Genomic DNA, 57,671 nt, shown 5'->3' with positions numbered 1-57,671 from the left:
GACATACGGCATTAAGTTGGGTGAAACGGATGTTTCAATGGATCAGGCCTATTTTAATCGATTGCAAGTTGACTATTCTGAGAAGAAGCTGTTTTTCTTTGATTTTGCCAACAAAATTGTCTATGAAACAAGCATCTCTCTTGAACGCTCGGTGGTTGAACCGTTACTTAAAAAAGAAGGGTTGACCTACTTCGATGTCGCTGAACAATCCGAGCTTGCAGATAAGTCCTATTATATGGTGACTGGTCTGAAGCTGAAAAAATATAGTTATATATTGGCTTCTCAACCAATTACATTGTTTAGGAATGCTTTCTTTAGCGATACAGAGAATATCCAAACCAATGAAGACAGTGCTGATATTTCTTATACGAAAGGCTCTGAAAAGCTGACTGTTAATGAGCTGGGAACGGTTCATTTTAGCGGAAGTTTAAGAAATGATTCTGATGAACAAAATATTTATTCAGACAGCTTCAGTTATGTGAAGAAGATGGGCGCGAATATTGGGAATTTACGCTACTTCGACTCTTCGGATGGAACAGTCAATTACCGAACGTTTGTTGAAGGATTTCCTGTGTTCAGTGAAAGTAATCGTGGGCAAGTAAAGGTCTCTGTAACCGGACGTAATTCAGAACATCCGAAAATAGCGATTGATGCGAGCGTTGATACGATTCAGGTACCGATTCCTTCGGAGGAAGAGGTGGTCTTAAAGGATTCAACCGATTTATTGGCTACACTGGCAGCATATGGTGCAGATGATACAGAAATCAAATCGATTATTATTGGCTACACATGGCAAAGGTTGGAAGAAACCAAGCAGGTAGTAGATTTGACTCCTGAGTGGTATATTTATTACCGTGACCAGTGGTATCCGGAACGTGAGTTGCTGGAAAAACTTGCGAACTGGGAGGTGCAGTAATGGATTTTAAACGAATCGAGTGGATTTTCTTTTTAGTGTTTTTAGGTGTCAATATTTTTCTATTCAGTATTTATCGTGAAGGGCTGCAAGATGAAAGTAACGTTTCGTACTCTGATCGGACAGAAAGCTTGGAAAAACGCCTAGAAAAAGAAAATATTGAGCATAAAGGGACGTTTTCTACGAATCAAATAGAGGGTTATTACCTCAGCGGTGAAAAATCCAATTTCTATGAAGTTATCCAACAAAAACGAATCGACCAAGGGGATAATAATCTTTTTCGTTACAATACAGATATTATTGAGAATGGAATGATCCGTTATCCATCTTCGAACTACTACATTGATCCAAAAAATGTAGAGACAACATTATCTGAATTCTTGGCGAATCCCGAAAATGTTTTGTATGGAAACGAATATGCGTATCTTCCTCAATTTTCTAACCTGACAGGTGATTTTCCTGAAGTCACAGTTTCTCAGGTTTATGAAGGAATTGCTTTCAGGGATGACAGTGCGGAGATTTCATTGTCCTTAGAAAAGCATGAAACGGATGAGCTTTTTAAGATTGTCAACTATACGCAATACCATGTTGAGAACCTTGAAAAATTAAGAGAAAAATCTACTTTATATACAGAGCGTGAGGCAGTAGAAACGCTTTACATCAATAGTAAAATTCCAAGTAATTCAACGATTACTTTCTCAAAGCTGGCCTACAGCTGTATCTATCAGATTAGGGAGAAAAACGTGTATGTTCCGGTTTGGTTCATCGGGATATCCTCCAATGAAAAGACGTTGCAAATTGAGCAGGTTAATGCAATGAGCAATACGATAATTACAAATAATACAGTTACCAGGGTGGAAAATCACGGCTGATGATTGTATAATAGGGTGCTGTAAGGAATAGAAATGAAGGGAAGCGTAGAGATGGATCAGGAAAACACATTTAATGTCAGTGTGCTTGCCAGCGGCAGTACCGGCAATTCCCTTTTTATAGAAACAAAAGAGAAGAAGATACTGGTAGATGCCGGGTTAAGCGGAAAAAAAATCACGTCGTTATTGGCGGAGGTAGGACGTAAGCCGGAGGAATTGGATGCAGTTCTCGTAACACATGAGCATCGAGACCATATCCATGGTGTTGGTGTCTTAGCTCGGAAATATAAGCTGGATGTTTATGCCAATGAAAAAACATGGCAGGCGATGGACCCTATGATTGGGAATGTTGCCCTTGAACAGAAGCATATTTTTGAAATGGGTAAAGTGCTTACGATGGGAGACGTAGATGTAGAAAGTTTTGGTGTATCTCACGATGCAGCAGCGCCTCAATTTTATCGTTTCCATAAAGACAATAAATCATTTGTTATTTTGACTGATACTGGATACTGCAGCGACCATGTCCGCGGAATTGTTCGTGATGCAGATGCGTATTTGATTGAAAGCAACCATGATTTGGGCATGCTTCGAGCTGGAGCGTATCCTTGGAGCTTGAAACAGCGCATTCTTGGAGATCAAGGTCATCTTTCCAATGATGATGGCGCACTGGTTATGGCTGATGTTATTGGGCCGAATACCAAGCGTATCTATCTTGGACATTTGAGTAAAGAGAACAATATGAAAGAGCTGGCTCAGATGGCGATGGAGTCAATCCTGACCGAATATGGTCTGGGTGTTGGGCACACTTTTAACGTCTATGATACCGATCCGGAAGCTGCGACTGAGCTTTTTTCAATATAGCTGTCGGAGCTGTTAACAATCAATCTGAAGAAAAATATGAGCTTCCTGACGATTCCATGTCAGGGGCTTTTTGTATACCTGCATATAAGCTGGCTTTCTTTATCTCATAAATACAGCAGCAACGCCTTTAAGGTAGATTTAAGCATGCACGTGTATCGTAATCTCTGGATAACAGAGGAGTGGATACAAATGCCAATTATTAATAGTGAAGATAAAAAACGAATGAAAGAATACAATCAATTTATTCGAAACGCCAATTATGGATCAATCACTCAAGAAACAGGCTGGAGCCGTGTCAAAGATAACTGGGAACCGTTGTATGTGTACTTGGAAGAGAACGAGACAATTGTTGCTGCGATGTCGATTCTGATGATTAAAAATGTAGGCGATAAAAGGTTTGCCTACGCAAGCAAAGGGCCCGTAATGAAAGAGCCGTCTATTGACTATATTCAGCGATTAGTTCAAGAAGCAGAGGAAGAGTTGAAAAAAAGAGACGTTTTTTTGCTGAGAATGGACCCTGAATATGAGTATACAGAAAGCTTAAACCAGCAGTTGGAGGATACTGGTTTTGTGGTACGAAACAGGGAGCTTAGCGGCAAAGGAACCATTCAACCAAGATATAACATGGTTGTGAACTTAAAGGATAAAACTGAGGAAGAGGTTTTAGCTGGCTTCTATGGAAAAACAAGGTACCGCATTCGCTATGCAGAGAAGAATGGCTTGGAAAGTAAGCTATCCTCCAACCAAGAAGACCTGGAAGTTTTTTATAAGCTGTATGTAACAACCAGCGAACGACATGGGATTTCTTATCGACCTTGGGCGTATTTCCAACGGTTGGCAGATACATTCTTAGCAACTGGCCGTATGAAAATCATCATTGTCTCAATTAGTGGCGTACCGGATGCGGGAGGCTTATGCTTTTTGTCCGGTAAAAAAGTCTGGTATATGTATGCAGGAAGTACCCATGAGAATCAAGTGTTGATGGCTCCTTATTTGGTTAATTGGGAAGGGATTAAGTGGGCGTTGGCTGAAGGACGAGAAGGCTATGATTTCGGCGGCGTCTTCGCATTGAGTAATGAAGATGGTCTGTTCCAGTTCAAAAATGGTTTTGTCCGTCCGAGTGAGCCAACAGAATTTATCGGTGAAATTGATAAGGTGTATGACCAAGCAGCCTATGAGCGTTTTCTTGCATGATTTCCAGTCCTGCAACGAAGACTCTGAAAATTTTGGAAGATACAATAGCTTTTCAACAAATTGCAGTCATTTCTGAAATTATTTTGGAGCTATTTGAAAATAACATGCTATAATAAGAAAACTGAGAGTGAGACGTGCGTCGTAACAAAGACTCGTTTCACTCTTTTATAATGAATCAATCATGGAGGTAAAGGAACTGAGGGCAGCTATTGTTTTACAGGTGAGCTATAGGAATGCGCTTTGACAGCATTATAAACACCTAAGCATTGAGCGTGTTCAGTCTCTGAGGGAAAAGTATGATTTTATTAGGGTCAATCGTAAATGCTGCAGCTATTGTCGTCGGGAGCTTAGCAGGAGCTGTTTTACGAAATTTGAGTGAAGAAACAAAGGATACCGTTACAAAAGGGATTGGCTTAGGTGTCATTGCATTGGGAATCCAGATGTCGTTTAAAGCGGATTCGTTTATTCTCGTGTTGATTAGCTTATGCTTAGGCGCGATGATTGGTGAATTTGCTAAAATAGAAGATCGGATGAATCAGTTTGGCTTGTATCTTGAGAAACGTTTTGCAAAATCAGGAAGTAATTTCGCAGAAGGTTTTGTGACTGCTACGCTGATATTTCTTGTTGGATCAATGGCGATTATTGGTGCAATTGAAAGTGGTGTCTCCGGGAATCATCAAACACTGCTGACTAAATCGGTAATGGATGGTTTTATGGCTATTATGCTCACTGCCACACTAGGTGTTGGGGTGCTCTTTTCTTCTATACCGGTTCTTCTATACCAAGGCTTGATAGCTGTAGGAGCCAGTCTGCTGATGGGCTATGTTCCTGAGGCATTGCTGGATTTACTGATGGCTGGAATCAGTGGGATTGGCGGGTTGATGATTTTGGCTATTGGGCTGAATATCGTGGGCTTGACAAAAATCAGAGTATCGAACTACCTGCCGGGAATCATTATTTTGGTTCTCTTAATAGTAGGACAGTATTATTTCTTTTAATCTTGAAAAAAATCAGTCGGCTAGTAAAAAAAAGAGTGGAGCGTTTTCGAATTGAAAATGACTGCTCTTCTTTTTTTATGCATAAAAAAACGATTATCAGTTGATAATATTCATTTTTTTTCGAGTATAATGCATATTTTTTCTATTTTTGCTCATAAATTAATAAAAAACCGTTGACTTCATCTGATTATGAAACTATAATGTGAAAAACGTTTCTTTTTTATGAAAAGAAAATGAAGAGGTGAAAATTGATGAAGGTTTCTATTATTGGAGCGACTGGCTATAGCGGATTAGAGTTGATTCGCTACTTATATAATCATCCATCAGTTGAAATTGTTTCTATACACAGCCAGACAGAAAAGCAGCCGATAGATAGTGTGTATCCGTATCTCAAGGGCTTGCTGTCACTATCGTTGGAGCCGATAGACGTAGAGAAGATTATGGCACAAAGCGATTTGGTCTTTCTGGCATTGCCCTCAGGAGTATCCAAAGATGTCGCTGTTCCATTTGTAAAAAGCGGTTTTCCGGTAATTGATTTATCAGGAGACTTTCGTCTGAGGGAAAAAGGGGCTTATGAGCAATGGTACAAAAAAGAAGCGAAGCATTACCCTCTGATTGACTCCTTTGAGTATGGGTTAGCAGAGTACAGGCAGGATGTTTCTAAACCTTTTATCGCGAATCCTGGTTGTTATGCAACTGCGGCAGAGCTCAGCTTTGCTCCACTGCTTCAAGAAGAGCTGATTGATCTAAACTCGATTATTATTGATGGAAAATCAGGTCTGTCCGGAGCGGGGAAAGCATTGTCTCAAGCTAGTCATTTTACTGAGGCAAATGACAATATGAGTGTCTACAAAATGAATGAGCACCAGCACATTCCGGAAATCGTTCAGCAATTTCAATGCTGGGCACCGAAGCTCAAAGGTATCCAATTTACGACATCATTGATTCCGGTAACGAGGGGAATTTTTATGACATCGTATGGAAGACTTAAGAATAAGCTGAAGACAGAAGAGCTTATCCATCTTTATCAAACACATTATGAAAAGAAACCGTTCGTCCGTGTGCATGAAAAGAATAGTTATCCTGTCTTGAAGCAGATTATCGGAACGAACTTTTGCGACATTGGTCTCTCTGTTAATGAGCAGACAGACATAGTTACACTTGTTACAGTGATTGACAATTTAGGGAAGGGTGCCGCAGGTCAAGCAATTCAGAATTTGAATCTTTTTAGTGGGTTTTCTGAAAGCGAAGGGCTGTTACAGGTACCAATCTATCCATAGGGAGAAAGAATGTATGAAAATAATCAACGGGACAATTGCAGCACCAGCAGGATTTTACGCGGACGGCTTTCACAGCGGATTAAAGCGTAAACGAAAAGATATCGGATGGATTTATTCAAAGTATCCTGCACAAGCGGCGGGAGTATTCACGACTAATGCAGTTCAGGCTGCACCAATTCAAGTAACAAAGGGAGCACTTGCTTCCGATACTATACAGGCAATAGTTGTTAATTCGGGAAATGCTAATGCCTGTACAGGAAAAAACGGAATTCTTCATGCACAGGAAATGCAACGTTTAGCAGCCGAAAAGCTAAGTATTCCAACGGATGCCGTAGCCGTAGCGTCAACAGGAGTCATTGGTCAAGAGCTGCCAATGGGCAAAATCAAGAAAGGAATTCTTGGACTATATAAAACGGAGGGGACGCCTCAAAGCTTTCATGAAGCTATTTTGACCACTGACACTCGGACCAAGGAAATCGTCGTTGAGGGAACAATTGGAGGAACGAAGGTAACGATGGCGGGCGTTGCTAAAGGTTCTGGGATGATTCATCCCAATATGGCAACCATGCTGGCTTTTATCACGACAGATGCAGTGATTGAAAAGTCTTTACTCCAAGAAGCCTTAAAGAAGGTGACCGATAGAACCTTCAATCAAATAACTGTAGACGGTGATACTTCGACAAATGACATGGTTCTGCTTCTTGCCAACGGCGCTGCGGGTCATTCAGTCCTTCAAAAAGAAACAGCAGACTACGACGAATTTACAATGATGCTCAGCGTAGTGATGGAAGAACTGGCAAAAATGATTGCTCAAGACGGCGAAGGCGCCACCAAGCTGATTGAAGCCAATGTCATTCACGGAAAGGATCAACTGACTGCCAGAATGATTGCCAAAAAAATTGTTGGCTCTTCCTTAGTGAAAACGGCTATGTTTGGTGCTGATCCTAATTGGGGCAGAATCATTTGTGCGATTGGTTACGCAGACCCGTCCATCAATCCTGAAAAGGTTAATATTTCGATTGGTGGTTTGCCGGTTCTATTGAATAGTCAGCCGCAGAGCTTTGAAGAAATGAAGATGAGAGAAATCCTCGTACAGGATAAAATTGTTATTACTGTAGATTTACAAGAGGGAACCGGAAAAGGAACTGCCTGGGGCTGTGACCTAACTTACAAATACGTGGAAATTAATGCGTTATACCATACTTAAGACAGAGAGGTGTTATTCAATTGGAGGAACTGATTGTTATAAAAATAGGCGGAGCAGCAGGCGATTGTTTGACAGAGTCGTTTTTTAAAAAAATTCATGAATGGAGAACTGAAGGAAAAAAAATCATCATTATTCATGGCGGTGGTCATTATATTTCTGAGATGATGAGCCGTTTGAATGTACCTGTCTGTCATAAAGCTGGCTTGCGTGTGACAACCTCGGAGGTATTGAAAATTACGCAAATGGTCTTGATTGGTCAGGTGCAACCATTGATTACCTCACGTTTTCAGCAACAGAATCTTTCAGCAGTAGGACTGAATGCTTCAAGTAATGGCATCATAGTGGGTGATTATTTGGATAAGCAGACATTGGGACATGTCGGACAGGTTACCGAGGTTCGTACAGATTTGCTGATTGATTTACTTGAGAAAGGGTATATCCCAATCATTGCCCCGCTTGGAATGACTAAATCAGGAAAGTGGCTGAATATCAATGCAGATGATACTGCCTGTCACGTGGCTTCGGCATTGAAAGCAGAGGCGTTATATCTTTTAACTGATGTTGCCGGAATTATGAAGGACAGCTGTTATCTGGAAGAAGTTTCTTTATCGGAGATTGACGCTCTAATTGATGAGCAGGTTGTTACCGGTGGAATGATTCCAAAAGTAAAAAGCGCAGAAGCGGCAATTCATGCCGGTGTAAACGGTATTCATATCACAGACGATATTTTGAAAAAAGGTACAGTAATACAGGGAAAGAAGGTGCTGGTATGACAAAGCTATTTCCAAATTATAGCCGCAGAGCAGTGGAATTTGTTGCAGGAGAACAGAATTATTTGATTGATTCTGATGGGAAAAAATATCTTGATTTTACCAGTGGAATTGGTGTGATGAATCTAGGCTATAATCATCCGCAGCTCAATCAGGTTTTAGAAGAGCAAGCCAGCAAAATTTGGCATACTCCAAACCTGTATGAGAATAGCCTTCAGGAAACTCTGGCAAAGCAATTGGCTGGCGATCAAGACTATTTAGCCTACTTCTGCAATAGCGGGGCTGAAGCAAATGAGGCAGCTATCAAGCTCGCCCGCAAAACAACAGGGAAAAGCAAAATCATCACGTTTGAGCAATCCTTCCACGGCAGAACCTTTGGTGCGATGAGTGCAACGGGGCAGGCTTCGATTCACGAGGGTTTTTATCCTTTGCTGCCGGAATTTGTTTATGTTCCTTATAATTCTTTAGATGAGCTGAAGCGAGAGCTGGATGGAAATACAGCAGCAGTAATGCTTGAGTTGGTTCAAGGTGAAGGTGGAGTGATTCCAGCTGATAAAGATTGGATTCAGGAACTCGTTGCACTGTGTGAGAGCAATGGCACGTTGGTAATTGTAGATGAAGTTCAAACAGGAATCGGAAGAACTGGGACATTTTATGCGTCAGAGGCTTATGGTATTGAACCGGATATTATTACTTTGGCAAAAGGGTTGGGCAATGGATTCCCTGTCGGTGCAATGCTTGGTAAAAGCAAATATGCTGGTGCCTTTCAGCCTGGGAGTCACGGATCAACCTTTGGCGGAAATAAGCTGGGGATGGCTGTAGCTGGAAAAGTAACCGAGCTCATTCGACAGCGGGATTTTTTAAATGAGACAGCGAAGAAGGGCGCAGCTGCTCTTAGTCAGCTGAAAGACAACCTTTCTGAGCTTCCGATTGTCGTTGACATACGAGGTACTGGCTTGATGATTGGCATTGAGCTATCAGAAAGTCAGCTTGTAGGTGCAGCGATCGATAAGCTGGAGGAAAATGGCGTTATCGTATTGAAGGCAGGTTCGTCCGTTTTACGTCTGCTGCCGCCGTTGACAATGAACGAAACTGAATTATCAGAAGGAATAGAGAAAATATGTCAAGTATTGGAGGAGTTAGCAGATGTCTGACACACTTTTAGGAAAAAGTATTTTAAATTTAACGGAATTGACAAAAGAAGATTTTCACGAAATTATTCACTTAGGGATTGCGATGAAGCAGAATCCTAAGGCTTATAACACAGCATTATCCGGAAAGATTTTGGCAATGATTTTTGAAAAAAACAGCACTCGAACGCGCGTGTCATTTGAAGCTGGTATTATTCAATTGGGTGGACAGGCGATTGTCTTGGATAGTAAAAATACTCAGATGGGCAGAGGAGAGCCAATCAAGGATACAGCGAATGTCATGTCTTCTTATGTTGACGGTATCATGATTCGGACATATTCTGATGAGATGGTTCATGAACTGGCAGAGGAGGCCTCCATTCCGATTATTAACGGTCTAACTGACAATCATCATCCTTGCCAAATTTTAGCAGATTTTATGACGATTTATGAACATAAAAATACCTTAGAAGGGCTTAAGCTGGCATATATAGGCGACGGTAATAATATGGCGCATTCCTTTTTGATTGGCGGTAGTATCGTTGGTATGGACGTTACAATTGCTTCACCGGCCGGTTATGAGCCGAAGGTTGAGTTTGTCCAGCTGGCAGAAGAAATTGCAGAGAAAACAGGAAGCAAAATTGTTATAACAGAGGAGCCTATTGAGGCGGTAACAGAGGCTGATATCGTTGTGACAGATGTCTGGGCAAGCATGGGAAATGAAGCCGAGCAGAAAGAACGAGAAGCTGCTTTTCATGGGTATCAAGTGAATGATACTTTAGTAGAGCATGCACAGGATGATTATATCTTTTTGCACTGTTTACCGGCTCACCGAGAAGAAGAAGTGACCAGTTCAGTCATTGATGGCGAGCATTCTGTTATTTATCAGGAAGCTGAAAACCGTCTGCATGCACAAAAGGCATTAATGGTAAAAGTAATGAAAGAGCAATAACCGTTCTATTTGATTATTCCTTGTTTTTTAATTGAAAATTTTCGGTTTATTTCGACACAGAATGTCTTGTCTTGATTGGATGAGGCATTTTTTATGTGAAATTGTTTAAATTAGTTATAGGTTTCTGAATTTTTATTTGTAGTTTCAGGCACTTTCTAGTAGAATGAAAGTGTATGAATAGAAAGAAAAGAGGTGTAGATAAATGGGTTTTACAGATGAAACAGTACGATTTGACTTTGATGAAAGTCGCAAGAAGGAAGTAAGTGAGACTCTAGCTACCGTATATCGAGCATTAGAGGAGAAAGGGTATAACCCGATCAACCAAATTGTGGGCTATTTACTTTCAGGAGACCCGGCCTACATTCCTCGCTATCAAGATGCGCGGAACTTGATTCGCCGTCATGAGCGTGATGAAATTATGGAAGAGCTTGTAAAGCATTATCTGACAAGTTATGGTATTAATCTTCGATGAGAACCATAGGATTGGATGTCGGCTCTAAGACAGTTGGTGTAGCTGTCAGCGATCTTCTAGGTTGGACGGCTCAAGGTATAGAGATTATCCGTATCAACGAAGAGAAGCAGGAATTTGGTTTTGACCGTCTGGGAGAACTACTAAAGGAATATGAAGTGTCCAAGGTCGTTGTCGGATTGCCAAAAAATATGAATAATTCTATTGGTCCAAGAGCGGAAGCTTCAATGGCTTATGGTAAACAAATAGAGGAGCTGTTTCAACTGCCGGTTGTTTATCAGGATGAACGACTGACAACTGTTCAAGCTGAGCGAATGCTCGTAGAACAGGCAAATGCCTCTCGTGCTAAGCGGAAAAAAGTAATTGATAAAGTGGCTGCGGTCATGATTTTACAAAATTACTTAGACAGTGTCAGCAACAAGTAGGCGGAAAAGAACTGCTTGAAGTACCGATAAAAAATCTGTTATTTTTGCTGTTTTTGAGTATTTATGATAAAAACAGCTTAGGAGCAGGATAAAGATAAGCAATTGGTTAGTACAGAAAAAGAAAAAATATTATTAAGAGAAAGTTGACAATGACTTGGAAACTTTCTAAAGCGACTAAAAGGAGAACTATTTCTCTTTTGAAGGAACATCTAGAGAAATAGTTATCGGACCACCAAAAAAAGAGAAAGTTGACAATAACTTGGCAACTTTCTACAACGACTAAAAGGAGAACTATTTCTCTTTTGAAGGAATATCTAGGGAAATAGCTATCGGACCACCAAAAAAAGAGAAAGTTGACAATAACTTGGCAACTTTCTACAACGACTAAAAGGAGAGCCATTTCCCTTTTACCAAGAATGCTAGGGAACTGGACATCGGACCACCCAAAAAGAGAAAGTTGACAATAACTTGGCAACTTTTTACAACGACTAAAAGGAGAGTAACAATGACAGAACATAATCATGAAGGACATGAACATATTACTTTAGTAGACGAACAAGGGAATGAAACGCTTTATGAAATTCTATTGACTGTTGATGGTCAAGAAGAATTCGGCAAAAACTATGTACTTCTTTACCCAGCTGGCGTACCTGAAGATGAAGATGTTGAGCTGCAAGCATATGCTTACATCGAAAACGAAGAAGGAACAGAAGGCGAGCTTCAGCAGATTGAAACAGATGCTGAGTGGGATATGATCGAAGAAGTCTTCAATACGTTCATGACTGAAGAAGAAGAGAAATAAAGGTATTGAAGCCAAGTCCTTGATATGTGAGGACTTGGCTTTTTTTTATTATTTTCTTGGAATGATAATAATCCGAGTGGTTTAGAAAAAAAGTGTTGTATCAACTCTTTTCTTTAAAATCTTGGGACAAATGACTATATGTGATTATGGTTATTAATGAATAAAATTACAGTAGAAGTGTATTAGGCATTGATAGGGTGGTTTTTAACTATATTTGTAGGTAAAATATAGTTAAGTTCATCTAAAGGAGAAGTATATGAATAAATTTTTTATGGGTAATTTAATTGTTTTCAGTTTTTTATTATTGGTTGGTTGTTCAATTAAAGATAAGAATGGTTCATCAAGTGAAGTCTATTTATCAAGTGCTGATTCTCTAAAGAATAAACCTGAGAAAGATGATGATTTATCAATGGAGAGTAATCAGTATCGTGAAGTAAATGAAGAAATTATTTTAATTGATATAAAAGGAAATGAGGTATTATACGAGATTTTACTAACTATTGACAGGCATGAAGAGTTTGGAAAAAATTACATATTGGTTCATCCCGTAGAAAGTCCTAAAGACGAAATAGAATTAGAAGCTTATAGTTATGTTGAAAATAAAGATGGTACTAAAGGAAGCTTACAGGAAATAGATACTGATGCTGAATGGGATATGATTGAAGAGGTTTTTATTCAATTTATGGATGAAACGGAATAGTTTTTTTAGCTGAGGTAATAGGGGGTGTCTGAAAACTTAGGCGGCGAATAGCTTGATGATTTTTACAGACCTCATCGTCATAAAAGCGCTCTAGGATTAATGCTCTGTTTTCTCGTGCAAGCACTCGTCACAGTTGGCCTATGAGTGTCTCGAGAATCAAAGTGAAATGAGACTTGTAGAGACACTATAACGCAGCTTATGAACCACATAAGCTGCGTTTTTTCCTTGATTTCAATAAAAATCAAGTGGATTTTGACTATCATTCATGAGTGAAGAAGAGGAGTAAGAAAATAGAGGTAGAACCCTTGGTGCGTATGGGTTCTACCTCTATTATTTTTGGTTAATACTATATTAGTGAAAACTACACTGTTTTTATTGTAAGGTCAACCTACTGTGCTCCAACTAATTCAAAGAAGGTTCGTTTTTGGTAAGCTTTTATTCTTTATCTTAAGAATCACTGTCGATAATATCGGATTAACGATACCATAGAAGAACAGGAATAGGGTAGCTATGTCTGCTAAAAGATCCCCTTCGTTGTTAGGCGCATCTCTAAAAATATAAAAGACAGCTGCCCAAAAAAGGAAGCATGCAGAGAGTGGCAGCATCAACACAATAGAAAAGGTTGCCAATCCTCGCCTTGCATAGTATAGAGAACTATAGAACAGAAGCATAACAAAAAGAAGTCCAAGTGATAGTTTGGGGATACCAAAGAAAAACAGAAAAAATGCAATGATATTAATAAAAATTGATAGTGCATACAAATATTTATTTGTCGTTAACAACATACCAACACTCCTTTAAGGCATAATTATATCATAAGGAGAATATGAAGGTTGAAAAATTTTCTGCTTATGAGTATCAGTCAATAGAGGCAGATTGTGTTGGTAGATTCCAAAAAAATAGAAAGGAAATCAGAGTCTAGTGAGAATTTCTTACTAGGCTTTTTCTTTATTCGTATAAGCACTTTTTCTGGATCATTTATAGCACAGTCCCTTTTAAATATGCTCTTTGAAACTCTTTGCATACTGTTTTGGTGTGACACTTGTAATCTTTTTAAAGGTGCGAATGAAATTGGAGTAGTCATTAAAGCCGGAAAGATAACAAGTATTCAAAACATCTTTTCCGTTTTCCAGATGTTTTTTAGCAGCTGAAATTCGACTTAAAAGGATATAGTGATAAATACTGCTGCTCAATTCTTTTTTGAAAATTCGATTTAGATAGATACCGTTATGAGAAAATTTTTGAGCCAACATGTCGACGGATAATTCAGAAGAATCAAGATTTTCTTGAATAAAAATAAGCATGTTTTTCACTAACTCTGGTAAGTGACTATCCAAAAGTGCCTCTTCACTGTTAGCCGCACAGCGATTGGCATAGAGGAGAATTCGAATCAGCATGGAAGACATTTCTAAATCGTGCCCATAGCTAGAAGGAGCATTGTATTCATTGGTCAATTCTTTCATTAATCCTATCATATGACGTAGTTGATTTTCTGAAAGCTGAATCAATGAGATTCGTTCATTGAAGGTTTTCAAAAGAGAAGTTTTTTCCGTAGATAGAACTTCTGCAAATTTGTTGGAAAAGTGTATGGAGATACGTTCATACACCGCATCTGATAAAAGCTTCGGTCCGTGGATTTGATTATTATTGATAAATAGTAAATGGCCAGGTTGCAGTTCAATCGCTTTCCCATCAATAAAATAACGAACCTCTCCTCTAATGAAAAGAAACAGCTCCAAATGATTATGAAGATGAAGCTTGATTTTAGGCGAATCAACATTGTAATAACAATCAATTTTCTTATGAAAATGCTCAATTAGATACTCCATTGATATAGCTCCTCTATAAGTTTGTTTTTGCATGTTTTTATGTTTAAAAACGCAAAGAAAGCGCTTTTAATTCGTATTATAATCACATTGTAAAGTAAAAAAAGTAAAAGTCAAAGAGTTTTTCAACAGCTTTTTGATGGAAAAGGGGATTATTAAGATGAAAAAATTTCTGAAGCTCGCAGTATTGTCTACCTTGTTTATCGGTGTCTTATCAGGAATGACCGCTTGTGGCAAAGGTGGAGAAGAAGGCAGTAAAACCGCTTCTAACGAATTGTCTGTTGCCGCCTGGGCGTATGATGCTAATCCGGAGTTCAAAGCAATGGTCGAAGCGTTTGAAAAAGAAAATGAAGGGGTGAAAATCAAAATTGTAGATATTGCTGCGGATCAATATGAAGACAAAGTAACTACGATGCTCTCTGCGGGGGATTCGACAGATGTGTTAGCAATCAAAGGGGTCGGTAGTTACGTCAATTATGCAACTAAAGGGCAGCTGTTGGATCTTTCCAAGGATGCTGAGAATATTGAGGAGTCGGAGAACTTCAAAGGGAATCTTGAAGGCTATCAGCTTGATGGGAAATACTACGCATTACCATTCAGAAAAGATATTTATATGCTCTTTTATAATAAGACACTCTTTGATGATAAGAAAATCGCTTATCCGGAAAATTTGACTTGGGATGAATATGAAGCATTGGCGAAACAGCTAACAACTGAAAAAGATGGTGAAAAGGTGTATGGAACATATCATCATACGTGGTATCCAATTTTGCTGTGTACGGCTGCTAATCAAACGGATAGTTCTTTATTGGATGGAGACTACAGTTTCACCAAAGAATATTTGGATCGCTGGATTCGTTTGCAGGATGAAGGATATGCAATGGACTATTCATCAATAAAAACAGCCAGTGTGACCTATGCCTCTCAATTTGAAACGGAAAAAACTGCCATGATGCCAATGGGTAGCTTTTATCTAGGCAAGCTGTTGAATGCTGCCAAGGAAAACCGGACAACTGTTGAGTGGGGGATCACCTCAATGCCGCAAAATGAAAAAGGCGAGGTAAGCACCTACGGCGGACCTTCAGGGTTTGCTGTGAACAAAGGATCAAAAAATCCTGATTTGGCTAAAAAATTTGTTAGCTTCTGTTCTGGCGAACAAGGAGCAAAAGCAGTTGCAGGAATTGGTATGACACCGGCGTACCAATCAGAAGAAGTTATGAATGTACTATATGAGCTTGAGGGAATGCCTCAGGATGAAGAAAGCAAGCGGGCGCTGAATCCAGATAAAAATGGTTGGGAAATGCTGCCAGATCCAAAAACGGCAGAAATTAATTCAATTATTAATGAAGAATATGATTTGATTATGGTTGAAGATAGCTCAGTGAAAAATGGAATCGACGCATTGAACAAGCGTACGAAGGACGTGCTGAAGGAAGATAATTGAGGGGGAAAAGATGAAATCAGTTAGTTACTCAGTCATGGAAACAAAAGAAGAATTTAGAGGTGCTTTTCAGAAAATTGTTCAGCCCGCAATCGAGGCACTAGACCCGGAGCATCCGGGATTGCTGAATATTGGTTCTGCAGGAGCGATATATAGCAAAAAAACTCGTGAGGCAGAAGGATTTCTACGACTATTATGGGGCTACGGCCCCTTCTATAGCCAAAGACCAATAGATGCTACCTTTACTAAGCTGATGAATGGAATCTGTGAGGGCGTTAATCCGGCATCACCGGATTACTGGGGGAAGATTGGTCATGTGGATCAGCTGATGGTGGAAATGGCTCCACTCGCAGTTTTCTTAATTATGAATAAAGAAAAAGTGGAATCGACAGTATCAGAGAAAGAACATAAGCAAATAATTGCTTGGATGAATCAAATAAATGCCTTTGATACGGCTCAAAACAACTGGTTATTTTTTAGAATCTTAGTCAATGTTTGCCTGTACAAAAATTATGGAATGGATACCTTCGCTCAAATTGAAAAGGATTTTGCCAAGATTGAAACCTTTTATTTGGGAAACGGTTGGTATTATGACGGTGTTAAGGTTCAAATTGATTACTATATATCTTTTGCGATTCATTATTATTCGCTCTTGTATGCTGTTCTATTTGCAGAAGAAGATCCACAGCGCAGTTTACAGCTGAAAAAACGGGCTGCAGAATTTGCGGAGACCTTTCAGCATTGGTTTGATGATGAAGGGCGAGGCATTCCTTTTGGAAGAAGTCTGACTTATCGCTTTGCTCAAAGCTCATTTTGGTCAGCGATGCTGTTTGCTAAAGTAGAAGGCTTTGATCCAAAAAAATCAAAAGCACTGTTGAGTAAAAATCTAGCTTTCTGGCTGTCTCAGGATATTTTTTCTTCTGAGGGACTACTTCGAGTGGGGTATTGTTATGATGATTTGGTGATGTCTGAGGAATACAATGCACCTGGTTCGCCTTATTGGGCGTTGAAGGCCTTTCTGGTTTTGGCGCTGCCGGAAGAGGACCCAATCTGGTCATTGAAAGCGACTATTTCGGATTCTACAGCATCAGCGGATCATACCCTAATTAAAGAAGCAAGAATGCTGTTGCGAAAAAGTTCTGATGGTAAAGAGGTTCAGGCTTTTCCCGTTGGTCAATTCGTCGAGCTGCATACACATGGAGAAGCTAAGTATGGAAAATTCGTTTATTCTACATTGTTTGGCTTCAATGTATCTAAAGGACTTGTTGGTTATGAAAAGGGGGGCTTTGACAATGTGCTCGCAGTTTCCGAACGAGATAATTTTTATCGTGTCCGAACGACATTTGAAAACTACCGGACAGAAAACGCATATGTTGCTGTATCTTGGAAGCCGTGGAAAGATGTCCTAATTCAATCATGTATTATTCCCTTTGGTCAATGGCATTTTCGGATTCATAAGATTAACAGTCAACGAGAGTTAAATGTTCGTGATGGTGGTTTTTCAGTTCCCTACGATGGCGCGGAAACCATACAAGTCCAGCAAACAGAAGCACATTGTTTCTTAGATTCAGCAATTGGCGTTTCCGGCGTGGTGAATCTGATCGGTCAAGGGCGCACAGGGATTTCAGCTCGTTTGGCTAATGTAAATGTGCTGTATAACAATGTCGTGTTTCCCTACCTAAGTCAGGATATTTCTAAAGGAGAAACAATGATTTGTACAGCTTTTCTAGGTGATGGTCAGAAGAGGACAAAAGAGGTAGAGGATTTACCGGAAGCTGTTATTTCAGGAAATAGCGTAATCCTGACTGTGGGAAAAGATGAGCAAACAATTGAATTGCCGTTTACTTGATAACTAGAGGGAGAAAATAATGGAAAAAATTGATGAATACTTAGATAGAATTACCGCAAAGGTGTTAAGCGAGTGTGCAAGAAATGAGGGCAGTATCCCATATATTCCGGAAAATGGGCGATACACAGATATGGGACAGGAAGATATCGCTTGGTGGACCAATGGATTTTTTGGAGGGGTGCTATGGCAGCTTTATCATTACACGGGAAAAGAGGAATTAAAGGCACACGCTGAACAGATTGAAACAAAACTGGATCAAGCGTTGGAGGAATTTATTGATTTGCATCATGATGTTGGTTTTATGTGGCTTCATACGGCCGTAGCGAATTACCGGAAAACCGGAAATGAGCAATCGAAAGTTCGAGGCTTAAAAGCCGCCGCCGTTTTAGCTAGCCGATTTAATAGTAACGGTCAATTCATTCGCGCGTGGAATGAGGATAAAACGGGTTGGATTATTATTGATAGCATGATGAACATTCCGCTACTCCACTGGGCAACAACAGAGCTTGATGATCCGCGGTTTAAACAGCTTGCAATTGCTCATGCAGATACGGTTCAGCAATATTTGATTCGTAAGGACGGTTCATCTGCTCATATCGGCAGCTTCAATCCGGAAAACGGTGAATTTATTGAATGGATTGGCGGGCAGGGATATAGCAGTGACTCGGCTTGGTCCCGAGGTCAAGGCTGGGCAATTTACGGGTTTGTACTGAGCTATAAGCATACAGGAGATATAGATTATTTGAATACAGCTATTCGAGTTGCAAATTATTTTCTTGCAAGCTCGTCACAAACAGCTTATGTCCCTGCGATTGATTTTAAGGCGCCGGTGATTGAAGAGGATACGGATACAAGTGCAGCGATGATTGCTGCCTGCGGTCTGATTGAGCTGAGTCAGACATTACCCAAAGAACAAGGGAAGGTCTACAAGAAAGGGGCTGTGCGCATGCTGACAGCTGTTTTGGAAGCGTATACCGATTTCTCAACGGAAACAGATGGTTTGGTACGCGGCGGTGCTGTTGATTACCATAGCAAAGAAGGAAAGAATGTTGGACTGGTCTATGCAGATTATTTTCTGATTGAAGCATTGTTGAAGCTAAAAGAAGCTGAAATGGACCTTTGGTAATTCAGGCTTAAGCCATGGAGAGGAGGGGAGCAACATGAAAAACTATCGATTATTACTGATGCTTATGATTGTCTTCCTTTCCTCTTGTGGCAATCAGGAGCGTATACACTCTTTTGACCGGCAGGTGGAAGAACAAGCGTCAAAAATATACAAACCGTACGCTGCAGAATCTTTTCAAAATGGAGAAATACCGCCCAATACACTTGTTCAGATTCGCGGAACTATCACAGTGACAGATAATGCTGATGGTCGGTCCATCAAAAAAAATGACCGCTTCATCTTGGAAGCTGAAGGAGAACGTTATCAAGTAATCAATGGTTCTGACAGTGAGTGGACATTATTAGAGTGTGTAACGATTTATGGAGAATATTACGGCTTTATCAAAGCAGAGGAAATAAAAAAATGAACTTTAGTAAGGAGGGACATGTCTAAAGCATAGCTTTGGCATGGGAAGCAATGGAGTCTGCAAAACAGCATCATTCTAAAAGCTTAAAAAGAAAAAATTTATTAACCGCTTATTCGTTTATTGCACCAAATTTTATCGGTTTTTTCATATTCACATTGATCCCTGTTGTTTTTTCATTAATTTTGGCATTTATGGAATGGGATTCATTTTCAGCACCAAAGTTTGTTGGTCTAAATAATTTTATAAAAATGATTGGGGATGAAACATTCTGGATTTCCTTCAAAAATACAATACTGTATACAGTAGGTGTTGTACCGTTGACCTTGCTATTTTCATTAGGACTGGCTATCCTATTGAATCAAAAGGTTAAAGGAATGAAATTTTTCCGAACGGCTTTCTTTTTTCCATATGTCACATCATTAGTGGCAATTGCCGTTGTCTGGAACATGCTGTTTCATCCAACTATGGGACCAATCAATCAGTTTTTGAAGCTGATTATTGATAATCCTCCGGGCTGGACCTCTAGCTCTCAGTGGGCATTGTTTGCAATTATTCTTGTTAGCGTCTGGCGGGGGATGGGTTATTATATGATTTTATATCTGGCTGGCTTACAGAGTATTCCGAAAGAGCTATATGAGGCTGCTTCAATGGATGGTGCAACGAAATGGAAGCAGTTCATGAACGTAACTCTGCCTTCGTTGAAGCCAACAACCTTCTTTGTAACGATAATGCTGGTAATTAACTGTTTCAAGATATTTGATTTGGTTCAGGTAATGACAGCTGGTGGTCCTGGAAGATCCACCAATGTACTCGTCTATACTATTTATAACGAAGCCTTTGTAAAATTCAATTTTGGCTATGCTTCAGCGATAGCACTAGTGTTATTCATTATTGTTTTGACAATTACAGTTGTTCAGTTTAAATGGAATCAAATTCAGGAGAGAGCGTAGTGGAAGGAGAGGAGCGAGATGCAAATGACTGCAGAACCAAAAGCGATGACCACGCAGGAAAAACAACGAAAAAAGAAGAGTGGAATTGTTAGAAGAGGACTTTTGTTCGTGAGCTTGACAATCTTGGGTTTAATAACATTAGTGCCGTTTATTTGGATGGTGTCAGCATCCTTTAAGGCTAACAATGATGTCTATACCGTTCCAATCCAATGGATTCCAAAAGAGTGGCATCCGGAAAACTATGTGAAGATTTGGGAACGGGTACCATTGCTGACCTTCTTTAAGAATACTGGTATTCTAAGTGTGCTGATTACCTTGATTCAGCTGTTTACCAGCAGCTTTGCCGCCTATGGTTTTTCTAAAATGTACTTCAAAGGTAGAGATGTTCTATTTCTGGCCTACATTGCAACGATTGCTGTTCCTTGGCAATCCTATATGATTCCTCAATTTATCATGATGCGCAAGCTGGGCTTAACTGATACAATCTGGTCATTGGTTCTGTTACAGGCCTTTAGCGCTTTTGGTGTCTTTTTACTCAAACAGTATTACAGCAGTATTCCAGATGAGTTATGTGAAAGTGCTCGAATTGATGGATTGTCGGAATGGGGCATTTATCGGAGAATTATCTTGCCGTTAACAAAGCCGGCGATTGCCAGTTTAACAATCATTACCTTTGTGAATACTTGGAATGATTACATGGGTCCCTTCATTTATCTGACTTCTACTGAAAATAAGACGATTCAGCTGGGATTGAAAATGTTTGTCGGTCTGTACGATGCTGAGTACGCCTTGATTATGGCTGCTTCGGTTCTGTCTATTTTACCGGTAGCGATTGTCTTTCTTGCAATGCAGAAATACTTCGTGGAAGGTATTGCGACATCTGGCATGAAGGGGTAGGAAAAAATGATGAAATCAATGCGTACCTTTGAAAATAATCTCTATATGAAAGCATTCCGTCGGGTGTATAATTTGCTCGTATTTAATTTATTGTTTACATTGCTGAATTTACCGCTATTCTTAGCCTTCAATTTATTAGCTGTAGATTATCGTAATGTATGGTTCTTTCTGTTAGCTGCGTTGCCCTTTGGTGGGGCCTTCGCAGCCTTGATAGGTTCTCTGGAGCAGTTTGCTATGAACAAGGAATGTGAACCGGCTAAAGTTTTTTTCAGCCAAATTTATACCTTTTGGTTGAAAGGAACAGTCTACTGGCTCACAGCACTTGCTTGCTTAGTAGTTGTTGCTACTGATTTATTATTTTTTGCAGCGACACCATGGTTTCAGTGGATTAGTCCTTTGCTGTTTGTTGTGGGTGTAATTGGCCTGGGGATTTTTCTGAATAGCATATACTTTCAAATCAAAAATCCGTTGGTTGACAGCAAAGATATTTATAAAATAAGCCTTTATTACACCCTTAAAAAATGGTATACAACAGGGCTCAATGGCTTACTGCTAGTGCTTATTCTTATCTGTATGCTGTTAAAACCTCAATTTGGCTATTTGCTTGCTCCTTCACTGTTGGGTGGACTTATCTATCTGAATAGTGGAAAACTTTATAAGCCTGAAGCGACGAACAAAAATTGAGTGAAGGTCATAAAACGATAACTGAAATGGTCGAAAAAGAGAACTAAGAGCTAAAGCCTTGATGGTTAAGGTCTTAGTTCTTTTGTTTTATCATTTTCCTCTAATTGGGAATTACTACACAGCCGATGAGGGAGAGGGTGTCTTTTAGAAGGAGCTAGAGCAGGTGCTGCAAGATGCTGTAACGGATAAGCGCATAACGATTACTTTAACGAAGCCTCGTGAATAATTGCGTGAGGGAGCGGTTTGCTGTTGATAGAATGGTGGAATCTGAGCCTTTGTTTTTTCAAGGATTCGGATTTTTTGGTTGACGAATCAAACCTCAGCCGTAAGGTACAGAAATAATCAGTCTTGAGGCGGAAGAAATTCTGTTTGGGAACTGTTAAGATTAATTTATCAAGAAAACAAGTGGAGGAAAAGAATATGTTTGCAAATAATAGTTTAATCAAAAATATCTTAATTATCGTGTTGGTACTAATCGTTGGCGGCTGGGCTTTAGGAATTGTCGGAAATCTGTTATGGTTGGCTGTTCGCTTACTTATCCCGTGTGCAATCATTTACGGAATCGTTCAGTGGATTTCAGATCGCAGCAATGCTAGCAGAAGACGTAAGTTTTAAAAATAAAGAGTCAGAGGCGGATTAACGTCTCTGACTCTTTTTTACTATCAGCTTTTCTTTTTATTCAAGTGAAAGAGCAACAGTAGTTAGTTTTTTGGTAGTCATTCATTAAAATGAATGGTGGAAGCAACCGCCTGTCACTTGAATCATTTCATAAGGAGTAGATGTTTAATGATACTTACTTGCTAAGACCGAATAACAGTACCGCTTGAACCGTTTAGGGCATCAGCTGCTTTTTCCAGTGAGGCGATAATGGCTCTTCTTCCTGACTTGGAAGAGGCAAATTCCATTGCTGCCTGAACCTTAGGCAGCATACTTCCAGGAGCAAATTCACCGTCATCCGCATATTTTTGAGCTTGCTCTACGCTGATTTCTGTTAAGTTCTCCTGCTCAGGTGTACCGTAACGGATTGCTACATGGTCAACTGCTGTCAAAATGAAGAAGTAGTCCGCATCCACAAGGTCAGCCAGTTTAGCAGACGCAATGTCCTTATCGATAACAGCTGGTGTTCCGTCGTAATCCCCATCTGCTTTTTTGATTACTGGGACACCGCCACCGCCACAAGCAATCACGATAAACTCATTGTTCAATAGATTGAGAATCGATTTGCCTTCAACGATATTGATTGGAATAGGAGAGGCCACCATTTGGCGATAGCCTCTGCCGGAGTCCTCTTTAAAGACCATTGAAGGATTTTCAGCTTGCAGCTGGTCTGCTTGTTCTTTTGAGTAGAAGCTGCCAATGGGTTTTGTTGGATTTTTAAATGCCGGATCGTTAGGATCAACTTCAACCTGTGTAACAATGGTTGCAACATTCCATGGCATATTTTCTTTTCTAAGCTGACGAAGAATGCAGTTTTGCAAGTGGTACCCAATGTAGCCTTGGCTCATTGCTGTACATTCCGGTAATTCAAAATGAGCAATACTGTCATCGATATCCGCAGCTTTGTTTAACGCTTTTTCAATCATTCCCACCTGTGGACCATTTCCGTGGCTGATAATGATTTCATGTCCCAATTTAATTAAGTTAACTAAGGCCGGTGCAGAGTTGTTGATTTGTTCCAATTGTTCCTGGGGTGTATTTCCTAATGCGTTTCCGCCTAGGGCAATAACAATTCTTGACATAGAAGCCTCCTTTTAGCGTTGGTACTTTAGTAATTTTGAGAGTACCAATTTTCTTCACGGGATGAAGTAGAAAAGCATCCCGTGAAGCTGCTGTTTTTGTTTATATTTTTACCAATTGTTTTAACGTTTAGGCTGTTGTTGAGTAATACAGTGAATGTTTCCGCCACCATAGACAACTTCTACAGTGTTTACGCCAACCACTTCTTTATCAGGGAAAATTTCCTGAATCTGTTTGATTGCCAACGCATCATTTTCATCTCCGTATTGGGGAACAATAACACCGTTATTTGTAATTAAGAAATTCATATAAGAGGCAATACAGATATCGCCATCTTCACGTGGAAGTGTTCCTTCAACATAATCAATCTTGAAGCTGCCTTTAATTGTTACGTTATTGATAGGGCAGCAGATTTTATGCACACGTAATTTGCGACCTTTTGCATCTGTCATTTCACTTAGTCGTTTATATCCGTCTTGTGCTGCTTCATAAAAAGGACTGCTTTCATCATCCGTATAGATACAAGCAACTTCTCCCGGTGCAACAAAGCAAGCAACGTCATCAATGTGGCCATTGGTTTCTTCAGGATCGATACCGTCCTTCAGCCAAAGTACTTTTTCACAGTTGAGGTAATCACATAATTTTTGCTCGATTTCTTCTTTGGTCATATGAGGATTTCGTCCTTCACTCAACAGACACATTTCAGTCGTCAATACAGTTCCTTCACCATCGACATGGAAGGAGCCGCCCTCTAAAACAAAGTCATCGGTACGATAAGAAGCCACATGCTCAATTTCACAAATCTTGCGGGCAACGAGATCATCCTGATCCCATGGGAAGTATAATCCATCTACCAAGCCACCCCAAGCATTGAATGCCCAATCCGCGCCACGAAGCTCGCCTTGATCGTTTATCAGGAAAGAAGGACCGCAGTCACGAACCCAAGCATCGTTGTTAGACATTTCATAGACAGTAATATCCTCAGGTAGCTGTTGACGGCAGTTAGCGAACTGTTCGCGGGAAACAACGACATTCATTGGGGTAAAACGGCTAATCGCCTTAGCAACGTTCGTAAACGCCTCTTGTGCCGGTTTTCCTCCATCACGCCAATTGTCCGGACGTTCCGGCCAAATCATCCATACCTTTTCCTGCGGCTCATATTCTGCCGGCATACGGAAGCCGTCTGCTTTTGGTGTTGTATTCATTACTCGTTTTGCCATGTCTTAACACTCCGTTTCTATTTTTTGATTTTCTTTATAATGATAATTGCTTCTCCGATGATAATAAAAACAATGGTTCCAATTGTAATAGGCAGCTGTTCATTCAATGATTCTGCATCAAATTGCAATGGAACTGCCGTAAAGATTAGGGAAATAATAATCATAACCATTGGAACAACAACTAATACTTTTAAGAATGTATCACTGCCGCCTACCTTGAACGGACGAGGTGTGTCGGGATCAATTTTCCGTAATTTGTAAAATGCAGGAAAGACCGGTACATAGGATAACAAGAACATCACCAGATTCAAGGAGAAGAATGCCCAGAATAAATCCTGGTTTGGTAAAATTGGTGCAATAACGACAACAATTGAAGCCACAATTCCGTTCATCAATGCTGAACCGATAGGCATGCCATTCTTTTTGCTACGCAGTGCGAAAAATTTTGGCATATCGCCATTTTCTGCAGCATAACAAGCAGTATTGTTTACGCCTAAAGACCATGAAATCATGTTTCCGAAAAGTGTCAGCAAGAATAAGAATGCCATTGCGCCGATAAAGAATCCGGAAGTAGAATTAGTCAACAGCTTGAAGCTATCCATTAAACCACTACTTGTACTGATTTCACTTGTAGGAATCGCTGCACTAATCCCGAATGCCGAGAAGATGTAGATAGCAGCAATGACGATGCCGGCAGCAATGATTGACTGAGGGATTTGTTTCTTTGGATTTTCCATGTCATCTGCAAAGGTACAGATAACTTCAAACCCCAGTAAATTGAAGATGATAACTGAAATAAAGGATAAGCTGTGTAAATCGAAGCTTGGTAATAGCGAGCTGACAGTGTACTCGTTAGCAACACCTTTGGTTACAGCACCGTAGATACCAAGACCGCCAATTAATAAAGCCAACAGCATTTTAATGATTGCGGCACCGTTTAAAATCCAGATACTGTCGCTGACAGGATAGAAGCTGATCCAGACAATAATCCAGATGAACACCAGCTCAATAATCACCGCGCCAAATGTAGATACTTCAATGCCGGTGATGGTGGTAATTAGTTCCGGACACATAACAGCCAGAGAAGCAAGCCATAGGGGATAGTTAATCCAGTAGAACCAAGAGACACGAGAGCCCCAACGGTGACCAAAGGCTTTGGTTACCCAGTCGTAAATTCCGCCATCGCCAATATACGTCGTTCCCAACTCGGAGGAAATCAATCCGTATGGGAGCAAGAAAGCGATTAATAGGAAAATCCACCAAAAGAACTGAGAGTTTCCGATTGCTGCAACCGGTGCAGCTGCCTCAGCAACAAACACAACACATATAACTGATAAAATAGCACTAAATAAACTGAACTTTTTCCGTTTTCCTTCCATTTTGGACATCCTTTCTTTTCTGTCACATGGAAGCAAAAACAGCAGAGAGGGGATGATGATTATAGTTCTCTGCTGTTCTTACCACAACGCTGTTTATAATACGGTGTTCAGAAGAACCTCTAACTCAGCTTTTGCTTTCGCCTGAGCCGCTTTATCGACAGGATTTTTCTCTGCAAAGTCATTCATCAAATAGACAAGCAGTCCGCGAATAGATGTCAGGCGATTTTCGGCTTCATCGAAGCAGATAGAATTTGGTCCATCAATCACTTCATCGGTTACTTCTTCTCCACGACTTGCAGGAAGACAATGCATGAATTTCGCATTTTTTCCGGCTTTATTCATCATTTCTGTATCTACTTGGTATTTAGGATAGAAGGTACGCATACGTTCTTCTTCTGAAAGCTCAGCTTCATATAAACCATACCAAACATCTGTGTAGACAAAATCAGATCCAATGATTGCATCCTCATCATCTGTAACAGTGTAGCTGCCGCCTGAAACTTTACAAATCGCATCCAGTTTTGCTTTATGGTCATCGTTTAGCTGGAATCCTTTTGGACCGAAGTGAACAAAGTCCATCCCCATTTTTGTTGTCACTAATGCATAAGAGAAGCAAACCTGTGTCGCATCACCAATAAATGATACTTTGCAGTCTTCCAATTTTTTACCTTCAGGCAAATGCTCGATCATTGTACAAAGGTCACCCAGCTCTTGTGTTGGATGATTGTAATCTGACATTCCGTTGATTACAGGGATTGTGGCATGTGTTGCCAAGTCGTTTACACTATGGTGGCGTTCCACACGAGCCATCAGGATATCTACTAAGCGTGATAGGACACGACTTGTATCTTCAATCGTTTCATGACCACCTAACTGAATTTGGCCAGGTGCCAAATATTGTGCATGACCACCTAATTGTGTCATCGCTGTTTCAAATGAAACTCTTGTTCTAGTAGAAGATTGTTGGAAAATCATACCCAGTGTTTTATTTTTTAATAATGGTGGATAATAGTTGTTTTTGATACACGCTTTAATCTTTAATGAAAGATCGACAATTTCTAAAATTTCCTCCTTCGTATAATTTTCTGTTGTAATTAAATCGCGTTTATTCATGTTTGTTCCTCCTAGGGAAATATTTTTTACAGTTTCATTCTATGAATTTTTACCTCAGTTTACGATAAACTGAATGACCTAAACGGAAAAAGAAAGCGTATACAAAAAGAAGAGGAAAAAAGCTTTGATTTTTAAGGTTTTAAAAAGACTGATATATCAAGGGTTTAGAAAAGTTTAGCTAAAAAGTTTAGAAATTTTTTTCGCCAAGTGAAAAGGTTGATGTTATAATTTGAGTAGATGAAAGGTACTGAAGAAAGTTTATCGCTTAAACTAGTTCATTTAAATGAAAGGGGTTTCTTTTTATGATTGCAGTCTTCCTATATAATATTCTGTTGATCGTTTTATATGCGTTGGCGATGGCATTATCCATCAATTTTTTTCTTCGACGGAAACAAACACTTTTTTTACTGGTAACAATTTATCTGCTCTTTTTCATTTTTGATAATGCTATTATTTATATGACCGAATTCATCAATAGCTTTGCTTCTAGCTATAACGAGACATTTATGAGCATTCCTGTCGCCAAAACAATTATCTATGTTGTAAATGCTTATTGCTCTTTACTGATTATTAATAACCTCCTCAAAAGAAAAACTTCCTTTCTTCAATACAGTTTCGTGGTACTCCTGACGATTTGGATGTCGTTGGTTCCATTAATGGCAAACTCAGCCACAAAGGTCTGGCTCTATTATTTACCAAATCAACTATTTTTGATGTATCTTGGTTTATATGGCTGGCATCATTTGAAAAAGACAACCGATTTCTCTCCTGCAAGATACTTCTATACGAAATGGATAAGTTTATCCTCTATGCTTTTTGGTCTATTGATTCTTTTGGAAGATTCCTATGTTATTTACCGTGTCGATCAATATACATTTTTGAATGTAAAAATCAATAATCGAAATATTTGTGAGGACATTTTCTCTATGCTTGTTTGTTTCTTGTTGCTGCACTATTTCTTTAAAACGGAAGAGCAAGTCATAGAAGAGGTCGTAGAGGAAAAGGAGGATGTGCAATTCCAACAATTTTGCCGTCACTACGGGTTTACTCAGCGTGAGCAGGAAATCTGTATTTTGTTGTTGGAGCACAAATCCAATCAGCAAATCGCCGATGAGATATTTCTTTCGTTGGGGACGGTGAAGACACATATCCATAATATTTTTATTAAGCTGAATGTTAAAAAGCGCAACCAAGTGATTGAAGCCTATGAGGCATTTAACAAATCAGGAAAAATCGGCACGGAAATCTCATCAACAGCTGTTTAGAAGACATGAAAAAGGAGCACCGGAGAATGAAGGCCGGTGCTCTTTTTTCTATGGGAGGTACAGTAGTTGTTTGCTAGATTTCTCGCAATAGCTCAATGAAATTACGAGGTAAATAAACACGATAAAGCAGCAGGTCATAAATGCGCTTGTTCTTTCTTTCCAGCTCTTCAAACAGCTTCTCAAGATCATTAATAAAGTCACTCTTAATCTGATTGCGGTTGGAGAAAAGGAGGCAAATTGACACAAACAGTGCAAAAACGCGGTAGGAGCGTTCATAAATATAGGCAGAAGAAAATGCGGCATCCTGAAGATATTCTTTTAGAAGTCGTTCCTTTAATCTGGTTTTTAAAGGAGTCTCATGGATCATTAGTCGAGAGCCATGAGCAACAATGTTTCTATACAAATGAACAGTCTTCATTGCCTGCAAGAAAAGTTCCTTCTTGAGTTCATCCGGCTTTTGCGGATATAAGAATATATTAGCTACACTGCGCTTTATTGATGGCCGGCACAATTTATACCATTCGTAGACAACGCCTAAACTAAGTGTTGGAATAACAATCCAGGGAGGGACATTGCCATAGTTCTCCCGGAAATGCCTGATAGGAGCTACTCGACTATCGTCAATCCGAGTAGCTATTTTGTCGAATGTTTTTTCTATGGAGTAGGAACCTTTAAAAGCGCCGGTTTGAATCACATAGCCGTTAGAGTAATTATTTTTATCCAAATAGCGTTGCTGGTCAGATCCTAGCTCAAGAGAAATATAGTAGCTTAAGGAGGATTTAAAGGTGGTCTCAATCATCATGATGTACTTATAGAGAATGGAAGCCAGACTCTTATCAAAGTCGCCAACCAACAGTGTGTCTTCAAGTACTTCTTCAAACAGCTGATTTCCGTAATCGACACTTTCCTCTGACTTGTTTTGTTGAAACAGCTCTTTATAGCTATTAATGATGCCATAGTAGGAATTATTTATCAGGACATATTTTGCAGACTCTTCGTCCTTGAAGCGCATATTTCTTGATTTGAGTATTTCCACCTGTTCATCCAGTGTTTTAAATGTTTTATCTTCCATTAGTAACCCCTTTACATGAAAAAATCTCACTAGAAATAGTGAGATAGAGGTGCAAGGCACCCAGATTTTTATATTATTATATTAACTTTAATGTTACATTGTGTCAATAATTTGTGTTTTGGGAGTATAGTTAAATACAAAATTGGTTTTAGTCTAAGCTTAGAGTATTAATTGGTGAATCATCTTTTTCTCTACTCGTTAATGTCAGGCGTTCTACTTCTTTTTCTGTCATTTTTGAGAGTTTTGTTTCTCCAAGATCGTTCAGAAAATGAATATAATCATAGACTTTTCGAATATATTGATAATTGCCTTTAGTTAGGTAAAGGTAGAGGTTACTTAAATATTCAATATTCATCCTGTATTTATAATCCTGATTACCTTCATTTTGCTTTTTTGCCAATGTTAAGTATTTATTTGCTTTTTCATAGTTTAATTTATATAGCTCTGTAGTTATCAAATTTATAATCAAATTATAAGCGAATTGTTTTGTTGTGGCAGTTCTATTTTCTTCATCTTTGATAGGTATTGCTTTATTAACTAACTTTTCAGCTTGGGTGTCACTCATCAAGAAAATTGTATTGGACATTAGTGTGTAATCGTATTGAACATAGTAGGACCTGTTATTTAAATAATTGAAAACATCATTTAACTCGTGAGAAGTAATTGATGGGATTTCTTTCCAATATTGAGAAAAGAAGACTTTGATAGCAATATAATTTGATAAATCCTTTAGTTTCATTTTTGAATTCATTTCCATTTTTTTGTAATAACGAAATAATTCGTTTTTCTTTGTTTGATTATTAAGATGATTAGCGCAATATTGAAACAAGCCTCTGAATCGTTGTTGTTCTTCATCAATTGAAGAGTAAAGAAAAAATTCTTCAGGAGAAATTGAAAGCTGGTCAAGAATCGAAGTTAAATCAGATATCTTAATATCCTGTTTTCCATTTTCAATTCTCGAATAAGCAGAGGTATCGTGGCCAGGCCACATCTCTTTTTGAGTCAGCTTTAATTTTCGTCTAAAAAAGAGTAGAGTCTCACTGATATTCATAAATTAAATCCTCGTTATTTTTTGCTAAATTATATCACATTTGAATTAATTTGCGAAGATAACGACCAAATTTGATTTAAAAACATCGTGATTTTTGATAGTATAATAGTGTAGTTAATCAAAACACGGGGGTGTTCAAATGCTTGCTTTAGGACTAATTATCATTCCACTTGTTGTTATTGTCACACCATAAAATCCGACAATAAAAGCGTGCAATTGCTGAAGAAGGAGAACGGAGCGTAGGGGCTTCTGTTCTCTTTTGTTTTATCAGATGTGTAGAAAAGCTTTAAGCTAATTTTAAGCATGTGAGTGTATCCTTTGTTCTTGTTAAGAGAGGAGCAGCTGCTTATGAAAAAAAAGATAAATAAATGGATGGTTAGTACAATCGTTGTCAGTGTGCTGTCAGTTGGAATTATTTCTTTCCTTAGTTATAAGCTGATGACACAGCCGACTATGGAGATGCCAGAAAATGGACAAATGATGGATGGCGAGATGCCGGACGGAGAAATGCCGAGTGGGGAACGTCCTCAGGGAGGACCTCCCGGAATGAATCAGGATTCCGGAACAGAAAGCAGCAATGCTGCTGATATTTAAAAAATAGAACCAAAGATTAAGAGGGATTTCAGATTTCTCTGTCTTTGGTTTTTTATTTGTATAGTCTATTCCTATCGATTTTATGACGCTAAGAGTTTCTTTCTATGCTACAATTTAGGAATAATAAAGAAGGAGGGAATCATATGATTATTCCAAAAAAACTGAGGATTGGTGATGAAATTAGAGTTCTTTCTCCTTCAAGTAGTATTGAACGGACAGGCGGGCTGGAAGCAAATCAAGCTGCTGAGGAAACATTGCGAAAACTCGGTTTCAAGGTAACCTTTGGTAAGCATATACTGGAAAATGATGTGCTGGGATCAGCATCGATTGAAAGTCGAGTGGAAGATATTCATCAAGCTTTTCTTGATGAGCATGTGAAAGGTATACTGACATCGATTGGTGGTTTCAATTGTAATGAGCTACTGCCATATCTGGATTATGAGCTGATTAAGAACCACCCTAAAGTTTTTTGCGGGTATAGTGACATTACGGCATTAAGCAATGCAATCTACGCCCAAACAGGTCTGGTAACCTATAGCGGACCTCATTATACGAGCTTCAAAATGCGTGTCCATCAGAAGTATCAAACGGAATGTTTTAGAAATGTTTTGATGTCTGAAGGCAAGCATCAATTGTCAGCTTCTGATACGTGGAGTAACGATCCTTGGTATATGCCGAACTATACACCTCATATTCAACAAGGGGAGTGGAAAATTTACTCAGAAGGCAAAGCCTCCGGAACTAGTGTAGGAGGAAATATAGGAACATTCAATCTGCTGCAGGGAACGAGATATCAGCCGGCTGACGAAGCGGTTGTTGGCTTTCTGGAATTGGAGGAGGAGGGTGATTTTCGTGACTTTACTAGAGCTATCGCCTCTTTTTTACAGGCTTACACACCAAAAGCTTTGCTGATTGGCCGGTTTCCGCAAGAAACGGAAATGAGTGAAGAACGGCTGCGGTTGGTTTTAGGAAAATACCCTGAGCTAAAATCGATTCCTGTCATTTATGACATGGATTTCGGTCATACACAACCTATTATGACGTTTCCAATTGGGCAAGTGGTACATGTGGATACGTTCTCGAAAGTGGTATCATTCTTTGATGAATGAGCCTAGTCAGTAAAAATGTCCTTTAAAGCAAGGTCATTTAAATCCCGCTTTATACAAACTTTTTCGTTCTACTTTTGTTTTATTGAATGTGATAGAATCTGGGAGAAAGAGAGTGATAGAGTTGGTAAATAAGTATGAGGAACTGTTAGAACAGCTAGCTGCTGGCGAGATTGAAGAGATTCGAGTTCCAAATGATGAATTTTTCGTTTTTCGTGACGCTTGGCTAAAAAGAGCGGATCGCATCCTGTTTGTAGGTGAAGCGTCCCTTGGCGGTCATGTGATATACAGATATGAGCAATCGGATTCTGTAAAAGAAGAAAACGAAGAAGCATAAAAAATAAAAAGGAATCATGCGATTACTCAGTAACACGCGCATGATTCCTTTTTATAATTTTAGTTAAAACAATTTCTGTTAAAAATTGATAAAAATAAGCAACAATCCAAGAAGTGAGGCAGGAGCTCCAACCCAAAGGTACGGCTTTGTTAATCCATTCCAGGCTTTCTTGTTGTAAAAGGCCCGTATCTGGTAGTTAATGCTGCCGGCAGCAAGTAAGGCAATACCTGTGAACAAAAGAATTAACGCAATAATTAATATAGTCATCTTAATCCACCTCCTAGTTTTATTATAGCGAAGAATAGAGAAAACATACAGTACCAGCCCTTGCTTGTATCTGTAGAAAAGGGGTTGGAAGTGATAACTTGAAAAATAGAGTGTCATATAAAAAGCTGAAAAAGAACGTACGCCATTGATTGATTTCCATATTTTTTCAAAAATATAAGAAGAAATCATCTTTTTTAGTGGAATCAATTGCGTAAAGGGGAGAGAACTAGTTATAATAGAGAACGTTAAGCTTAAAACTATATGAATGTTATATACATAATCGAAATCGAAGCAATATGATTATAAAAGAGATTGGAGCAGTTTGAATGTATAAATTTTGTTTACTGAATGAAAATGAATTTGGAGCATATACCAATCAGTCGGATTCAGGAAACTATTTGCAAACGCAAGAAATGGGTGCTTTAAAAAGTCTGAGAGGTGCAGAGGTGTTTTACCCTGCATTGAAGGATGAGAACGGAACAGTTGCACTAGCTGCAATTATGACAAAAGCAAAGTTGGGTGTTGGTTTTGTTTTTGATATTGATGGCTTGGAGTTGGCAGATAATGACGCAATGACAGCTGAATTTCTAACTCAGCTTAAAGCCTACGTAAAGGCGAACGACGGGCTTTATTTAACAGTGACACCAAATCGTCCATACGGTACGTATGATTATCGAGGAAATCTGCTGACAGAGAAGAATGAGGAGCTCATCTCTTTCTTTAAGACACAGCAGTTTGTTCATGAGGGCTTTTCGCAAGGCTACTCCTCGGATGGTAATCCTCAATGGATTTATAAAAAGGATTTGACGGGTCTGACAGAGGCAACATTAATAAAATCTTATAATAAAGATGCAAAATACAGTCTTAATAAAGCTAAAAGCTTTGGTATTACGACAAGAGAGCTGTCCTACGAAGAGCTGTCACTGTTCAAAGAGATTACGGAAAGGACTAGTGTCCGGAGAAACTTTACAGATAAAACCTTGGATTATTATCAAGCGGTCTATCAGGCCTATGGCGAACGGGCGAAGTTTGTAGTAGCTGAAATCAATTTTCAAAACTATTTGGACAGTTTGGAGAAGCAAAAATTACAATTGGAGCAGAAGCTTGCGGATGTAGAAACCTTCTTAGTGGTTAATCCGAACAGTCGGAAAAAGAACAACCAAAAACGGGAATTTACGGATGAGCTTTCAACCTATGAAAAGAGAATCGCCGAAGGGAAACAGATGCTGCAGGAAAATGGGGAGGCTGTATCTTTAGCCTGTGCGTTATTCCTAACCTGTCCACATGAAACTGTTTATCTATTTTCAGGAACAGAAGAGAAGTATAAAAAACTATATGCACCATTTCTAATTCAAGATAAAATGCTGCGATATTCTGTAGATAAAGAAATTCCATTATATAATTTTTATGGAATTGAAGGGGTATTTGATGGTTCTGATGGCATCCTAAAATTCAAAGAATCTTTTAATGGTTATGCGGAAGAGAAGGTAGGAACGTTTAGAGTAATTCTTAATCCGGGTAAATATAAGCTATACATGATGTTGAAGCATGCAAGGGAATTTGTAAGCAGACTCAGAGGAAGAGCTTAAACTTTGAGAAAAAAACTTGAATAAACGTGTGGGGAATTGAATGCATTTCCTTACTCATTTGGTAAAAGTGCAAGTAATTTCTGTTCGAACAGATCAAGTACTAGTTTTTTTGAAAAAAAGAAATATTTCAAAAGAATAGTTGACTCAAAAAGATGAGACTGCTATTCTTTTTGAAATTTTCGCAATCTTTATGTAAAAAAGCGAAATGATATCGTTTTGTAGAAAAAACATGTAAAAACCTTTCGTATAAAGGGTTTTGTTTGTTAATTTGTTTTTATAGCATAAAAAACTGCATGTTTTTGACACTTTTTCTTTTTTTTGCTCATAATTGAAGTTATTTTTGCAAATTTAACAAATATTGAGCGTTGCTCTTTATTTCTTCATATTTGTTTGTTATTCTTTACTTAAGAATTGGATAGATAAAAACACATTCCTTTCTTAAATATTTGAGCAAGGGGGCCAGGATTTACAGGTGATTATCGGATTGATTCCGCTAGATCAAAACGATAATATTATATTTCTGGTAACAAGAAATTTAAGCTACAAATAAATGAAACAAAGCTAGAAAGTGCAGGATAAGCTATGACGTCTGGGGAGGCATTATAGCTTATTTTTTTTGCTATAATTTCAGAGATATCAAGGGTTAGCGAGGGTGGAAGCAGTCATTCTGTTTAAAAGGAGCTAACCAATTAGGAGTCAGGGTCCTATATCGCACATGAGCGAAGCAACTTGTTCCGCTTTTCTATCTAGCTTCACGAGTTCGGTCAGCTTTTCTAAAAAAATGTTTTATTAGTAGTTGTTATGGGTTAAAATGATAGTTTGATGAATGGAATAAAGGAGAGAAAGAAATGAACAAAGATGAATTAATCAAACAAGCAAAAGAACTAATCAGTAAAGGAAATATCGAGAAGGCAAAAAGCTTTTTGGAGGAGCACAAGGATGAGATTGGTGAGCAGTATGACAAGCTGAAAAAATCCCTTCCTGATTTTAAGATGGACGACATCGCCGACCAAGTAAAAGGTTTTTTCAAAAAATAAAAAAAGACAAACAAAAAAGGGTATCAGTTCTATTCCTTAGACTGATACCCTTTTAATCTGTAGTACTACTCAAATCATCCATTTTAACTGTTTAGCTCCTTAAGCAGTTTCTTTTAGTTGACGTACAGCTTGTTTAATTGTGATACCGTAAGCTACTTTGTTATGGTCATTAGCATCATAAACCATAAAAATATTGTTCTTTGTATCAAATGCTACACGATAACTAACATTGTTTGTTTTGAATGTCATACTATCATCTCCTTCCATCAAAGTTTCAGTGAAAGGCAACGAATATAATAACGAAATCCTGAAGTAATAATACCACAGTTGAAAGATTTTGGCAATATTTTGCCTGAGGGTGTATAAAATAGAAGAAACCACAGCGTAGTGATGCGCAATTTGAAGCTACTATCCATTCTTTGTGCAAAGGATGCGGTTCGATGTGGACTTTTTCAGAAAAAAACAGAGAATCCTTTGTGTTTCAGTCGTTTCATAGTAAAATGAAAGAGTAAAGGGAGGGATTTACTATGGAAAACAATTATCAAAATATTCTAGTGGCAGTTGACGGTTCTCCACAGGCGGACCAGGCATTTGAAAAAGCGATTGAAATCGCTAAACGAAATCAGGCAAAGCTTCATGTGGTCTATGTGATTGAAGAAATCGGCAACTATTTTGGAGAGTTGACCATATCCGTTACCAATGCTATGGAAGATTTAAGAAAAAAAGAAGAGGAAAAGATGCAGCAAAGAGTTGACTTTGCTCATGCAGGTGGCCTAGATAATGTAGCAACCTATGTTGTATATGGATATCCTAAAACATTGCTGGCAAACTTTTCTGAGGCTGAAGAAACCATTGACTTAGTGATTATTGGAAAAACTGGGTTGAATGGCTTGGAAAGAATCTTAGTTGGCTCAACAACCTCTTATGTGGTCAATCACGCGTCTTGTGATGTACTGGTTGTGACAACAACGAAGGATGAAGCAAAGTAAAAAGTGAATATAGGAGAGGTTGGGGCAGAAGCGGTTAGCTTCAAGCAATAAGACGGAATTTACAAAAATTGTATTACAAATTTTTGCTAAATTTCAGCTTATTGTCGAAGAAGTTGCTTCTGTCCCACCGTTTATTCGGATATGGGTACACGATGAGTCTGGGAAACTATTTATGTTCCAGATTCTTTTTCATTTTTATGAAACAAATATAGACGTTTCTAAATTAGCTTTTTCCAGACATTACATTTTTAGCCGTAAAATGTAAAGACTACAGCTAAGATATTGTTTATACTAAAAGAAAAAGGAAGCTGGTGGAAGAAATGGAACATCTCGTGTACACAGATGCAAAATCAAAGGTGTTTGACAAAATTATGGCAGGGGAAAAGACGGTAATTGTTCGGGGCGCTGCTGGAAGAAAGCTGCCCCATAGCCGAGTATTTGCGGGAGAAAAGCTTTATTTTATCGAGAACAATGGTTCTGGTGAGATAAAGGGGACAGCTTTTGTCAAAAGTGTGTTCAATTCTGAGAAGATGACTGCTGAAGAATCAACTGAAATTTTGGAAGCAAAGCAAGAGCAGCTGCAACTGTCTGCTGCACAGAAAAAACGCTGGTATGGAAAGAAGGTATTGTGCCTGATTGAGATTGAACAGCCTGAAATGATTGCTCCTATGTACTTAGACAGGCAAAAAAACATGGATGATTGGCTAGTTGTTGAAAATATAATGGACATAACAACGGATGGAAATGCTGAGGCGTACAAAAATATCCGATTATAATATAGGAAAAGAACCTGCAGGAATTCAAATATATATTGATATATTTGAATTCCTACGGGCTTTTTGCTAAAATAACGTTATGTGAATTTAAGAAATTAATGGTTGGGCGGAAGCTTCAAGGATCATGTTCTTCAAGGGGTGAGAAGAACTGCTTTTTGAGTTCGGTCTTTTTTTCTTATTTCATAGAAAAGAAAAATGTCGTTTTTGTACGCATTTTCTTGCTTATGATTATTTCTAAAACAAATAAGACAATGCTTTGTTGGAGGTGAAAGAATGGTTTTAGATGCTTTAGAGCAAATTCGTCAGGCTGAAGAACAAGTACAGCAAATGAAAAAAGATGTACAGCAGGAAATGACTGATTTTGAAATGAAGAAAAATCAAGAAATTTTACAATTGCAAAAAAGCAGTCAGGAAAAGGTTAAAAAACTGCTTCAAGAAACAGAACATTTCCAACAAGAACAGCTAAAAACAGAAAAAGATATCTTATTAAAAGATGCGGAAGAACAGAAAAAATCCTTCCAATCAAAATATGATGGGAACAAGAATCAAATGATTGAGTATATTGTAGAAAGGGTGAATGAACTTTATGGCAGTCAATAAGATGGAAAAAGTAACATTAATAGCGGCTGCTGAAAAGGAAGAGGCGATTCTGCAATCAATCCAAGGTTTGCAGACCGTTGAAATCAAAGACTTCTATCACTCAAGTGTGGATCAAGCATATCTCGACAGCTACTTTGCTGTTAGTCAGGTGTCTGGAAAGGCATTTGACAAAAAATATTACGAAGAACTGCTTCTAAGGATTCAGGATGCGCTATTGTTTATGGCCCACTTTGCCAGTAAAGAGGGAAAGAAGATTGGCATTAAACGGCAAGTTCAAACGCTTGATTTCTTAGAAAACTCTTTTAATCGAGAGCAAATCGTTACCTACCTCAATGAAATCGAAAGTCTGAAAAAGCGATTGAATGATGTAGAGAATCAACGGAAAAAGCTTCTTGCAGATGAAGATTGGCTGGCAAGATGGCAGTCTTTAGATGTTGTTCCTCAAGAGGTGACATTGAATGATGCTTCTCTTGTATCAGGTTCCTTAAATGTTGCCAACAATCAGGAATTTCTAAATGAGCTGGCACAGCTGCCGTTTGTATACGCAGAGGAAATTTACCAAAGCACAAATCATGTTTACTATAGTCTTATTTTTCTAAAGAAAAACGAAGAAATGATCAACGTACTGTTGAGTAAGTTCAGCTTTGATAAGATGAACTACCCATATGATGTTCTTCCTACTGAAGCTTACGAGCAAACCAAGAAAGAATTAGCTTCTTTAGTAGAAGAGGAGAAGCAGATTAAGAAAGCACTGGCTGCTTATCGTGAGCATCAGGAAGAGCTGTATTTTGCAGAAGAAATGGTTTACGCATTGATTTATCGTGAAGAAGCGAAAAATCATTTGCTCAATACAGATTACTTCTCGTTGATACAGGGCTGGATTCCGGAAGATGAAAAGCTGAGCTTTCAGGAGTCGTTATATGATACGGTTCCTAAGTCAGAGCTTTATATGGTTTTTGAACAGCCGACATCAGAGGAAATTCAAAAAGATATTCCCGTTAAGCTGAAAAACAACAAACTGGTTGCACCGTTCGAAATGCTAACGGAAATGTATAGCCTGCCTCAGTATGAGGAAATCGATCCAACACCGATTATGACACCGTTTTATATGGTATTTTTCGGTATGATGGTTGCCGATTTGGGTTATGGGCTGTTAATGCTCATTGGTACGCTGATTGCAAGAAAGACGATGATTCTACCAAGAGGGATGAAACGCTTTGTTGACTTCTTTTTTATTCTGTCATTTCCGACAATTATCTGGGGCTTCATCTATGGTTCCTTTTTCGGTGCTACATTCCCGGAAAGTCTGTTTGGCATTAACCTGCCATTCCCAATTCTTTCCACAACGGAAGATGTAAATACAATTTTACTTCTTTCTGTAGCGTTTGGTTTTATTCAGTTAATGACAGGATTGATGGTCAATGGTATTGAGCTGACTAAACGTAAACAGTATTTAGAAAGTATCGGCAGCAGCTTTGCCTGGCAAGGTCTTCTGATTGGGATTCTCGTTGCTGTCTTGGGAACAATCGTATTGAAAAATAATGGTTTCCTGATGACAGGAGCAGTCATTGCGGTTATCTCTGCATTATCCATCGTAGCGGTTCCCGTGATTCAATCAAAATCTAAAGCAAAAGGTATTGCTAAAGGACTCTATGAATTATATAACTTGACAGGCTACATTGGCGATTTGGTCAGTTATACTCGTTTGATGGCACTGGGTATTTCCGGCGGGAGTATCGCAGCTGCGTTTAATATGCTGGTTGAATTCATGCCTCCAGTTGCAAGATTTACTGTTGGGATACTGTTGATTATTGCACTGCATGCCTTGAATTTATTCTTGAGCTTGCTGAGTGCTTATGTACATGGTGCTCGTTTGCAGTATGTAGAGTTTTTCGGAAAGTTTTATACAGGTGGCGGACGTGCATTCCAGCCATTAAAGACAGAAGAGAAATATTTGAACATTGAAAAGATGAAAATGAAGAAATAAGTGGAGGAATATAAACGATGATTGATTACTTAATTAATGAAAATGGTGGCATTATTTTTGCGGTTTTAGGGATGGCAATGGCAACAATTTTAGCAGGTATTGGTTCTGCTAAGGGTGTAGGTTTTACTGGTGAGGCCGCTGCTGCGTTGACAACAGAACAGCCGGAAAAATTTGGTCAGGCTTTAATATTGCAACTATTACCAGGTACACAGGGTCTTTACGGCTTCGTTATTGCGTTCCTAATCTTTATCAACTTAGATAACAGCATGACAATGGTTCAAGGATTGGATTACTTTGTTGCTTCACTGCCAATCGCTTTCGCTGGTCTGTTTTCAGGGATTGCACAGGGACGTGTAGCCGCAGCAGGTATTCAAATCTTGGCTAAAAAACCTGAACATGCAACTAAAGGGATTATCTACGCAGCGATGGTAGAAACGTATGCAATCCTAGGCTTCGTTATTTCATTCTTACTTGTATTGAACGTAAAATAAGAGGTAAAAAATTACTTCGAGTAGGAGGAAAACCATGGATGCAATCGAAAAAATCGTTGAACAGATCCTTGAAAAAGGAAAAGACGAGATAGCAACCTATAAAAGTGCTGAAAAAGAGCGCATCGAAAAGAATTTTGATGAACAGGTTGCTGCTATAGAAATTCAAGAGAAGAATCAATTAGATAAAAATACAGAATTAACAAAAAAGGCGTTTAAGCAAAAGCAAAATCGCCAACAATTGGATGTTCGACAAGAAACATTGAACAGAAAGCAAGAGCTTTTGACTCAGCTGTTTAAGGAAACCGTCGAAAAGATGAACGAATGGGATACTGCAACTTTTCAAAATTTTGCTGCCAATGTTCTGTCTAACCTGCAATTGACAGGAGAGGTTCAATTGGATGCCGGTGAATATTCGCAGGATAAGCTCAGCCAAGAATGGTTGAATCAATTCCATACCGACAAGCTGACTGTTCAGTTATCTGACACCGTTATTCCAAAGGAAAGCGGCTTTGTCGTAGTAAAAGATGGTATCGAGTACAATTTCCTGTTTTCAACATTGGTTCAGGAAATCCAAAAGGCAGAAAGCTTTAAAATTGCAGAAATGCTATTCAGATAGGAGCAGGTGGAATGAAAGAGACAGCATATAACCAGATCAATCCTCTGATTCGAATCAAAGAAACCGAGCTTTTGAGTCCTGCCCAATATGAACAGCTGCTACAGGCTGAATCTATCAGTGAGCTGCGTGATATTCTGAAAAATACGGTATATGGCGAGTATTTGAGGGAAGATTTTGAAGACAATTTTGAGTATATCTATTCGAAAGAACAAGGAAAATTGTTTGAATGGTTTTATCAAATGGCTCCTGAGCCGGAAATCATTTCAATTTATACATCCAGATTTACGTTTCATAATCTAAAGGTTCTGACAAAGGCTGAAGTAACCAATCAAAACCTGGATCATCTTTTTGTTGAAGACGGACATTATTCGTTAAAAACAATAAAAAGTGCGATTCATACAAGAATGTCTAGTGAATTGCCTGAGGCTTATATGGAAGCAGTCAGAGAAGTGCTTGATTACCTTGAAGAATCGACTGTTTTACAAGCAATCGATATCATTTATGATCGTTCATTTCTAACCTATCAGCGTCAGCTTGCTGAAAAGCTCGGTTATGAAGATGTTGTGAAGGAAATTACGTCTTTTATTGATTTGACGAATATTTCCACAGCAGCCAGAGGCATCGTACAAGGACAGACAGAAACCTTCCTTTCTACGGTTCTTTCCAGCTCAGGAAGTATACCAAAAACAGAGTTTCTTCCATATGCGGGACAGTCATTAGAGGCCTTCACTTCATTTGCTGTTTCAACAAAATATGGAGAGATGCTCCATGCTTTAGTTGACTCAGAGACACACGAGCTGGATTTGGTCGCTTTTGAAAAAGTGAAGGATGATTATTTAACGAATATTTTCAATAGATCGAATGTCGTTGCGTTTGGACCATTGCCGCTGCTTTCTTATCTTAATGCTAAAGAAGTTGAGTGGAAGAATCTTAGAATGCTTGTTGTAGGAAAGAAAAATAATTTTCCTGTGGAACAGCTGAAAGAAAGGATGCGTTCAGTCAATGGCTCATAAAATTGGAGTAATTGGAGACAAATATTCTGTTATGCCATTTAAGCTTTTTGGTTTCGATGTTCGTTATGGTATGTCAGGACGTCAAATTCGAGAGAGTATTGAGCAAATGGCAGATGAGGATTATGGCGTGATTTTTATTACAGAGCAGGCTTCAGAGCAAGTGGTTGAGACGATTGACCGCTACAAAAGTAAAATGAAGCCGGCAATCATTTTGATTCCAAGCCATGCCGGAACCAATGGTATTGGCCAGCAAGCTGTTCAAGAAAATGTTGAGAAAGCGATTGGACAGAATATACTCTAAGTTATAGAACATAGAAAATCGAGCATTGTATCGTCTATAAAATGATAGACAACAATGAAGTAGGCCTGAACACTGCTGTTTAGAAGAGCAGCTGATTTCGCTACAACAGTCGATTTTAACTCTCGGAACAGGAGGAAAGTTAGTGCAAAAAGGAAGAATCGTTAAAGTATCCGGTCCTTTGATTATGGCGGATAATATGTCTGATGCTAGTGTACAGGATATCTGTCATGTCGGAGACTTAGGAGTAATCGGAGAAATTATTGAGATGCGCGGTGACGTGGCATCCATTCAGGTATATGAAGAAACAACAGGGATTGGACCGGGTGAGCCGGTTACCACGACAGGAGAGGCGCTTTCTGTAGAGTTGGCTCCGGGGCTGGTATCTCAGATGTTTGATGGGATTCAGCGGCCGCTGGATATCTTTGCAGAAGTTACAAATAGTAATTTTCTGGGAAGAGGGGTAAAAATCCCTGCTCTGAATCGTGAGAAGAAATGGTTGTTTGAACCCGCTGTATCAGTTGGGGAAGAAGTGACTGCCGGAGACATTGTCGGTATAGTACAGGAAACAAGCGTTATTACACATCAAATCATGGTTCCTTTTGGTGTTTCCGGAAAAGTGACGGAGATAAAAGCAGGAGAGTTTACCATTGAAGAAACAATCTATACAATCGAAACACAGCAGGGGACAAAAGAGTTCACAATGATGCAAAAATGGCCGGTTCGTAAAAGCCGTCCGATTTTTGAAAAACTGAATCCTGATGCGCCAATGATTACAGGACAGCGTGTCATTGACACCTTTTTCCCAGTGACTAAAGGTGGAGCAGCAGCTGTTCCAGGGCCTTTTGGTGCAGGGAAAACAGTTGTTCAGCATCAAATCGCCAAGTGGGCAGACGTAGACTTGGTTGTTTATGTCGGTTGTGGTGAACGTGGAAACGAAATGACCGATGTATTGAATGAGTTTCCTGAACTGGTTGACCCAAATACTGGAAAATCATTGATGGAACGTACCGTTTTAATTGCCAATACATCAAACATGCCGGTAGCAGCTCGTGAAGCATCTATCTATACAGGAATTACCATTGCGGAATACTTCCGTGATATGGGGTATTCTGTTGCGATTATGGCGGATTCTACCTCACGTTGGGCGGAAGCCTTGCGTGAGATGAGTGGACGTCTGGAAGAGATGCCCGGTGATGAAGGATATCCAGCTTATCTAGGTAGCCGTTTGGCTGAATACTATGAACGTGCAGGTCAGGCTATCGCTTTAGGGAAGGATCGTCGTGAAGGTAGTATCACTGCCATTAGTGCGGTATCACCTTCCGGAGGGGATGTTTCTGAGCCGGTAACCCAAAATACCTTGCGTGTTGTAAAAGTATTCTGGGGCTTGGATTCTATCCTGGCGCAAAAACGTCATTTCCCATCAATTAACTGGCTTCAAAGCTATTCGCTATATAGCTCAGAGGTAGGAAAATATTTAGATCAACAGCTACAGCAAGATTGGTCAGGGATGGTTGCCGAAGGCATGCGTATTCTCCAAGAGGAATCTCAACTGGAAGAAATCGTTCGTTTGGTAGGGATTGATTCTTTATCTGACAAGGACCGTCTGACACTGGAAGTAGCGAAGTCGTTGCGTGAGGATTATCTGCAGCAAAATGCGTTTGATGATGTGGATACATTTACATCAAGAGACAAGCAATTCAAAATGATGAACCTAATCTTAACCTTCTTTGAGGAAGGAAAGAAAGCATTAGACTTAAATGCTTATTTCTCAGAAATTATCAATGGAACAGCTGAAATCCGTGACAAGATTGCTCGAAGCAAATATGTACCGGAAGAAGAAATTAGCCGCTTAGATGATTTGGCTGAAGAAATTAAGACAACACTCAAACAAATCGTTGCAGATGGAGGGATGACAAATGATTAAAGAGTATCGCACAATCAATGAAGTTGTCGGCCCCTTGATGATTGTTGAAAAAGTAGAAGGCGTGAAGTACGAAGAACTGATTGAAGTTCGCATGCAAAATGGCGAAATCAGAAGAGGTCAGGTTCTTGAAGTGAATGGCGATAAAGCCATGGTTCAGATTTTTGAGGGAACCAGTGGGATTAATATTCGTGATTCAAAGGTTCGTTTTTTAGGTCACCCTCTTGAGTTGGGTGTTTCAGAGGATATGGTTGGTCGTGTCTTTGATGGCCTTGGTCGTCCAAAAGATAACGGCGTAGATATTCTTCCTGAGAAAAGAGTGGACATTAACGGGGAAGTAATCAATCCTGTTAGCCGAGATTATCCGGATGAATTCATTCAAACAGGGATTTCTGCTATTGACCATTTGAATACTCTTGTTCGTGGACAGAAGCTTCCGGTGTTTTCTGCTTCCGGTCTGCCGCACAAAGAATTGGCGGCACAAATTGCGCGTCAAGCCAATGTATTAAATAGTGATGATGATTTCGCTGTGGTTTTTGCAGCGATTGGAATTACCTTTGAAGAAGCAGAATTCTTTATGGAGGATTTCCGTCAAACCGGCGCGATTGATCGCTCTGTCTTGTTTATGAATTTGGCTAATGACCCTGCTATTGAGCGGATTGCTACACCTAGAATGGCGCTGACTGCTGCTGAGTATCTGGCCTATGAAAAAGGCATGCACGTACTGGTTATCATGACTGACATGACCAACTATTGTGAAGCGCTGCGTGAAATTTCTGCTGCCAGACGTGAGGTACCGGGACGTCGTGGGTATCCAGGTTATCTGTATACCAACTTGGCAACCTTGTACGAACGTGCAGGTCGAATTCGCGGGCTGAAAGGGTCGGTGACGCAAATACCGATTCTAACGATGCCTGAAGAAGATAAAACACATCCAATTCCCGATTTGACAGGGTATATCACGGAAGGACAAATTATTTTGTCTCGTGAACTGTACAAAAAAGGCATTCAACCGCCAATCGATGTTTTACCGTCTCTGTCTCGTTTGAAGGATAAGGGGACTGGTGAAGGAAAGACGCGTGTCGATCATGCCCCTACAATGAACCAGCTTTTCGCAGCTTATGCGCAAGGGAAGCAGGCGAAGGAGTTAGCGGTTGTTTTGGGAGAATCAGCATTGTCAGATGTTGACCGAATCTATGCAAAATTTGCAGATAGGTTTGAAAATGAATATGTGAATCAAGGGTTCCAAGAGAACCGTTCAATTACAGAAACACTTGATTTGGGCTGGGAGCTGTTATCTATGCTGCCAAGAACCGAATTGAAACGAATCAAGGATGATATGCTGGATGCTTATTTGACTGAGGGAGAGTGATCACAATGGCTAGATTGAATGTGAACCCCACTCGTATGGAACTCACCCGCCTGAAAAAGCAGCTGGGTACCGCAAGTCGTGGACATAAGCTTTTGAAGGATAAGCAGGATGAGCTGATTCGTCAATTTATTCTACTGGTTAGAAAAAACAATCAGCTTCGTATTGAAGTAGAGGAAGAGCTGACTGGTGCTTTATCAAGCTTTGTTCTGGCAAGCAGTACCTTGAATGAGGCCTTCATTGAAGAATTAGTGTCTATTCCAGCCAGTGAGGTAGCAGTGGATGTCATTGAAAAGAACGTGATGAGTGTCGCGGTTCCAATCATGAATTTTCACTACGACGAAGAAATTGTTGAGTCACCTCTGAATTATGGGTATCTAAACTCTAATGCAGAGTTGGATGTTTCCTTTGATAAAATTTCTACGATTCTGCCTAAGCTTCTGGAGCTGGCAGAGGTGGAAAAGACTTGTCAGCTGATGGCAGAGGAAATTGAGAAAACACGACGTCGGGTAAATGCATTGGAATACATGACGATTCCTCAATTAGAAGAAACGATTTACTATATCAAGATGAAGCTTGAAGAAAATGAGCGGGGAGAAATTACCCGTTTAATCAAGATTAAGGATATGGGATCATAGGAAGAATACTGCGAAAATCAGCTGTATTCTCCATAAAAATTTAAGAAGCTCGAAGAGTAGAACAACGATTGTTTCAATCATTGTTCTACTCTTTTTGCAAGAAGAAAAAATGTTTCATCTTCTTTCAGTCAACAGCTGAAAGAAGGCTCAGAGTTAGAATGGTTCGCAAAGTTATCAGTTAGGCAGTTTAAATTTTTTCTATGATAATTAACAATAGGTAAAGAAAAACGTGGAGATTTTCTTTATTCTCTGAAGTAGGCTATGATTATAGAGAACTCCTGAGGAATTATATTTATCATCTCTCTAAGTGACAAAGGGCAACAAGCAGCAAGCCCTACATTGCTTGATTTTCGATACAAGCGTATTTGTCAGAAAAAATGTGTGGTACTTTAGGTGTGATGAAAGGATTTGACAGGAGCAATGGCAATTAAAGTGAAAATTAATGATAAAGGTGGATATAAATAATGAAAATGAAAAATGCAGCATTAGCTATGACTATGATGTTGACAATGGGCGCAGCAGGGGCAATTCTGCCAACAGCTGTTTCTGCAGATAATACAGATACCGTCATTGATGAACGTTGGGGCAAGCCGACCTTTGTTGCAGGGGCGGGCTTATCTGAAACGCAAAAGCAAGAAACGATGAATATTTTAGGTATCACAGCGGATCAAGTAAACACTCAGACTGCAACTGGTGCGGATTTAATTAAGTACTTAGGCTCAGGAAGCGGTGATGATGCGGCGATGCTCAGCTCGGTTGTTGTTTCAAGAAAGAATGAGGGAGCAGGGATTACAGTTGATATTGTCACACCGGATAATATTACATTGATTACTGCCGATCAATATAAAAATCCACTGGTAACGGCAGGGATCACTGATGCTTCAATTAAGGTGGGCAGTGTAGTGAAGGTAACAGGAGAAAGTGCTCTGACAGGTGTCTATAAAGCCTTTGAAGCGAATGGCGATACGATTGATTCTGACCGGGCACAGCTGGCGCAGACGGAGTTAACAACAACGACAGATGTTGCCAATGAGATTACACAGGAGGCTGCAGACAGTAATTCTGATATGACGGAAGAAGAAAAGCAAGCGGCGAATGAGGCGTATCAAACACAACTGAATCAGACCTTAGTTGATATCAAAAAAGAATTGGCTGATTTAAAAGAGCAAAAGGGGGATTCGGTGACTGCAGCTGAAGTAGAGGAAGTTGTAAATAATGCCTTAAAAAACAATGACCTGTCTGAATACATTTCTCAAGACAGCATCAATCAACTGATTTCATTAGCACAGCAGTATTTGAATACGGAGGGTGTACTGTCGAAGGAATCCATTGCTCAGCTGGATAAAATCAGCGAAGGCTTTCAAAATACATTGAATAGTATTGGTGATAAATTTGGTGATTTGACAAATGCGGTCAAAGCAAATGAGGGCTTCTTCCAAGGACTATGGAACTCTATTACAGACTTCTTTGGAAATCTCTTTAAATAGAACTGAATACGATAAAAACAGCGTTCAGGAACCCGTAGTGGGTCTGAACGCTGTTTTTTGTTTTCTGTGATTGCTATTATGAGAACAGCCAATAGCTAATCAGCAGCACACCGAGAATAATACGATACCAACCAAACGCGGTAAAGTCGTTTTTCCTGATGTAATTCAATAAGAACTTGATAACAATGATTGATACAAAGAACGCAACGATTGCACCGACCAATAAAATAATAAATTCTGAAAAGACAAATGGGTTGCCCTTCAATAAGAACTTGATGATTTTAAGGAAGCTGGCTCCAAACATAACCGGGATTCCCAAGAAAAATGAGAACTCAGTTGCGACGAAGCGAGAAGCACCAATGATGATTGCACCAATGATGGTTGCGCCGGAGCGTGATGTCCCCGGAATCAGTGACAATACTTGGAAAAAACCAACCACCGCAGCGGCTTTATAGGTGAACTTGTTCAAGTCAGTACATTTCGGCGCTTTGTTCTTGTTTCTCTTCTCGATAATAATAAAAGCTACACCGTAAATAATCAGCATCAGAGAAACGGTGATGAAGTTATGGAATCGAGCATCAATTGCATCATCGAATAACAAGCCGATAACTCCTGCCGGTACACAGGCAACAAGTACTTTTTTCCAAAGCTCCCATGTATCATGCTTTTCTTCCACTGTTTTTGTCGGAGAAAAAGGGTTTAGCTTGTGAAAGTATAAAACAACGACGGCCATGATTGCTCCTAGCTGAATAACAACATTGAACATTTCCATGAAGTCGGCGCTCAAATTCATTTTGATAAACTCATCTGTCAGGATTAAGTGACCTGTACTACTGATAGGCAACCATTCTGTGATTCCCTCTATAATGCCGAGAACAATTGCTTTCCATAAATTTGATAACATAGATTCATTCCTTTCTATATGAACTGTATTAAATAGTAGAAGGAGCTATCTCTTGTCAAACAAGGAATAACACTCATTTCTTCCTTACATATTTAGTCAAATTCATATATGTAAAAATACATACAGTAACAGTATACCGTTAACTGAAAAAAAAACCAACTAGCGATAGAAATCATAAGAAAAAAATTTAGAATTTCGCTGTTTTGTTCGGATGTAAAGGATGCGTGTGGTACAAAAATCTAGTGCTATAATTGAAATTATATTCCGTTTTTAATGTTTATTAAAATTAATACTTGAAATTTTATTTCAGTCAAAGTATAATGAAAGCGTATTAATCAGGAGGTGAAGCAGATGTATGGTATTTCAGTATTTTTAGGGCAAGATATGACAGCTGAAACTAAATCCTATATCAGACAAATGAGCACAGCCGGTTTTAAGGGGATTTTTACCTCACTCCATATACCGGAGGAAAACGCTGCTCTGTATTCGGATAGATTAAAGAAGCTTGGAGAAATTGCCAAGTCTGAAAAAATGACATTGATGGTTGATATTTCAGGAGATGCGTTAAACCGTGCCGGTTTTTCGTTTGAGCGAATCGATCAGCTCCTTGAAGCTGGAGTTACAGGACTGCGCATGGATTACGCGATTTCGAATCAGCAAATGGCTATACTTTCCAATCAGTTGACAGTCGGCTTGAATGCAAGCACTCTAACCATGGAGGATATCAAGGAGTTGAGGGAGGCCAATGCGAATTTTAAAAATTTTGAGGCATGGCATAATTATTATCCGCGTCCTGAGACTGGCTTAGACAAAGAGAGCTTTCAACGAAAAAATAGTTGGCTGAAGGAGAATGACATTAGAGTATATGCCTTTGTCCCGGGGAATAAAGAGTTACGAGGACCATTAAGAGAGGGCTTGCCTACGCTAGAAGAGCATCGCCATGTGAACCCGTTGGCGGCTAGTCTTTCCTTGGAGAATTTATTGGTTGATGGTATTTATATTGGTGATCCGCAAATTGATCAACGAACAATGAACCAATTCGATTTTTATCTAAATCAGACGTTATTGGTTCTTGAAACTGAGAATCATGGCAGTCAATATTATTCGTATGTTTTAGGGGAGCATTCTAATCGTCTTGACGATGCGAGAGATGTTATTAGGAGTGCAGATGCTCGTTTTAAAGAAATTCCGGAAATTAAATTGGAGTTTACGAGTGAACGTACTGCTGGCAGCGTGACGGTTGATAATATCGGATATGGCAGATACATGGGCGAGATTCAAATCACCAAAAGAGACTTGCCAAGAAACGAGAAGATTAATGTTGTATCCAAAATTGTAAATGAAGATCGAGCCTTAATCCAAGCAATAAAAGGTGGAGCTCGGTTCAAATTAGTAGAGAAAGGATTTTTAAACCATGAATCTGGAAAATCTAACAACTGAAAAGCGAAATATGAACACCATGAATTTAGACCAGCTTTCTGTTAAGGAAGCATTAGTACGAATGAATGAGGAAGATCAAAAGGTTGCTATAGCGGTAAAAGAAGCATTACCTGAAATTGAGAAGGTAACCGTTCAAATTATTGACAGCTTTAATAAGGGTGGCCGCTTAATTTATATGGGCGCTGGTACGAGTGGGCGTTTGGGTGTCTTGGATGCTGCAGAATGTGTTCCGACCTTTGGTGTTTCCCCTGAAATGGTTCAGGGCTTGATTGCCGGTGGAGAACAAGCCATGACAATCGCTGTTGAAGGTGCCGAGGATTCCAAGGAATTAGGCAAACAGGATTTAATTGATTTAGATTTGAATGACACAGATTTTGTTGTCGGGATTGCCGCAAGTGGACGAACTCCTTATGTTATTGGCGGCCTGACCTATGCTAAAGAAATTGGTGCCGGTACCGCTGCTTTGTCTTGTAATAAGGGAGCAGAAATCAGCCAATATGCAGAAACAGCAATCGAGGTTGATGCGGGTCCTGAATTTTTAACAGGTTCCACGCGGTTGAAATCAGGTACTGCCCAAAAATTGATTTTGAATATGCTATCAACGATTTCTATGATTGGCATTGGGAAAGTATATGGAAACCTAATGGTAGATGTAAAGCCTACAAATGAGAAACTAGTCGAACGGTCAAAAAGGATTATCATGGAAGCAACAGGTTGTGATTATGGAACTGCCGAAGCGTATTTCATAAAAGCAGATGAAAATGTGAAGCTGGCAATTGTGATGCTTTTGACAGAGTGCAGTAAAGCGGAAGCAGAAGAAAAATTAATTAAGGGCAATCATTTTATTAAAAATACAATTTCTAATTAAGGAGGAAAAGATGATGGCAGATGAAAAGATTCAACGTTTGGCTAGGGAAATCTATGAAGAAGTCGGCGGTATGGAGAACGTAGAGAAGCTTCGCCACTGTATGACACGTGTGCGGATGGATGTTCGTGATTATAGTAAAGTCGATTTAGAAAAATTAAAAGCAATTGATGGTGTAATGGGTGTGGTAGAGGATGACACGCTACAGGTTGTAATCGGCCCGGGAACTGTGAATAAAGTAGCGCAGGAAATGGTCGATATGGCTGGTGTGAAGCTGGGTGAGGCTTTTCCTTCAACTGAAAAATCAGAAGATGGAAAAAGCGGTAAAGAGCTGGTAGAAGAAAAAGCGGCTCAAATGAAAGCTGAACAAAAAGAAAAGCATAAAAATAATTCGCCATTTAAAGCAATTTTAAAATCTATTTCTAATATTTTTGTCCCATTAATTCCGGCGTTTGTAGGAGCTGGGATTATCGGCGGGATTGCCGCTGTTTTGTCAAACCTGATTGTTGCCGGTGATATCGGCGCATCATGGCAGCAATACGTTGATGTGTTGAACATTATCAAAAACGGGATATTTGCTTACCTAGCTTTATATACAGGGATTAACAGTGCCAGTGAATTTGGTGCGACACCTGCACTCGGTGGGATTATCGGTGGTGTGACGATGCTTACTGGCATGAATGCTGAAGCACCATTGCCAAATCTATTTACTGGTGGTACATTGTCTGCCGGTCAAGGCGGGATTATCGGTGTAATTTTCGCAGTATGGCTGCTGTCTTTATTGGAAAAGCAGTTGCATAAAGTAATTCCTGATTCTATTGATATCATCGTTACGCCAACCATCGCTTTGTTGGTAATTGGTTTGGCAACGATTTTCCTTATCATGCCAATCGCGGGCGTGATATCAAACAGTCTTGTTGGTGTCATCAATACGATTCTTGAAAAGGGCGGTATGTTTGCCGGCTTCACATTGGGATTGACCTTCCTGCCAATGGTAATGTTTGGTCTGCATCAAATTTTGACTCCAATTCATATGGAAATGATTGCTCAAACTGGTCAGACTCTTCTATTGCCGATTCTGGCGATGGCTGGTGCCGGTCAGGTGGGTGCTGCACTTGCGTTATGGATTCGTTGTAAAAAGGATACTCAATTAGTAGAAATGATTAAAGGTGCATTACCTGTTGGAATTTTGGGTATCGGTGAGCCGTTAATTTATGGGGTCACGTTACCATTGGGTCGTCCGTTTATTACTGCTTGTATCGGCGGTGGTATCGGTGGTGCGGTTATCGGCGCGTTTGGAAATGTAGGCGCCATTGCAATTGGGCCAAGTGGTGCTGCGCTGATTCCGTTGATTGCGAATAATCAATGGCTTGCTTATGTACTTGGTTTGCTAGCTGCTTATGCTGGTGGCTTTGCCGCTACTTTCTTCTTTGGTATTCCTAAAGATATGAAAAACTAGTTAGAAAAAATTATTGTTCAGCTCTTAGCTTATCTAGTATCCATTTATATGGCATTCTTAATTATGCAGTTCGTTTCTATAGTGGAAAAACTAATTTGAGCGGATGGATAAAAGAATAGTTGAGTAAATTAGACAATAAATAAAGCAAAAAAAGACGAGAAAATTCTTGTCTTTTTTTGTCAGAGAATGAGAATTTTATCGGGATTATGCGCTATAATAGATTCAGAAACAGCCAGCTGAGTGGTTAGCGGGAGGAATGACAACTATGCAGCAAAATATTATTTTAACAATTCAAGATTACCGGGAGCAGCTGCCGAAATCTGAACAGAAAATTGCCGATTATATTTTAGAACATACGAATGAAGTGATTACGTTGAGTGCACAGGAGTTAGCTAAGCGAGCAGGCTCTAGTCCGGCAGCAATTATTCGCTTTTGCCATTCAATGCAGGTTAATGGATTTACTGAGCTAAAACTGCTCGTTTCAGCGAATCTTGGATCGGCTGGTGCCGAACTGTATACTGAGGTAGAGAAAGAAGAAACTGCAGAGGCCATTAAGCGAAAACTGAATATTCGTTTTGTTCATGCTTTGGAGAGAACCGCAGATTTATTGGAGGATAAGGACTTAGAAGCCGTTTTATCGGAAATCGAACGTGCAGAAATTATTTATGTATATGGCCTAGGTGCTTCGTCACTTGTGGCACAGGATGTTTATCAAAAGTTTACTAGATTGGGGAAGACTGTTTTCTATTCATTAGACCATCATCTTCTTGCATCTGCTTTGGGAACCGGGGAAAAGGAAAGCTTGTTTATAGGTATTTCGAACTCGGGAGAGACCTCTGAGGTGATTGCGTTGCTGAATATTGCCAAGGAAAATGGTATTTATTCCATTGGTATTACTGAAAATTGTGATTCTGCTTTAGCCGAGCAAAGTGATACGGTCCTTTTGACTGTAAAAGGGGAGGAAGCGCCATTAAGAAGTGCGGCTACGGTATCCCTAATTTCGCAGCTCTATATTGTTGATGTCCTGTTCTTTTACTATGCATCGAATAATTACGATGAGACGTTGAAGAAAATCCAACAATCAAGAAATACAGTTGACTATTTAAAGAAATAGGTGCGCGGTGTTGAAAGGAAGCTTTTATCAAAAAGGTCTGGGGATTTATTATTCAATCCCCAGACCTTTTTTTGTGTCTAAAACCGAAGCTGGTTCTTCGATTCATTTTTCAGGACAACAGCTTTCTTTTGCACGCTCACTGATGGTAGTTGCTGTTTGACTGACTTATCAATGGTGCTGCAAGAAGTGCTGTTTACCTGTTTCTATATAGTTCGTGTCATTCACTGTATCGATCGTAAACTTCCCATTGTTGTAGCAAACTGTTGTTACACTGCCATTAATTAAGTCGAACTGGATTGGTCGGCTAGTATCTATCAGTGAAAGGAAGAAGGCAATTGTATAGCCATGAGAAACAACTAACGCGTTGCCTCCATTATTTCTTTCACGATTTCGAGCGATGTCCTCAAATCCTGTCCAGACCCGTTCTCTAATTTGCTCGTAGGGCTCTGCCCAGCCTGTTGTATCAGCTGCAAGAATGGCATCCGCCAATTCTTTATAGGATACAGAAACCTTGGACATATCCGCTAAGCTATCTACATTTAGCAGTCGAGCCAGCAGCTCCCAAAGGATATTGTTATACCCGCCATCCAATGAACCGAATCCCCATTCCCTGATTCGTTCATCCATCTCATAGGGAATATTTTCCTTTTCTTGGTGCTGTTGAAGAATAATTTTTGCTGTTTGGATTGCTCGACCGCTGTCGCTGGAGTATGCCTCCTCAAAGGGAACCGATTGAAGTCCTGCACCTAGATGCTGAATGACTTCTCTTCCTTCCGGTGTTAGAGGTGTATCTGACCATCCTTGTACTCTGTCAATCGTATTGAACATTGTTTTTCCATGTCTAATTAGATAAAGCTTTGTTTCTGTCATTTTTTACACCTCATTTTTAGTTTGGTCGATCTTAACGAGCGAGTTGATTCGTTTTACGAAAATAACTGTCCTGTCTCAAAGTGAAGTAATACCAAGTTGTTGGAGCTTGAAAAAAGCGAACAGTACGATAGTTTTCCATCTATTTTTTGCTGATAGTTTTTGAATAGAATAATTACCAGCAGCAGCTCACGACCTTTCCCTTTAAGATGGTATTGATTATACAGCGTGCATGAGATAGGAAACAAAAATTCTGTTTGAGAGTTCAATCCGTAAAGCGCTCTCTTTGATTATGGTAAAGGGATTAGGAAATTATTAAGAATTGGTAAAAGAGGTTTTTAATCGTTTTTTGTAAAATAAAATTATAAAAAAACAATTCGCCTCCAAAAATGAGAAGCGAATTGCTTTAGCAAACGAAAAGGGAATTAGAGTAGATTTCGATGCTCCAATTCTTTTTTTCCATTTTCAATGTATGAAACATCATTGATTTTATCGATGGTAAATGTTCCGTTTTTGTAAATAAGTGTAGTGACACTACCGTTGTCCAAGCCCATTTGCATAGGCAGGGAGTCATCAATCAATGAAAGAAGAAATGAAATGGTCAATCCGTGAGAAACCGCCATGACATTTCCGCCGCCGGCTTTTTCACGTTGATGGGCCATATCCTCGAAGCCGGACCAGACCCGCTCTCTGATTTTTTCATATGGTTCCGCCCAATCTGCTGTATCTGCAGCAATGATAGCATTAGCCAAATCTCTGTAAGAAATGGTTTTTGACATCATCTCTTCATAATTGTTGAAGGCTAAAATACGAGGAACAACTCCCCATAATTCTCCATCATAACCACCATCCAGCGATCCGAAGCACCATTCTCTAATCCGTTTATCGGTTCGATAAGGGATTTTTTCTCCTTCAGTATGCTCCTGTAAAATAATTCGTGCAGTTTGCATTGCCCGCCCACTGTCGCTGGAATAAGCTTCCTTAAATGGAACGGCTTTTAGTCCCGCCCCTAATTGCTGAATGACTTGCTCGCCTTCAGTAGTTAAAGGAGTATCCGACCAGCCTTGAGTACGCCCAATGGTATTAAACATCGTTTTTCCATGACGTATAATATAAAGCTTTGTTTCTGTCATTTTTTACACCTCAATTGATTTCTATTTATTGAAAGAATGGATTTGTTCGCTTCTCATGCTCGATAGTGGTTGCATCCCCATGTCCCGGATAAGCCGGAAACTCATCAGGAAGTGTGAATAAATAGGTACGAATACCATCAAGCAGCTGTTCTAGATTTCCAGTGTACAAGTCTGTTCGACCAACACTTCCCTTAAAGAGTGCATCGCCGGTTACGACAAAATCATCAAAAACGAAGCTGACACTGCCAATCGAATGACCGGGAGTAGGAACGACTGTGAATGCCATCCCGCCAAGTTCATAATCCTTCATTTCAAATTCGTATTCTGCCGGTTGTACAATAATATCCGCCATATCATCATGACGAGCAAGACCGGATAAATTGAGCTGCGGATTTCCCAACCATTCCTGCTCCAGAGGGCTAACATAGACAGGGATAGCAAAATGCTTTCTCAAGCTTTCTACAGCACCAATGTGGTCATAGTGAGTATGGGTTAAAAGAATCGCTTCTGGCGTTCTTCCTGTTTTTTCAATTTCTCGGATTAGGCGTTGATCCTCAGCACCTGGATCCACAATCAGTAAAGATTTTTCATTAAATATCAAGTAGCAATTCTCTTGAATCACACCTGTTCTAAGTTGCTCGATTGTCAGCATAGTTATCATTACCTCACCTTCGTTTATAGTACAATTATACAATACTTAAGTGCAGAGTCCAAAGAAGCAAGAAAGATTTTCTGATGCATAGAAAGAATGGTTGATGGAAACAGCTCTTCGTTCGGATTTAAGCGTAGAAATGAGAAGAGAAAATAAAAGAAAATGGCAAATAACATAAGTTTTGTTAAGTTCTTTTTGACATTCTGCGGAAAATGATGTAAATTATCATGGGCATGAAAATTCCGAACGTTTTATTATTCACTTGTTCGTTTTTTATGTGTTTTCCAAAAAACTACTAAATTGCTGGGAGATAGTGACTATGAAAGTTTTTGATTATGAAGATGTACAGTTGATTCCTAATAAATGTATCGTTAACAGCCGATCAGAATGTGACACGACCGTTCGTCTAGGTGCACATGAGTTTAAGATGCCTGTAGTTCCTGCGAACATGCAGACGATTATCGACGAAACCATTGCAGAATTTTTAGCAGAAAATGGTTATTTCTATATTATGCATCGCTTTGATGAAGAAGCGCGTGTACCGTTCATTAAACGAATGAAGGAAAAAGGATTGATTACGTCAATCAGTGTTGGTGTTAAAGAGGGCGAGTATGGTTTCGTAGAAGAGTTGGCCAAACAACAGCTGATTCCTGATTACGTAACGATTGATATTGCCCATGGACATTCCAATGCAGTCATCAACATGATTCAGCATTTGAAAAAATTCTTACCTGAAACCTTCGTTATTGCCGGAAATGTAGGGACACCTGAAGCGGTAAGAGAGTTGGAAAATGCCGGAGCGGATGCGACAAAAGTCGGAATCGGACCTGGTAAGGTTTGTATTACGAAAATCAAGACAGGCTTTGGAACCGGTGGCTGGCAGCTTGCTGCGCTACGCTGGTGTGCGAAAGCGGCTCGCAAACCAATCATTGCAGATGGAGGTATCCGTACACATGGTGATATTGCAAAATCTGTTCGTTTTGGTGCGACAATGGTCATGATTGGTTCTCTGTTTGCCGGACATGAAGAATCACCGGGAGAAACCAAGGTAGAGAACGGCGTTGTTTACAAAGAATATTTTGGTAGTGCTTCTGAGTTCCAAAAAGGCGAAAAGAGGAACGTTGAAGGGAAGAAAATCTGGATTAGGTATAAAGGAAAACTATCAGATACATTAATCGAAATGCAGCAGGATCTACAATCTTCCATTTCTTATGCTGGTGGAAAAGACTTAGAATCTGTTCGGAAAGTAGATTATGTTATCGTGAAAAACTCTATTTTTAATGGGGATACAATTTAGACTAATATTTTTTATAGGGCGTATCTGAAAATAGTTGCTGTTTCAGCTTTCAGATGTAACCTAAGAAGCTGTAAAGGAAATCGGAGGTGTGCTCCGTTTCCTTTGCAGCTTTTTTATTAATGACTTTAGTCGGTTTCAATCACTAAAGTGATTGAAACAAAAAAACCACGCGTACTGCGCGTGGAAGAAGTAGCTTTAGCGATAAAACTCCTTTCGATATACTAGATAAAGGCTAC

Annotated in this window: 59 protein-coding genes and 1 other annotated feature (1 of these 60 running past the window's edge); of the genes, 45 read left to right on the top strand and 14 right to left on the bottom strand. The window is 39.4% G+C overall.

The annotated features are described in order from the left end of the window. The 14 genes from IW510_RS17955 to IW510_RS17890 all read left to right on the top strand — a co-directional run. Nucleotides 1–916, top strand: partial view of a YycH family regulatory protein gene (locus tag IW510_RS17955; RefSeq protein WP_202061952.1) — the 3' portion only. It extends 386 nt beyond the left edge of the window; 916 of the gene's 1,302 nt are visible here — the last part of the coding sequence; the start codon falls outside the window, past its left edge; the stop codon is at nt 914–916. Continuing rightward, on the top strand, nt 916–1,785 hold the full coding sequence (locus tag IW510_RS17950) for a two-component system regulatory protein YycI (RefSeq protein WP_202061951.1): 870 nt from the start codon (nt 916–918) through the stop codon (nt 1,783–1,785). The genes IW510_RS17955 and IW510_RS17950 overlap by 1 nt, the downstream gene beginning before the upstream one ends. 51 nt (nt 1,786–1,836) lie before the next feature. After that, nucleotides 1,837–2,643: an MBL fold metallo-hydrolase gene (locus IW510_RS17945; protein WP_202062019.1), complete on the top strand. Its 807-nt coding sequence runs from the start codon at nt 1,837–1,839 to the stop codon at nt 2,641–2,643. A gap of 189 nt (nt 2,644–2,832) precedes the next feature. Beyond that, nucleotides 2,833–3,837, top strand: coding sequence for a lipid II:glycine glycyltransferase FemX (locus IW510_RS17940; protein WP_202061950.1), 1,005 nt, complete (start codon nt 2,833–2,835; stop codon nt 3,835–3,837). A gap of 296 nt (nt 3,838–4,133) precedes the next feature. Continuing rightward, complete coding sequence (locus IW510_RS17935; RefSeq protein WP_202061949.1) at nt 4,134–4,835, top strand: DUF554 domain-containing protein; 702 nt, start codon at nt 4,134–4,136, stop codon at nt 4,833–4,835. A 251-nt stretch (nt 4,836–5,086) separates the two neighbouring features. After that, nucleotides 5,087–6,115 (top strand): N-acetyl-gamma-glutamyl-phosphate reductase, encoded by a 1,029-nt coding sequence (gene argC, locus IW510_RS17930; RefSeq protein ID WP_202061948.1) that lies wholly within the window; start codon nt 5,087–5,089, stop codon nt 6,113–6,115. A 13-nt stretch (nt 6,116–6,128) separates the two neighbouring features. After that, complete coding sequence (argJ, locus tag IW510_RS17925) at nt 6,129–7,322, top strand: bifunctional glutamate N-acetyltransferase/amino-acid acetyltransferase ArgJ (RefSeq protein WP_202061947.1); 1,194 nt, start codon at nt 6,129–6,131, stop codon at nt 7,320–7,322. Between the two features lie 20 nt (nt 7,323–7,342). After that, complete coding sequence (gene argB, locus IW510_RS17920; RefSeq protein WP_202061946.1) at nt 7,343–8,095, top strand: acetylglutamate kinase; 753 nt, start codon at nt 7,343–7,345, stop codon at nt 8,093–8,095. Further along, nucleotides 8,092–9,246 (top strand): acetylornithine transaminase, encoded by a 1,155-nt coding sequence (locus IW510_RS17915; protein WP_202061945.1) that lies wholly within the window; start codon nt 8,092–8,094, stop codon nt 9,244–9,246. The genes argB and IW510_RS17915 overlap by 4 nt, the downstream gene beginning before the upstream one ends. Continuing rightward, nucleotides 9,239–10,174, top strand: coding sequence for an ornithine carbamoyltransferase (gene argF, locus IW510_RS17910; protein ID WP_202061943.1), 936 nt, complete (start codon nt 9,239–9,241; stop codon nt 10,172–10,174). The genes IW510_RS17915 and argF overlap by 8 nt, the downstream gene beginning before the upstream one ends. 202 nt (nt 10,175–10,376) lie before the next feature. Beyond that, nucleotides 10,377–10,646 carry an IreB family regulatory phosphoprotein gene (locus IW510_RS17905; RefSeq protein ID WP_086347317.1) on the top strand — a complete coding sequence of 90 codons (270 nt, stop codon included), beginning with the start codon at nt 10,377–10,379 and terminating at the stop codon, nt 10,644–10,646. Next, nucleotides 10,643–11,068, top strand: a complete 426-nt coding sequence (gene ruvX / locus IW510_RS17900; protein WP_202061941.1) for a Holliday junction resolvase RuvX — start codon at nt 10,643–10,645, stop codon at nt 11,066–11,068. Before IW510_RS17905 ends, ruvX begins: the two co-directional genes overlap by 4 nt. A 505-nt stretch (nt 11,069–11,573) precedes the next feature. Beyond that, nucleotides 11,574–11,870, top strand: a complete 297-nt coding sequence (locus IW510_RS17895) for a DUF1292 domain-containing protein (RefSeq protein ID WP_202061939.1) — start codon at nt 11,574–11,576, stop codon at nt 11,868–11,870. Nucleotides 11,871–12,279: 409 nt separating this feature from the next. Next, nucleotides 12,280–12,570, top strand: coding sequence for a DUF1292 domain-containing protein (locus IW510_RS17890; RefSeq protein ID WP_202062018.1), 291 nt, complete (start codon nt 12,280–12,282; stop codon nt 12,568–12,570). 407 nt (nt 12,571–12,977) lie between these two features. Here IW510_RS17890 and IW510_RS17885 read toward each other — a convergent pair whose 3' ends face one another. After that, entirely contained in the window at nt 12,978–13,355 is a 378-nt protein-coding gene (locus tag IW510_RS17885; RefSeq protein WP_202061937.1) for a hypothetical protein, read from the bottom strand. A 210-nt stretch (nt 13,356–13,565) separates the two neighbouring features. Next, the gene (locus IW510_RS17880) at nt 13,566–14,399 is read right to left on the bottom strand and encodes an AraC family transcriptional regulator (protein ID WP_202061935.1); all 834 of its coding nucleotides are present in this window, start codon (nt 14,397–14,399) and stop codon (nt 13,566–13,568) included. A gap of 157 nt (nt 14,400–14,556) precedes the next feature. Between IW510_RS17880 and IW510_RS17875 the strand changes: the two genes are divergently transcribed. The 8 genes from IW510_RS17875 (at nt 14,557) to IW510_RS17840 (ending at nt 22,364) form a co-directional block, all read left to right on the top strand. Continuing rightward, nucleotides 14,557–15,840, top strand: a complete 1,284-nt coding sequence (locus IW510_RS17875) for an ABC transporter substrate-binding protein (protein WP_202061933.1) — start codon at nt 14,557–14,559, stop codon at nt 15,838–15,840. A gap of 10 nt (nt 15,841–15,850) precedes the next feature. After that, entirely contained in the window at nt 15,851–17,686 is a 1,836-nt protein-coding gene (locus tag IW510_RS17870; RefSeq protein ID WP_202061931.1) for a DUF2264 domain-containing protein, read from the top strand. A gap of 19 nt (nt 17,687–17,705) precedes the next feature. Further along, nucleotides 17,706–18,812: a glycoside hydrolase family 88 protein gene (locus IW510_RS17865; RefSeq protein ID WP_202061929.1), complete on the top strand. Its 1,107-nt coding sequence runs from the start codon at nt 17,706–17,708 to the stop codon at nt 18,810–18,812. A gap of 34 nt (nt 18,813–18,846) precedes the next feature. Beyond that, the gene (locus IW510_RS17860) at nt 18,847–19,218 is read left to right on the top strand and encodes a hypothetical protein (protein ID WP_202061927.1); all 372 of its coding nucleotides are present in this window, start codon (nt 18,847–18,849) and stop codon (nt 19,216–19,218) included. 50 nt (nt 19,219–19,268) lie between these two features. Then, complete coding sequence (locus IW510_RS17855; protein WP_202062017.1) at nt 19,269–20,168, top strand: carbohydrate ABC transporter permease; 900 nt, start codon at nt 19,269–19,271, stop codon at nt 20,166–20,168. A gap of 156 nt (nt 20,169–20,324) precedes the next feature. Further along, nucleotides 20,325–21,065: a carbohydrate ABC transporter permease gene (locus IW510_RS17850; protein ID WP_236674810.1), complete on the top strand. Its 741-nt coding sequence runs from the start codon at nt 20,325–20,327 to the stop codon at nt 21,063–21,065. A 6-nt stretch (nt 21,066–21,071) separates the two neighbouring features. After that, complete coding sequence (locus IW510_RS17845; protein ID WP_202061925.1) at nt 21,072–21,749, top strand: DUF624 domain-containing protein; 678 nt, start codon at nt 21,072–21,074, stop codon at nt 21,747–21,749. A 420-nt stretch (nt 21,750–22,169) separates the two neighbouring features. Continuing rightward, the gene (locus IW510_RS17840; protein ID WP_202061924.1) at nt 22,170–22,364 is read left to right on the top strand and encodes a hypothetical protein; all 195 of its coding nucleotides are present in this window, start codon (nt 22,170–22,172) and stop codon (nt 22,362–22,364) included. A 185-nt stretch (nt 22,365–22,549) separates the two neighbouring features. On the opposite strand, the gene arcC is transcribed toward IW510_RS17840, so the two are convergent. From arcC to ptcA, 4 genes are all read right to left on the bottom strand, one after another. Beyond that, entirely contained in the window at nt 22,550–23,488 is a 939-nt protein-coding gene (gene arcC, locus IW510_RS17835; RefSeq protein ID WP_202061923.1) for a carbamate kinase, read from the bottom strand. A gap of 120 nt (nt 23,489–23,608) precedes the next feature. Next, nucleotides 23,609–24,706, bottom strand: a complete 1,098-nt coding sequence (gene aguA, locus IW510_RS17830; protein WP_202061922.1) for an agmatine deiminase — start codon at nt 24,704–24,706, stop codon at nt 23,609–23,611. 17 nt (nt 24,707–24,723) lie between these two features. Next, on the bottom strand, nt 24,724–26,085 hold the full coding sequence (locus tag IW510_RS17825; protein WP_202061921.1) for an APC family permease: 1,362 nt from the start codon (nt 26,083–26,085) through the stop codon (nt 24,724–24,726). 93 nt (nt 26,086–26,178) lie between these two features. Continuing rightward, complete coding sequence (ptcA, locus tag IW510_RS17820; RefSeq protein WP_202061920.1) at nt 26,179–27,198, bottom strand: putrescine carbamoyltransferase; 1,020 nt, start codon at nt 27,196–27,198, stop codon at nt 26,179–26,181. 302 nt (nt 27,199–27,500) lie between these two features. On the opposite strand from ptcA, the gene IW510_RS17815 reads away from it, so the two are divergent. Continuing rightward, complete coding sequence (locus IW510_RS17815; protein ID WP_202061919.1) at nt 27,501–28,463, top strand: response regulator transcription factor; 963 nt, start codon at nt 27,501–27,503, stop codon at nt 28,461–28,463. Nucleotides 28,464–28,536: 73 nt separating this feature from the next. Here IW510_RS17815 and IW510_RS17810 read toward each other — a convergent pair whose 3' ends face one another. Further along, nucleotides 28,537–29,535, bottom strand: coding sequence for an Abi family protein (locus IW510_RS17810; RefSeq protein WP_202061916.1), 999 nt, complete (start codon nt 29,533–29,535; stop codon nt 28,537–28,539). A gap of 148 nt (nt 29,536–29,683) precedes the next feature. Continuing rightward, complete coding sequence (locus IW510_RS17805; protein WP_202061914.1) at nt 29,684–30,586, bottom strand: helix-turn-helix domain-containing protein; 903 nt, start codon at nt 30,584–30,586, stop codon at nt 29,684–29,686. A 348-nt stretch (nt 30,587–30,934) separates the two neighbouring features. Between IW510_RS17805 and IW510_RS17800 the strand changes: the two genes are divergently transcribed. The 3 genes from IW510_RS17800 to IW510_RS17790 all read left to right on the top strand — a co-directional run bounded on the left by IW510_RS17800 (nt 30,935) and on the right by IW510_RS17790 (nt 32,623). After that, nucleotides 30,935–31,180: a hypothetical protein gene (locus IW510_RS17800; RefSeq protein ID WP_202061912.1), complete on the top strand. Its 246-nt coding sequence runs from the start codon at nt 30,935–30,937 to the stop codon at nt 31,178–31,180. Between the two features lie 143 nt (nt 31,181–31,323). Next, complete coding sequence (locus IW510_RS17795; RefSeq protein ID WP_202061909.1) at nt 31,324–32,289, top strand: S66 family peptidase; 966 nt, start codon at nt 31,324–31,326, stop codon at nt 32,287–32,289. A gap of 112 nt (nt 32,290–32,401) precedes the next feature. Further along, the gene (locus tag IW510_RS17790; protein ID WP_330932669.1) at nt 32,402–32,623 is read left to right on the top strand and encodes a hypothetical protein; all 222 of its coding nucleotides are present in this window, start codon (nt 32,402–32,404) and stop codon (nt 32,621–32,623) included. A 78-nt stretch (nt 32,624–32,701) separates the two neighbouring features. On the opposite strand, the gene IW510_RS17785 is transcribed toward IW510_RS17790, so the two are convergent. After that, a complete protein-coding gene (locus tag IW510_RS17785; protein WP_202061907.1) occupies nt 32,702–32,890 on the bottom strand; it encodes a hypothetical protein in 189 nt (62 codons plus the stop codon). A gap of 326 nt (nt 32,891–33,216) precedes the next feature. Between IW510_RS17785 and IW510_RS17780 the strand changes: the two genes are divergently transcribed. Further along, nucleotides 33,217–34,479 (top strand): aminoacyltransferase, encoded by a 1,263-nt coding sequence (locus IW510_RS17780; protein WP_202061905.1) that lies wholly within the window; start codon nt 33,217–33,219, stop codon nt 34,477–34,479. An 848-nt stretch (nt 34,480–35,327) separates the two neighbouring features. Further along, nucleotides 35,328–35,516 (top strand): hypothetical protein, encoded by a 189-nt coding sequence (locus IW510_RS17775; RefSeq protein ID WP_202061903.1) that lies wholly within the window; start codon nt 35,328–35,330, stop codon nt 35,514–35,516. A 99-nt stretch (nt 35,517–35,615) separates the two neighbouring features. Here IW510_RS17775 and IW510_RS17770 read toward each other — a convergent pair whose 3' ends face one another. Then, the gene (locus IW510_RS17770) at nt 35,616–35,765 is read right to left on the bottom strand and encodes a hypothetical protein (protein ID WP_202061902.1); all 150 of its coding nucleotides are present in this window, start codon (nt 35,763–35,765) and stop codon (nt 35,616–35,618) included. A 278-nt stretch (nt 35,766–36,043) separates the two neighbouring features. Here IW510_RS17770 and IW510_RS17765 point away from each other — a divergent pair, with 278 nt between their 5' ends. The 12 genes from IW510_RS17765 to IW510_RS17710 all read left to right on the top strand — a co-directional run bounded on the left by IW510_RS17765 (nt 36,044) and on the right by IW510_RS17710 (nt 47,704). Further along, nucleotides 36,044–36,505, top strand: a complete 462-nt coding sequence (locus tag IW510_RS17765; RefSeq protein WP_202061901.1) for a universal stress protein — start codon at nt 36,044–36,046, stop codon at nt 36,503–36,505. 320 nt (nt 36,506–36,825) lie between these two features. Further along, nucleotides 36,826–37,281, top strand: a complete 456-nt coding sequence (locus tag IW510_RS17760; RefSeq protein WP_202061900.1) for a hypothetical protein — start codon at nt 36,826–36,828, stop codon at nt 37,279–37,281. 100 nt (nt 37,282–37,381) lie between these two features. After that, nucleotides 37,382–37,429: a sequence feature (sodium ion sensor (DUF1646 type); this cis-regulatory element may regulate processes involved in with the transportation of sodium ions), on the top strand. Between the two features lie 125 nt (nt 37,430–37,554). Beyond that, nucleotides 37,555–37,881: a hypothetical protein gene (locus IW510_RS17755; protein ID WP_202061899.1), complete on the top strand. Its 327-nt coding sequence runs from the start codon at nt 37,555–37,557 to the stop codon at nt 37,879–37,881. Beyond that, entirely contained in the window at nt 37,868–39,868 is a 2,001-nt protein-coding gene (locus IW510_RS17750) for a V-type ATP synthase subunit I (protein ID WP_202061898.1), read from the top strand. The genes IW510_RS17755 and IW510_RS17750 overlap by 14 nt, the downstream gene beginning before the upstream one ends. Nucleotides 39,869–39,885: 17 nt before the next feature. Further along, nucleotides 39,886–40,359: a V-type ATP synthase subunit K gene (locus IW510_RS17745; protein ID WP_202061897.1), complete on the top strand. Its 474-nt coding sequence runs from the start codon at nt 39,886–39,888 to the stop codon at nt 40,357–40,359. Nucleotides 40,360–40,393: 34 nt separating this feature from the next. Beyond that, a complete protein-coding gene (locus IW510_RS17740) occupies nt 40,394–40,975 on the top strand; it encodes a V-type ATP synthase subunit E (RefSeq protein WP_202061896.1) in 582 nt (193 codons plus the stop codon). A gap of 11 nt (nt 40,976–40,986) precedes the next feature. Then, the gene (locus IW510_RS17735; protein ID WP_202061895.1) at nt 40,987–41,988 is read left to right on the top strand and encodes a V-type ATPase subunit; all 1,002 of its coding nucleotides are present in this window, start codon (nt 40,987–40,989) and stop codon (nt 41,986–41,988) included. After that, nucleotides 41,978–42,289, top strand: a complete 312-nt coding sequence (locus tag IW510_RS17730; RefSeq protein ID WP_202061892.1) for a V-type ATP synthase subunit F — start codon at nt 41,978–41,980, stop codon at nt 42,287–42,289. Before IW510_RS17735 ends, IW510_RS17730 begins: the two co-directional genes overlap by 11 nt. Nucleotides 42,290–42,431: 142 nt before the next feature. Next, complete coding sequence (locus IW510_RS17725; RefSeq protein ID WP_202061890.1) at nt 42,432–44,213, top strand: V-type ATP synthase subunit A; 1,782 nt, start codon at nt 42,432–42,434, stop codon at nt 44,211–44,213. Continuing rightward, nucleotides 44,206–45,582: a V-type ATP synthase subunit B gene (locus IW510_RS17720; protein WP_202061888.1), complete on the top strand. Its 1,377-nt coding sequence runs from the start codon at nt 44,206–44,208 to the stop codon at nt 45,580–45,582. Before IW510_RS17725 ends, IW510_RS17720 begins: the two co-directional genes overlap by 8 nt. Nucleotides 45,583–45,587: 5 nt before the next feature. Beyond that, nucleotides 45,588–46,217 (top strand): V-type ATP synthase subunit D, encoded by a 630-nt coding sequence (locus IW510_RS17715; protein WP_202061886.1) that lies wholly within the window; start codon nt 45,588–45,590, stop codon nt 46,215–46,217. 464 nt (nt 46,218–46,681) lie between these two features. Continuing rightward, nucleotides 46,682–47,704: a DUF1002 domain-containing protein gene (locus IW510_RS17710; RefSeq protein WP_202061885.1), complete on the top strand. Its 1,023-nt coding sequence runs from the start codon at nt 46,682–46,684 to the stop codon at nt 47,702–47,704. A gap of 76 nt (nt 47,705–47,780) precedes the next feature. Here IW510_RS17710 and IW510_RS17705 read toward each other — a convergent pair whose 3' ends face one another. Then, nucleotides 47,781–48,608: an undecaprenyl-diphosphate phosphatase gene (locus IW510_RS17705; protein ID WP_202061884.1), complete on the bottom strand. Its 828-nt coding sequence runs from the start codon at nt 48,606–48,608 to the stop codon at nt 47,781–47,783. Nucleotides 48,609–48,959: 351 nt separating this feature from the next. Between IW510_RS17705 and IW510_RS17700 the strand changes: the two genes are divergently transcribed. The 4 genes from IW510_RS17700 to IW510_RS17685 all read left to right on the top strand — a co-directional run bounded on the left by IW510_RS17700 (nt 48,960) and on the right by IW510_RS17685 (nt 53,486). Continuing rightward, complete coding sequence (locus tag IW510_RS17700) at nt 48,960–50,048, top strand: DUF871 domain-containing protein (RefSeq protein ID WP_202061883.1); 1,089 nt, start codon at nt 48,960–48,962, stop codon at nt 50,046–50,048. Further along, nucleotides 50,023–50,916 carry an N-acetylmuramic acid 6-phosphate etherase gene (murQ, locus tag IW510_RS17695; protein WP_202061882.1) on the top strand — a complete coding sequence of 298 codons (894 nt, stop codon included), beginning with the start codon at nt 50,023–50,025 and terminating at the stop codon, nt 50,914–50,916. Before IW510_RS17700 ends, murQ begins: the two co-directional genes overlap by 26 nt. 13 nt (nt 50,917–50,929) lie before the next feature. Further along, nucleotides 50,930–52,372 (top strand): PTS transporter subunit EIIC, encoded by a 1,443-nt coding sequence (locus IW510_RS17690; RefSeq protein ID WP_202062012.1) that lies wholly within the window; start codon nt 50,930–50,932, stop codon nt 52,370–52,372. A gap of 265 nt (nt 52,373–52,637) precedes the next feature. Continuing rightward, nucleotides 52,638–53,486 (top strand): MurR/RpiR family transcriptional regulator, encoded by an 849-nt coding sequence (locus tag IW510_RS17685; protein WP_202061881.1) that lies wholly within the window; start codon nt 52,638–52,640, stop codon nt 53,484–53,486. A 168-nt stretch (nt 53,487–53,654) separates the two neighbouring features. Here the strand turns inward: IW510_RS17685 and IW510_RS17680 are convergent, their stop codons facing one another. From IW510_RS17680 to IW510_RS17670, 3 genes are all read right to left on the bottom strand, one after another. Then, nucleotides 53,655–54,356 (bottom strand): histidine phosphatase family protein, encoded by a 702-nt coding sequence (locus IW510_RS17680; RefSeq protein WP_202061879.1) that lies wholly within the window; start codon nt 54,354–54,356, stop codon nt 53,655–53,657. 422 nt (nt 54,357–54,778) lie between these two features. Continuing rightward, a complete protein-coding gene (locus tag IW510_RS17675) occupies nt 54,779–55,486 on the bottom strand; it encodes a histidine phosphatase family protein (RefSeq protein ID WP_202061877.1) in 708 nt (235 codons plus the stop codon). A gap of 25 nt (nt 55,487–55,511) precedes the next feature. Beyond that, nucleotides 55,512–56,138 carry an MBL fold metallo-hydrolase gene (locus IW510_RS17670; protein ID WP_202062009.1) on the bottom strand — a complete coding sequence of 209 codons (627 nt, stop codon included), beginning with the start codon at nt 56,136–56,138 and terminating at the stop codon, nt 55,512–55,514. 319 nt (nt 56,139–56,457) lie between these two features. Here IW510_RS17670 and guaC point away from each other — a divergent pair, with 319 nt between their 5' ends. Continuing rightward, entirely contained in the window at nt 56,458–57,435 is a 978-nt protein-coding gene (gene guaC, locus IW510_RS17665; RefSeq protein ID WP_202061876.1) for a GMP reductase, read from the top strand. Nucleotides 57,436–57,671 lie beyond the last annotated feature (236 nt).

It is taken from the genome of Enterococcus sp. BWR-S5, from assembly GCF_016745255.1.
In the GTDB taxonomy this organism is placed as follows: Bacteria; Bacillota; Bacilli; order Lactobacillales; family Enterococcaceae; genus Enterococcus_L.
The sequence above is the reverse complement of the archived record's forward strand: the minus strand, read 5'-3'. Positions and strand labels throughout refer to the sequence as shown.

Bases quoted from the DNA above. Each gene is read 5' to 3' on its own strand.
- IW510_RS17845 (WP_202061925.1), top strand. From the start codon at position 21,072: ATGATGAAATCAATGCGTACCTTTGAAAATAATCTCTATATGAAAGCA.
- IW510_RS17905 (WP_086347317.1), top strand. From the start codon at position 10,377: ATGGGTTTTACAGATGAAACAGTACGATTTGACTTTGATGAAAGTCGC.
- IW510_RS17865 (WP_202061929.1), top strand. From the start codon at position 17,706: ATGGAAAAAATTGATGAATACTTAGATAGAATTACCGCAAAGGTGTTA.
- IW510_RS17765 (WP_202061901.1), top strand. From the start codon at position 36,044: ATGGAAAACAATTATCAAAATATTCTAGTGGCAGTTGACGGTTCTCCA.
- IW510_RS17880 (WP_202061935.1), bottom strand. From the start codon at position 14,399: ATGGAGTATCTAATTGAGCATTTTCATAAGAAAATTGATTGTTATTAC.
- IW510_RS17805 (WP_202061914.1), bottom strand. From the start codon at position 30,586: ATGAATATCAGTGAGACTCTACTCTTTTTTAGACGAAAATTAAAGCTG.
- IW510_RS17740 (WP_202061896.1), top strand. From the start codon at position 40,394: ATGGATGCAATCGAAAAAATCGTTGAACAGATCCTTGAAAAAGGAAAA.
- IW510_RS17670 (WP_202062009.1), bottom strand. From the start codon at position 56,138: ATGCTGACAATCGAGCAACTTAGAACAGGTGTGATTCAAGAGAATTGC.
- ruvX (WP_202061941.1), top strand. From the start codon at position 10,643: ATGAGAACCATAGGATTGGATGTCGGCTCTAAGACAGTTGGTGTAGCT.
- IW510_RS17750 (WP_202061898.1), top strand. From the start codon at position 37,868: ATGGCAGTCAATAAGATGGAAAAAGTAACATTAATAGCGGCTGCTGAA.
- IW510_RS17700 (WP_202061883.1), top strand. From the start codon at position 48,960: ATGTATGGTATTTCAGTATTTTTAGGGCAAGATATGACAGCTGAAACT.
- IW510_RS17855 (WP_202062017.1), top strand. From the start codon at position 19,269: ATGGAGTCTGCAAAACAGCATCATTCTAAAAGCTTAAAAAGAAAAAAT.
- guaC (WP_202061876.1), top strand. From the start codon at position 56,458: ATGAAAGTTTTTGATTATGAAGATGTACAGTTGATTCCTAATAAATGT.
- IW510_RS17680 (WP_202061879.1), bottom strand. From the start codon at position 54,356: ATGACAGAAACAAAGCTTTATCTAATTAGACATGGAAAAACAATGTTC.
- argC (WP_202061948.1), top strand. From the start codon at position 5,087: ATGAAGGTTTCTATTATTGGAGCGACTGGCTATAGCGGATTAGAGTTG.
- IW510_RS17770 (WP_202061902.1), bottom strand. From the start codon at position 35,765: ATGACATTCAAAACAAACAATGTTAGTTATCGTGTAGCATTTGATACA.
- IW510_RS17825 (WP_202061921.1), bottom strand. From the start codon at position 26,085: ATGGAAGGAAAACGGAAAAAGTTCAGTTTATTTAGTGCTATTTTATCA.
- murQ (WP_202061882.1), top strand. From the start codon at position 50,023: ATGAATCTGGAAAATCTAACAACTGAAAAGCGAAATATGAACACCATG.
- IW510_RS17720 (WP_202061888.1), top strand. From the start codon at position 44,206: ATGATTAAAGAGTATCGCACAATCAATGAAGTTGTCGGCCCCTTGATG.
- IW510_RS17705 (WP_202061884.1), bottom strand. From the start codon at position 48,608: ATGTTATCAAATTTATGGAAAGCAATTGTTCTCGGCATTATAGAGGGA.
- argJ (WP_202061947.1), top strand. From the start codon at position 6,129: ATGAAAATAATCAACGGGACAATTGCAGCACCAGCAGGATTTTACGCG.
- IW510_RS17735 (WP_202061895.1), top strand. From the start codon at position 40,987: ATGAAAGAGACAGCATATAACCAGATCAATCCTCTGATTCGAATCAAA.
- IW510_RS17815 (WP_202061919.1), top strand. From the start codon at position 27,501: ATGATTGCAGTCTTCCTATATAATATTCTGTTGATCGTTTTATATGCG.
- IW510_RS17885 (WP_202061937.1), bottom strand. From the start codon at position 13,355: ATGTTGTTAACGACAAATAAATATTTGTATGCACTATCAATTTTTATT.
- IW510_RS17775 (WP_202061903.1), top strand. From the start codon at position 35,328: ATGAACAAAGATGAATTAATCAAACAAGCAAAAGAACTAATCAGTAAA.
- IW510_RS17860 (WP_202061927.1), top strand. From the start codon at position 18,847: ATGAAAAACTATCGATTATTACTGATGCTTATGATTGTCTTCCTTTCC.
- IW510_RS17780 (WP_202061905.1), top strand. From the start codon at position 33,217: ATGTATAAATTTTGTTTACTGAATGAAAATGAATTTGGAGCATATACC.
- IW510_RS17945 (WP_202062019.1), top strand. From the start codon at position 1,837: ATGGATCAGGAAAACACATTTAATGTCAGTGTGCTTGCCAGCGGCAGT.
- argF (WP_202061943.1), top strand. From the start codon at position 9,239: ATGTCTGACACACTTTTAGGAAAAAGTATTTTAAATTTAACGGAATTG.
- IW510_RS17875 (WP_202061933.1), top strand. From the start codon at position 14,557: ATGAAAAAATTTCTGAAGCTCGCAGTATTGTCTACCTTGTTTATCGGT.
- IW510_RS17760 (WP_202061900.1), top strand. From the start codon at position 36,826: ATGGAACATCTCGTGTACACAGATGCAAAATCAAAGGTGTTTGACAAA.
- IW510_RS17895 (WP_202061939.1), top strand. From the start codon at position 11,574: ATGACAGAACATAATCATGAAGGACATGAACATATTACTTTAGTAGAC.
- IW510_RS17940 (WP_202061950.1), top strand. From the start codon at position 2,833: ATGCCAATTATTAATAGTGAAGATAAAAAACGAATGAAAGAATACAAT.
- IW510_RS17810 (WP_202061916.1), bottom strand. From the start codon at position 29,535: ATGGAAGATAAAACATTTAAAACACTGGATGAACAGGTGGAAATACTC.
- IW510_RS17685 (WP_202061881.1), top strand. From the start codon at position 52,638: ATGCAGCAAAATATTATTTTAACAATTCAAGATTACCGGGAGCAGCTG.
- IW510_RS17850 (WP_236674810.1), top strand. From the start codon at position 20,325: ATGGTGTCAGCATCCTTTAAGGCTAACAATGATGTCTATACCGTTCCA.
- IW510_RS17890 (WP_202062018.1), top strand. From the start codon at position 12,280: ATGGAGAGTAATCAGTATCGTGAAGTAAATGAAGAAATTATTTTAATT.
- IW510_RS17715 (WP_202061886.1), top strand. From the start codon at position 45,588: ATGGCTAGATTGAATGTGAACCCCACTCGTATGGAACTCACCCGCCTG.
- IW510_RS17730 (WP_202061892.1), top strand. From the start codon at position 41,978: ATGGCTCATAAAATTGGAGTAATTGGAGACAAATATTCTGTTATGCCA.
- IW510_RS17795 (WP_202061909.1), top strand. From the start codon at position 31,324: ATGATTATTCCAAAAAAACTGAGGATTGGTGATGAAATTAGAGTTCTT.
- ptcA (WP_202061920.1), bottom strand. From the start codon at position 27,198: ATGAATAAACGCGATTTAATTACAACAGAAAATTATACGAAGGAGGAA.
- IW510_RS17785 (WP_202061907.1), bottom strand. From the start codon at position 32,890: ATGACTATATTAATTATTGCGTTAATTCTTTTGTTCACAGGTATTGCC.
- IW510_RS17675 (WP_202061877.1), bottom strand. From the start codon at position 55,486: ATGACAGAAACAAAGCTTTATATTATACGTCATGGAAAAACGATGTTT.
- IW510_RS17800 (WP_202061912.1), top strand. From the start codon at position 30,935: ATGAAAAAAAAGATAAATAAATGGATGGTTAGTACAATCGTTGTCAGT.
- IW510_RS17870 (WP_202061931.1), top strand. From the start codon at position 15,851: ATGAAATCAGTTAGTTACTCAGTCATGGAAACAAAAGAAGAATTTAGA.
- IW510_RS17935 (WP_202061949.1), top strand. From the start codon at position 4,134: ATGATTTTATTAGGGTCAATCGTAAATGCTGCAGCTATTGTCGTCGGG.
- IW510_RS17840 (WP_202061924.1), top strand. From the start codon at position 22,170: ATGTTTGCAAATAATAGTTTAATCAAAAATATCTTAATTATCGTGTTG.
- IW510_RS17690 (WP_202062012.1), top strand. From the start codon at position 50,930: ATGGCAGATGAAAAGATTCAACGTTTGGCTAGGGAAATCTATGAAGAA.
- aguA (WP_202061922.1), bottom strand. From the start codon at position 24,706: ATGGCAAAACGAGTAATGAATACAACACCAAAAGCAGACGGCTTCCGT.
- IW510_RS17745 (WP_202061897.1), top strand. From the start codon at position 39,886: ATGATTGATTACTTAATTAATGAAAATGGTGGCATTATTTTTGCGGTT.
- IW510_RS17950 (WP_202061951.1), top strand. From the start codon at position 916: ATGGATTTTAAACGAATCGAGTGGATTTTCTTTTTAGTGTTTTTAGGT.
- IW510_RS17915 (WP_202061945.1), top strand. From the start codon at position 8,092: ATGACAAAGCTATTTCCAAATTATAGCCGCAGAGCAGTGGAATTTGTT.
- arcC (WP_202061923.1), bottom strand. From the start codon at position 23,488: ATGTCAAGAATTGTTATTGCCCTAGGCGGAAACGCATTAGGAAATACA.
- IW510_RS17710 (WP_202061885.1), top strand. From the start codon at position 46,682: ATGAAAATGAAAAATGCAGCATTAGCTATGACTATGATGTTGACAATG.
- IW510_RS17755 (WP_202061899.1), top strand. From the start codon at position 37,555: ATGGTTTTAGATGCTTTAGAGCAAATTCGTCAGGCTGAAGAACAAGTA.